This is a genomic window from Amorphus sp. 3PC139-8 (assembly GCF_040750475.1).
Classification (GTDB): domain Bacteria; phylum Pseudomonadota; class Alphaproteobacteria; order Rhizobiales; family Amorphaceae; genus Amorphus.
In genome coordinates this window covers 56,725-106,621 of record NZ_JABJVY010000022.1, presented here as the reverse complement: position 1 = coordinate 106,621, position 49,897 = coordinate 56,725, and the positions used below count along the sequence as shown (strand labels likewise).

41 protein-coding genes and 1 CRISPR repeat array are annotated in these 49,897 nt (G+C 63.4%); of the genes, 16 read left to right on the top strand and 25 right to left on the bottom strand.

Annotated elements, in window-relative coordinates:
• The 6 genes from HNS03_RS18975 to HNS03_RS18950 form a co-directional block, all read right to left on the bottom strand.
• The coding region (locus HNS03_RS18975; protein ID WP_367197603.1) for a DEAD/DEAH box helicase at positions 1-1,244 on the bottom strand (1,244 nt) is incomplete at its 3' end.
• 415 nt (positions 1,245-1,659) lie between these two features.
• Positions 1,660-2,238, bottom strand: a complete 579-nt coding sequence (locus HNS03_RS18970) for a MarR family winged helix-turn-helix transcriptional regulator (protein ID WP_367197602.1) — start codon at positions 2,236-2,238, stop codon at positions 1,660-1,662.
• A 221-nt stretch (positions 2,239-2,459) separates the two neighbouring features.
• Entirely contained in the window at positions 2,460-3,641 is a 1,182-nt protein-coding gene (locus HNS03_RS18965) for a site-specific DNA-methyltransferase (protein WP_367197601.1), read from the bottom strand.
• A gap of 46 nt (positions 3,642-3,687) precedes the next feature.
• Positions 3,688-4,059: a hypothetical protein gene (locus HNS03_RS18960; RefSeq protein WP_367197600.1), complete on the bottom strand. Its 372-nt coding sequence runs from the start codon at positions 4,057-4,059 to the stop codon at positions 3,688-3,690.
• Positions 4,060-4,157: 98 nt separating this feature from the next.
• Positions 4,158-7,886 carry a vitamin B12-dependent ribonucleotide reductase gene (locus HNS03_RS18955; RefSeq protein WP_367197599.1) on the bottom strand — a complete coding sequence of 1,243 codons (3,729 nt, stop codon included), beginning with the start codon at positions 7,884-7,886 and terminating at the stop codon, positions 4,158-4,160.
• Between the two features lie 160 nt (positions 7,887-8,046).
• Positions 8,047-8,649, bottom strand: coding sequence for a hypothetical protein (locus HNS03_RS18950; protein ID WP_367197598.1), 603 nt, complete (start codon positions 8,647-8,649; stop codon positions 8,047-8,049).
• Between the two features lie 1,063 nt (positions 8,650-9,712).
• On the opposite strand from HNS03_RS18950, the gene HNS03_RS18945 reads away from it, so the two are divergent.
• The 15 genes from HNS03_RS18945 (at position 9,713) to HNS03_RS18875 (ending at position 29,457) form a co-directional block, all read left to right on the top strand.
• Positions 9,713-12,868, top strand: coding sequence for a CHC2 zinc finger domain-containing protein (locus HNS03_RS18945; RefSeq protein ID WP_367197597.1), 3,156 nt, complete (start codon positions 9,713-9,715; stop codon positions 12,866-12,868).
• Positions 12,869-12,871: 3 nt separating this feature from the next.
• Positions 12,872-13,516 carry a type IVB secretion system apparatus protein IcmL/DotI gene (locus HNS03_RS18940; protein WP_367197596.1) on the top strand — a complete coding sequence of 215 codons (645 nt, stop codon included), beginning with the start codon at positions 12,872-12,874 and terminating at the stop codon, positions 13,514-13,516.
• 2 nt (positions 13,517-13,518) lie between these two features.
• Complete coding sequence (locus tag HNS03_RS18935; RefSeq protein ID WP_367197595.1) at positions 13,519-14,658, top strand: DotH/IcmK family type IV secretion protein; 1,140 nt, start codon at positions 13,519-13,521, stop codon at positions 14,656-14,658.
• Positions 14,655-15,947 carry a DotG/IcmE/VirB10 family protein gene (locus tag HNS03_RS18930; protein ID WP_367197594.1) on the top strand — a complete coding sequence of 431 codons (1,293 nt, stop codon included), beginning with the start codon at positions 14,655-14,657 and terminating at the stop codon, positions 15,945-15,947. Before HNS03_RS18935 ends, HNS03_RS18930 begins: the two co-directional genes overlap by 4 nt.
• Before the next feature lie 14 nt (positions 15,948-15,961).
• Entirely contained in the window at positions 15,962-18,427 is a 2,466-nt protein-coding gene (locus HNS03_RS18925) for a hypothetical protein (protein ID WP_367197593.1), read from the top strand.
• A 15-nt stretch (positions 18,428-18,442) separates the two neighbouring features.
• Positions 18,443-18,976: a hypothetical protein gene (locus HNS03_RS18920; protein ID WP_367197591.1), complete on the top strand. Its 534-nt coding sequence runs from the start codon at positions 18,443-18,445 to the stop codon at positions 18,974-18,976.
• 112 nt (positions 18,977-19,088) lie between these two features.
• Entirely contained in the window at positions 19,089-19,478 is a 390-nt protein-coding gene (locus HNS03_RS18915) for a hypothetical protein (RefSeq protein WP_367197589.1), read from the top strand.
• Between the two features lie 150 nt (positions 19,479-19,628).
• A complete protein-coding gene (locus tag HNS03_RS18910; RefSeq protein WP_367197587.1) occupies positions 19,629-20,375 on the top strand; it encodes an HNH endonuclease signature motif containing protein in 747 nt (248 codons plus the stop codon).
• Positions 20,375-21,847, top strand: coding sequence for a hypothetical protein (locus HNS03_RS18905; protein WP_367197585.1), 1,473 nt, complete (start codon positions 20,375-20,377; stop codon positions 21,845-21,847). Before HNS03_RS18910 ends, HNS03_RS18905 begins: the two co-directional genes overlap by 1 nt.
• Before the next feature lie 82 nt (positions 21,848-21,929).
• On the top strand, positions 21,930-24,923 hold the full coding sequence (locus HNS03_RS18900; RefSeq protein WP_367197583.1) for a hypothetical protein: 2,994 nt from the start codon (positions 21,930-21,932) through the stop codon (positions 24,921-24,923).
• A 151-nt stretch (positions 24,924-25,074) separates the two neighbouring features.
• Complete coding sequence (locus HNS03_RS18895; RefSeq protein ID WP_367197582.1) at positions 25,075-25,947, top strand: hypothetical protein; 873 nt, start codon at positions 25,075-25,077, stop codon at positions 25,945-25,947.
• Positions 25,868-26,476, top strand: a complete 609-nt coding sequence (locus HNS03_RS18890) for a WGR domain-containing protein (protein WP_367197580.1) — start codon at positions 25,868-25,870, stop codon at positions 26,474-26,476. Before HNS03_RS18895 ends, HNS03_RS18890 begins: the two co-directional genes overlap by 80 nt.
• 41 nt (positions 26,477-26,517) lie before the next feature.
• On the top strand, positions 26,518-28,122 hold the full coding sequence (locus HNS03_RS18885; protein ID WP_367197578.1) for a hypothetical protein: 1,605 nt from the start codon (positions 26,518-26,520) through the stop codon (positions 28,120-28,122).
• A 277-nt stretch (positions 28,123-28,399) separates the two neighbouring features.
• Positions 28,400-29,104, top strand: coding sequence for a hypothetical protein (locus tag HNS03_RS18880; protein ID WP_367197577.1), 705 nt, complete (start codon positions 28,400-28,402; stop codon positions 29,102-29,104).
• The gene (locus HNS03_RS18875; protein WP_367197575.1) at positions 29,104-29,457 is read left to right on the top strand and encodes a hypothetical protein; all 354 of its coding nucleotides are present in this window, start codon (positions 29,104-29,106) and stop codon (positions 29,455-29,457) included. Before HNS03_RS18880 ends, HNS03_RS18875 begins: the two co-directional genes overlap by 1 nt.
• A 36-nt stretch (positions 29,458-29,493) precedes the next feature.
• Here the strand turns inward: HNS03_RS18875 and HNS03_RS18870 are convergent, their stop codons facing one another.
• From HNS03_RS18870 to HNS03_RS18835, 8 genes are all read right to left on the bottom strand, one after another.
• On the bottom strand, positions 29,494-30,981 hold the full coding sequence (locus HNS03_RS18870) for a tetratricopeptide repeat protein (RefSeq protein WP_367197574.1): 1,488 nt from the start codon (positions 30,979-30,981) through the stop codon (positions 29,494-29,496).
• Positions 30,978-32,768: a hypothetical protein gene (locus tag HNS03_RS18865; protein WP_367197573.1), complete on the bottom strand. Its 1,791-nt coding sequence runs from the start codon at positions 32,766-32,768 to the stop codon at positions 30,978-30,980. The genes HNS03_RS18870 and HNS03_RS18865 overlap by 4 nt, the downstream gene beginning before the upstream one ends.
• 163 nt (positions 32,769-32,931) lie before the next feature.
• Positions 32,932-34,248, bottom strand: coding sequence for a type II toxin-antitoxin system HipA family toxin (locus HNS03_RS18860; RefSeq protein WP_367197571.1), 1,317 nt, complete (start codon positions 34,246-34,248; stop codon positions 32,932-32,934).
• On the bottom strand, positions 34,248-34,613 hold the full coding sequence (locus HNS03_RS18855; RefSeq protein ID WP_367197570.1) for a helix-turn-helix transcriptional regulator: 366 nt from the start codon (positions 34,611-34,613) through the stop codon (positions 34,248-34,250). The genes HNS03_RS18860 and HNS03_RS18855 overlap by 1 nt, the downstream gene beginning before the upstream one ends.
• A gap of 88 nt (positions 34,614-34,701) precedes the next feature.
• A complete protein-coding gene (locus tag HNS03_RS18850; RefSeq protein ID WP_367197568.1) occupies positions 34,702-35,673 on the bottom strand; it encodes a hypothetical protein in 972 nt (323 codons plus the stop codon).
• Between the two features lie 25 nt (positions 35,674-35,698).
• On the bottom strand, positions 35,699-36,496 hold the full coding sequence (locus HNS03_RS18845) for a DNA-processing protein DprA (protein WP_367197605.1): 798 nt from the start codon (positions 36,494-36,496) through the stop codon (positions 35,699-35,701).
• Between the two features lie 117 nt (positions 36,497-36,613).
• Positions 36,614-36,958, bottom strand: a complete 345-nt coding sequence (locus HNS03_RS18840) for a hypothetical protein (RefSeq protein WP_367197566.1) — start codon at positions 36,956-36,958, stop codon at positions 36,614-36,616.
• Positions 36,959-36,968: 10 nt separating this feature from the next.
• Positions 36,969-38,564 (bottom strand): UvrD-helicase domain-containing protein, encoded by a 1,596-nt coding sequence (locus HNS03_RS18835; RefSeq protein ID WP_367197565.1) that lies wholly within the window; start codon positions 38,562-38,564, stop codon positions 36,969-36,971.
• Between the two features lie 98 nt (positions 38,565-38,662).
• Here HNS03_RS18835 and HNS03_RS18830 point away from each other — a divergent pair, with 98 nt between their 5' ends.
• Complete coding sequence (locus HNS03_RS18830) at positions 38,663-39,598, top strand: tetratricopeptide repeat protein (RefSeq protein WP_367197563.1); 936 nt, start codon at positions 38,663-38,665, stop codon at positions 39,596-39,598.
• A gap of 6 nt (positions 39,599-39,604) precedes the next feature.
• Here HNS03_RS18830 and HNS03_RS18825 read toward each other — a convergent pair whose 3' ends face one another.
• The 11 genes from HNS03_RS18825 to HNS03_RS18775 form a co-directional block, all read right to left on the bottom strand.
• Entirely contained in the window at positions 39,605-40,090 is a 486-nt protein-coding gene (locus tag HNS03_RS18825) for a hypothetical protein (protein ID WP_367197561.1), read from the bottom strand.
• Between the two features lie 86 nt (positions 40,091-40,176).
• Positions 40,177-40,750: a CRISPR direct-repeat array (repeat unit 25 nt; unit sequence CCATCCCCGCGCGTGCGGGGGAACC).
• 64 nt (positions 40,751-40,814) lie between these two features.
• Positions 40,815-41,504 (bottom strand): type I-E CRISPR-associated protein Cas6/Cse3/CasE, encoded by a 690-nt coding sequence (gene cas6e, locus HNS03_RS18820; RefSeq protein ID WP_367197559.1) that lies wholly within the window; start codon positions 41,502-41,504, stop codon positions 40,815-40,817.
• Positions 41,501-42,310 (bottom strand): type I-E CRISPR-associated protein Cas5/CasD, encoded by an 810-nt coding sequence (gene cas5e / locus HNS03_RS18815; RefSeq protein ID WP_367197557.1) that lies wholly within the window; start codon positions 42,308-42,310, stop codon positions 41,501-41,503. The genes cas6e and cas5e overlap by 4 nt, the downstream gene beginning before the upstream one ends.
• A gap of 9 nt (positions 42,311-42,319) precedes the next feature.
• Positions 42,320-43,417 (bottom strand): type I-E CRISPR-associated protein Cas7/Cse4/CasC, encoded by a 1,098-nt coding sequence (gene cas7e, locus HNS03_RS18810; protein ID WP_367197555.1) that lies wholly within the window; start codon positions 43,415-43,417, stop codon positions 42,320-42,322.
• A complete protein-coding gene (locus HNS03_RS18805) occupies positions 43,414-44,055 on the bottom strand; it encodes a type I-E CRISPR-associated protein Cse2/CasB (protein ID WP_367197554.1) in 642 nt (213 codons plus the stop codon). Before HNS03_RS18805 ends, cas7e begins: the two co-directional genes overlap by 4 nt.
• On the bottom strand, positions 44,052-45,662 hold the full coding sequence (gene casA / locus HNS03_RS18800; protein WP_367197552.1) for a type I-E CRISPR-associated protein Cse1/CasA: 1,611 nt from the start codon (positions 45,660-45,662) through the stop codon (positions 44,052-44,054). Before casA ends, HNS03_RS18805 begins: the two co-directional genes overlap by 4 nt.
• Positions 45,663-45,931: 269 nt before the next feature.
• The gene (locus HNS03_RS18795) at positions 45,932-46,372 is read right to left on the bottom strand and encodes a hypothetical protein (protein WP_367197550.1); all 441 of its coding nucleotides are present in this window, start codon (positions 46,370-46,372) and stop codon (positions 45,932-45,934) included.
• A 44-nt stretch (positions 46,373-46,416) separates the two neighbouring features.
• Positions 46,417-47,502: an IS30 family transposase gene (locus HNS03_RS18790; RefSeq protein ID WP_367197549.1), complete on the bottom strand. Its 1,086-nt coding sequence runs from the start codon at positions 47,500-47,502 to the stop codon at positions 46,417-46,419.
• A gap of 68 nt (positions 47,503-47,570) precedes the next feature.
• Positions 47,571-48,068 carry a hypothetical protein gene (locus HNS03_RS18785; RefSeq protein WP_367197547.1) on the bottom strand — a complete coding sequence of 166 codons (498 nt, stop codon included), beginning with the start codon at positions 48,066-48,068 and terminating at the stop codon, positions 47,571-47,573.
• Positions 48,069-48,115: 47 nt separating this feature from the next.
• Positions 48,116-48,790, bottom strand: a complete 675-nt coding sequence (locus HNS03_RS18780; RefSeq protein WP_367197546.1) for an SMC-Scp complex subunit ScpB — start codon at positions 48,788-48,790, stop codon at positions 48,116-48,118.
• 5 nt (positions 48,791-48,795) lie between these two features.
• Positions 48,796-49,731, bottom strand: coding sequence for a DUF1403 family protein (locus HNS03_RS18775; RefSeq protein WP_367197544.1), 936 nt, complete (start codon positions 49,729-49,731; stop codon positions 48,796-48,798).
• Between the last annotated feature and the right edge of the window lie 166 nt (positions 49,732-49,897).

The window sequence follows — 49,897 nt, the reverse complement described above, 5'->3', positions numbered from 1 at the left end:
GCTCCGGCCGCGCGCTGTTCCTCGATCGCCGCCCAGGCCGATGCGAGAACGCCATGCCCTGCGCTGACTCCTAGCCGGTCGGCCAGCGCTTTTCGGCTGAGGTCCCCCTCCCCCGCCCACGGAAGAAGGTCCTCGCCGTAGAGGAAGGTCTGAACGAGCCCGATCTCCGATGTGATCGTGATCGGGCCGCCGACCGTCAGCGTGGGACGAACGGCGGAGCCCACCCCGGCTTCGCTCCGCGGTGCCGGCGTCACCTCCGTGATCCGACGCGCTCGGGCCCGGGCCAGCTGCACGTCGGTCTCCGCGCCCCACACCTGGTAGAGGTGCACCCGCTTCTCCCGGCGGCCATTGATCGTCAGAACCGGCTCGATCACGAACGCAACCTGGCGCGGATCGGAGTGCGCGAGCTCAGGCAGCACCCGCATGCACCGCCCGCCCTGCTGGACCACCTTCACCGCGCTCAGTGTCGGCATCGTCATCACCAGCTTGACGTCGGGCACGTTCGTCCCTTCCTCGAGGAGCCTGCAATTGGCAATCCCCGTCACGTCGCCCCGAGCGAGTTCCTCCAGGGCCGCTTCCACCCGCCACAGTTCGTCGGCCCCCGAGACCGTTTCCATCCGCCGCCCTTCGGTCCCGAGCCGGGCGTGGTAGGTCTCGGCGAGTTGCCGCGTCTGATCGATGTCGCTGCAGTAGTACAGGCCTGGCCGGTCCGTCAGCGGCACCCCCGTCTCCGGCGGCACGTAAGTCGCCACCAGGTCGACGACCGCATCCGCGATCGCCTGGCGGCGCACCCGCCTCCATTCGTCCGGATCGCTCGGAATGTCCCCCTCAAGCGTAACGTCGAGCACCAGGTTGACGAACGGGGCTAGAACGCCCTCGGCGCGCAGCTCGTGCGGATCCGCCTTGTAGACCTCGTTCTCCGCCCCGAGCAGAACGTGCAGGGCTTTCTCCTCGTCGAACGCCGGCGTCGCCGTGAACGCCATCACCGCCGTCGTGTCTAGGTAGCGCCCGAACACGTCCTGGCGCAGCTCAGACAACGCCCGGTGGGCCTCGTCCATCACGATCAGGTCGACGTCCTCCGGCCGCAGCCGGCCGTCGAGCGTCATCTCGGCAAAGGCCGCGTAGCTCATCGCCGTGATCAGCCGCGGCCGGCGCCCGTGCGAGGCCGACCAGGCGCCGATAGACAGGTCGAAATCCGCGTGCGCCCGCTTGATGGTCTGGGAGATCAGCTGCCGCGTCGGCAACAGGACGATGGTCGCCGGCCGCTCGGCCGCGCGCGGCCCCGACCCCCCGCATCGCTTGCAAGATAGACAGGAACAAGTCCGTCTTGCCGCCGGCGGGCGGTATGACGACGATGCCCGATGAGCCGCCCGCGCCGAAGTGTTTGGCGAGCGCCCGGCCGGCGTCGCTCTGGTGACGCCAGAAGTAGAACGGCATCCGGGCCGCGAAGCGCTGCAGCGCCGCGCCGACGAAAGCGAACGGATCACCGGAAATCCGACGCTCCTCGCCGCGGACCACCCGCGCCGAGGAGAACTCGCTCTGTGTTTCAGTACCCATCGCCATCGACGTCACTGGCCTTGCTTTTTCACAAACGATGCCTCGCCAGCATATTTGAGCCCTTTGGGAAAACAAACCATCGGGCGTGCTCTTGACTTTTCGTTATTTGTCTGAAGGAGCCTCGATCGATGACGCGTCGAAAGCAGCCCTGAGGCGCTTCAACAAACCCAAGAGCTGACCGGTCTCTTCGTCGCCCAACATCGAAGCGACCCTGCGCTTGTGCTGATCCAGAACCCTCTTGAACGTTCCGTCGCAGAACGCCCGACCTTTGTCGGAGAGATAGCTTCGATAATAGCGCCGGTCCCGCGCGTCGCGCACACGCTCGACCAGCCCCAATTCCTCGAGTTCTTTCAAGGCGATCGTAACCGACGATTTGTCCCTAACCGCGGCTTTCCCGAGCTCTCGCTGTGTCATGCCCGGATTGGCCAGGATGAGGGCGAGAAACGAGAGGTGGTTGACGTCGAGCCCCCCTGCTCGCGAGCTCGCACGTCCCCGCTTCTCCACGGCTTGGCCGCCGATTTCCTCTTCTACGTGCGCATCTCTTAGACGGGGCCGCAAATCGTCTACGCAAGCCTCGTAGACCACCCGCAGATGAAAGGCGACGCTGTCCTGTAGCTCACCGAACTCGATCGCCTCTTTTTCGAGGTCTGTCTGCCCCAATTCCTCCGGTGGCTCAGCCATACTTACCGTTGTCCCCCTACGCCGACGCTCATGTTCCCCTATGAGCGATCCAGGCTCACCATAGCAGGCGGCCCGGCCCCGCTGTGACCAGGATTACCACAAGAGACGCTGAGGACTATCGAAGATTAGCTGCAACGCGGTTCAAGGACTTCCCGCAGATCGACCCCTCGCCGAACCGAAGCGGACGCCTTTGCTCTGGCGGAAGGCTCTGTCCAGCGAGCCTAACCCAGCCGCGGCCGGGTATCGGCCGACGTCACGCCTGCAGAAAGTGCGCGATATTCAGCTCGCAGCACATCGAGCAACACGCTCTCCTGCTGCCGTCGGACGCGCCAGAAGCACCAGCCGTTCGCGCGATCGCGCCCTTCTAGCGCGCCGGCGACCTGGTGAATTGATCCCACGCGGGTGCCACACGCGATACTTCCATCCGACCGGACCGATGCCCGATTGGCACCGGCCGGACAATGCAGCGTGCTGCCCGGTCGAACGAAGCCGGCCTCGATCAGCTGGCCGAACGTGACGCGAGCCTCTCCACGGCGGCCTCTCACCGTCTCGAGCGCGTCGGAGGGCAGCCGCGTCACTCCCGCCACTCTCGCGACGGACGCTGAATGATACTGCGCCTCGCGCTCGACCCCGATCCAATGCCGACCCAGCCGCTTCGCCACAGCTGCAGTCGTGCCCGTGCCTGAGAAAGGATCCAGCACAACGTCTCCCGGTTTCGAGCTCGACAGCAGCACTCGGTACAGCAGGGCTTCGGGCTTTTGGGCCGAGTGCAGCCGCTTGCCCGTTTCGTCGCGCAACCGCTCCCGCCCCGCACAGATTGAGAGGTACCAGTCCGACCTCATCTGCAGATCGTCGTTGAAGACCTTCAGGGCATCGTAGTTGAAGGTGTAGCGAGAATCCTTGTCACGCCCCATCCACAGCAGGGTTTCATGCGCGTTCGTGAACCGCCTGCCCTGAAAGTTCGGCATCGGGTTCGATTTGACCCACACCACGTCATTGAGGATCCAGAGCCCAAGGTCCTGCGCGATGGCGCCTACCCGAAAGATGTTGTGATAGGAGCCCATCACCCAAAGTGAGCCCGACGGCTTCAGAACCCGCTGCGCCTCTGCGAGCCATGCCCGGGTGAAATCGTCGTAGACGACAAGAGACGAGAAGCGATCCCACGCCTCCCCCACGCCCAGAACTTTTGACCGATCCGGGCGCAATAGCCCGTCTTTGCCAAGCTGCAGATTGTAGGGCGGATCTGCAAATACGAGATCAATCGACTCAGATGGGAGCGCCCTGAGCACGTCCAGGCAGTCGCCGCGGATCAACTGGTCGAGCGGGACTGTAGCCGGTGGAACTTGCCCGTCGGCCTGCCAGGGCGCCGGGTCCCGGATCGCTCGCTCTGTAGGAAATCCCATTCTCCGCCCCCCTTTTTCGCATCCGGCGCCCGCTCGAGCCTTGAGGTCACATGCCCTCTTTCAAAGGGAATGCCCACCAAGCCACGATCGCAAAGACGATCACGGTCCCTGCAATCTTGAGCAGGAGACCAGCAACCCGGTAGCGCCCACCGGGCGGATCCTCTTCCCCAATGTGCCTTGGCCTAATTGGTTTTTCGCGCAAAGGCTCGTTGAAATCGACATCGTTGGCGACCGGGCGCGGACGTGTGACTGAGAACCAGTGTTCGCAGCTCTCGCTGCAAAAGATCCGGCCCTGCAGGATCGGTCGCCCCAACCTTTGCGGCTGGTCGGCCCCCACAATGCGAAGCGCGCTGCCGCAGGCCGAACAGCTTGCCTCTGCCTCGCCCGACGCAATCCGATGTGTTCCCGCATCACTCATGCTGCCTCGCTCACTCTGCTGTTCCGACTGGCTCCAAGACTATCGCAAAGTTTTTATTTTTCGCAAACCGCGCGACGCCGGTTCGATGGTCGGCATAGCTAGCTGCACCCTGAAGTACTTCCGCAGGTGTCGCACTTCAGGCAGGTGCCGTTGCGCACCATGGTGAAGTTGCCGCATTCGCCGCAGGCCTCGCCCTCGTAGCCCTGCAGGCGGGCAAACGCGACCCGCTCCGCCTGCCACTTGCCCGCTGACGCGCCATCCGAGTGAGCGATCTCGAGACTGTCGACTTCGCGACGGACCTCCTCGATCGAGAGGTCGTCGGTCTCCACCTCCACGTCGGTCTCGACGTCGCGGCTGTAGGCCGTCTCCGTCTCGCCGCGCAACGCCATCACAGTCGCACCGCCGAACCCAGCCGGCGCGCGCGCTGTCGGACCTACCGAAAAGCGCTGGGTCTGGCCGCGCACCAGGCCGTGAGAGACCGGCACCACCTGCGGCTTGTCGCCTTCGACGCCGCGGCCGATCGTGGTCGAGCCGCCGTCTTCCGGCTGGACGTGGGCGAGTTCGTTGCGGCCAAGATAGGAGACCGCCAGCTCGCGGAACACGTAGTCGAGGATCGAGGTCGCGTTCTTGATCGCCTCGTTGCCCTGGACCATGCCGGCCGGCTCGAACCGGGTGAAGGTGAAGGCGTCGACGAACCGTTCCAGGGGCACGCCGTACTGCAGGCCGAGCGAGATCGCGATGGCAAAGTTGTTCATCATCGCCCGGAAGGCGGCACCTTCCTTGTGCATGTCGATGAAGATCTCGCCGAGGCGACCGTCGTCGTACTCGCCGGTCCTGAGATAGACCTTATGGCCGCCGACGATGGCCTTCTGGGTGTAGCCCTTGCGCCGGTCCGGCAGCGGCTCGCGCTCATGCGCCGCCCGTTCGACAATCCGCTCAACGATGCGCTCCACGATCCGTTCGGCGGCCACCGCCGCGCGGGCCTGGGCCGGCTGGGTCGCCGCCATGGCTTCCGCCTGCTCCTCCGCCTCGTCCTCGTCGTCGGAGAGGAGCTGCGAGTTCAGCGGCTGCGACAGCTTGGAGCCGTCGCGGTAGAGCGCGTTGGCCTTCAGCGCCAGCCGCCAGGAGGTCATGTAGGCCTCCTTGCAGTCGTCGACGGTGGCGTCGTTGGGCATGTTGATGGTCTTGGAGATCGCGCCGGAGATGAACGGCTGGGCTGCCGCCATCATCCGGATGTGGCTTGCCACCGACAGGTAGCGCTTGCCGATCCGGCCGCACGGGTTGGCGCAGTCGAACACCGGCAGGTGCTCGTCCTTCAGGTGCGGGGCGCCTTCCACGGTCATCGCGCCGCAGACGTGGATGTTCGCCTTCTCGATCCCGGCCTTGGAGAAGCCGAGCTCCGCGAGCAGATCGAACAGCGGGTCGTCGAGCTTCTCCGGAGCGATCCCCAGCGTCTGAGTCAGGAAGGCCTCGCCGAGCGACCACTTGGTGAAGGCGAAGCGGATGTCGAACGCCGCCTTCAGCCCGCCTTCGATGGCGGCGATCTTCTCGTCGGTGAAGCCCTTCGCCTTCAGGGCGTCGTGGTTGATCGCCGGGGCGTCCTTGAGCGAGCCGTGACCGACGGCGTAGGTGACGATCTCCGCAATCTCGCTCTCGGAGTAACCGAGCGCGTCGAGCGCCTTCGGCACCGCGTGGTTGATGATCTTGAAGTAGCCGCCGCCGGCGAGCTTCTTGAACTTCACCAGCGCGAAGTCGGGCTCGATGCCGGTGGTGTCGCAGTCCATCACCAGGCCGATGGTGCCGGTCGGCGCGATCACCGTCGACTGGGCGTTGCGATAGCCGTAGCGCTCGCCGAGCTCCAGCGCGCGGTCCCAGGCCTGCATGGCATGGTCCACCAGCCGCCGGTCGGGGCAGGAGGCATGATCGAGCGGCATCGGGCTCGTCCTGAGCACCTCGTAGCCCGTACCCTGGCCGTGGGCGGCGCGGCGATGGTTGCGGATCACCCGCAGCATGGCGGCCCGGTTGCGGCCGAACTCGGGGAAGGGGGCCAGATCGCGGGCGATCTCGGCGGAGGTGGCGTAGGCCGTGCCGGTCATGATCGCGGTGATCGCGCCGCAGATCGCCCGGCCCTCGGCAGAATCGTAGGAGATGCCGGAGGTCATCAAGAGGCCGCCGATGTTGGCGTAGCCGAGGCCGAGGGTACGGTAGTCGTAGGAGAGCTTGGCGATCTGCGGCGAGGGGAACTGCGCCATCATCACCGAGATTTCCAGCACCAGCGTCCACAGCTTCACCGCGTGCTCGAACGATTCCACCTCGAAGCGGCCGTCCGCGCCCAGGAACTGCATCAGGTTCGCCGAGGCGAGATTGCAGGCCGTGTCGTCCAGGAACATGTATTCCGAGCACGGATTGGAGGCCTGGATGTCGCCGCCGGCGGGGCAGGTGTGCCAGTCGTTGATGGTGGTGTGGAACTGGATGCCGGGATCGGCGGAGGCCCAGGCGGCGTGGCCGATCTTCTCCCAAAGGTCGCGCGCCTTGATGGTCTTGGCGACCTTCTTGTCGGTGCGGCGCACCAGGTCCCAGTCGCCGTCCTGCTCGACGGCGTTCAGGAAGGTGTCGGTCACGCGCACCGAGTTGTTGGAGTTCTGGCCGGACACGGTGAGATAGGCTTCCGAGTCCCAATCGGTGTCGAAGGTCGGAAACTCGATCTCGGTGTAGCCCTGGCGCGCGAACTGGATGACGCGGCGGATGTAGTTCTCCGACACCATCGCCTTCTTGGCGGCGCGGATCTCGCGCTTCAGGGCGGGGTTCTTCTCCGGCAGGTAGCAGTCCTCGCCCGGACCTTCGCAGTTCACGCAGGCCTTCATGATGGCCTGGAGGTGCTTCTTCACCGTCTTGGAACCGGTGACGAGGGCGGCGACCTTCTGCTCCTCGCGCACCTTCCAGTCGACATAGGCCTCGATGTCGGGATGGTCTACGTCGACCACCACCATCTTGGCCGCGCGCCGGGTGGTGCCGCCGGACTTGATCGCGCCGGCCGCCCGGTCGCCGATCCGAAGGAAGCTCATCAGGCCGGAGGAGCGGCCACCGCCGGAAAGCGGCTCGGCATCACCGCGCAGCTTGGAGAAGTTGGAGCCGGTGCCGGAGCCGTACTTGAACAGGCGCGCCTCGCGCACCCAGAGATCCATGATGCCGGAATCGTTCACCAGGTCGTCGTGGACGGACTGGATGAAGCAGGCGTGCGGCTGCGGATGCTCGTAGGCCGTCTGCGAGCGGGTCAGCTCACCGCTCTTGTAGTCGACATAGAAGTGGCCCTGGCTCGGCCCGTCGATGCCGTAGGCCCAGTGCAGGCCGGTGTTGAACCACTGCGGCGAGTTCGGCGCGACCTTCTGGGTGGCGAGCATGTAGGCGAGCTCGTCGAAGAAGGCGCGGGCATCGTCCTCGCCGTCGAAATAGCCGCCCTTCCAGCCCCAGTAGGTCCAGGTGCCGGCCAGCCGGTCGAACACCTGGCGCGCATCCATCTCCGGACCGGTGCGTTCGGCTTCCGGCAGCGCGGCGAGCGCGTCGGTGTCGGCCGTGGAGCGCCACAGCCAGCTCGGGACGTCGTTCTCCTCGACCCGCTTCAGGACGGCCGGGATACCCGCCTTGCGGAAATATTTCTGCGCCAGCACGTCGGTCGCGACCTGGCTCCACGCCGCCGGCACGTCGATGTCGGCGAGCCGGAACACGACCGATCCGTCCGGATTGCGGATCTCGCTGGTCGAGCGACGAAATTCGATCCCCTCGTAGGGTGACTGCCCGGCCGTGGTGTAGCGCCGCTCGATCCGCATCTACCCTCTCCCTTTTTCGCAAAGCTTCATGCGGCCTTCTTGGCGTCAGGATCACTTGGCCGCGTTGGTCCAGAAACGAAACAACCCCTGCGAAGATATCGCAGAGGTTGTTTCACGCAATTAGAAATTCGCAGAGGACCCGGAACCGTTCCCTGTCGGCCTACGACGCTGTCCTATCCGCATCGAGCGCAGGCGCCATCTTGTAGATGGGCCGCTCAACGAAAACCGCCATGTGTTGGGGACGGTCGATCGCTCCGGGGGCAAGAGCGAATACGTGCTGCAGGACGCCGCCGCACTTTCCGCGCCGGCCCACGACACCGCCCGCACCAGCAAGGAAGTACCCCAGGACAACGGCCCGCTGAAGAGGGAGGCGTCCAAGCTCGGAAATCGCCGAGGCCGTCATTGCAGGGATACTCGGCCGCTTCCGATCGTCCAGCTCGATCCAGCCCGCGGCACCCCGCCGCAACGCTCCATAGCCGAGCCACGCCGCCCGATCGAACATGGTGAGGATCTCGAGCACCCGCATCGCTTCCGGCCTGCTGATCGAGCGGCGCTTGCCATACGGTCCCAGCAGGGTCACGTCTTTCCAAACCCTGGTCTGTTTGGCAATTCCATCGAACAGAGCCTGGCTGATTTCGTCAGACGCGAGCCCGTACGCACGCGGATGGCTCGCGGCTGCCGGCATCCGGCAGGACGTGTCGAACACCTTTCCCCAAGCATCATGATCAATCTCGTGCAGATCGACCGCGGTGTCCTCTCGCATTGGGCTCATCCCTTCCGCAACAACATGATGTTGAGAATACCACATATAGTGCTTTTCACAAGCCAAAAACTGAGAAAACTGCGGAATTATTCCCCACATCTAGTGGCTCTCCGAGCGAAATTTGCCCACATTTTGTAGCCCCGCCGACGATCGTTCCACCAAGCCCCCTGTTACAATTTTCGGCCCGGCGTAACGGGATGTAACGCGCGGCGTAACAAGGCCAACCCGTTCTCTTCTCTCTCTTTTTTTAGATTATTGAATAGATTGTTACGCTGTTACCCATCCTAGATTCTATCACGCGCCCCCGCGCGCACGGGCATGCAGTAAGGCGGATTCCCAAAATCGGTAACGCCGTAACAGCGGACCCGGATACGACCGATTAGGCTCTATTCTTCAGAGGCTTGGCGGCGTTACCTGGGCTGTTACACGGTGTTACAGCCGTCACGAACCGACTGGGGAGCTGGACCGATCGGCGTTTTGCCTCAATGGCTTAGCATCTCAAACGGAGGATCCGAGCGCTGTAACAAGCCACCCGCCGCAATACCCCTACACGACTGGAGCGTGGTTCAATTCACGCCTACAAGCCTGATTTGCACTTGCATTTTTCGCAGAAACTTTGGAATCCTGGTGCAATTCGACGTCGCAGCGTGGGGAGCGCGGCGGCGACGGACTAGGGGAAAATCGTATGCCAGACACATCCTCAACCGGATCGGACGTGAAACAGGATCTCGACGGCGCCCTGATCCGGTATTGGGACCTTGGCTTCTCCAAGGACGAAATCGCTGTCCTGCTCAACTGCTCCACGAGCGCTGTATCGGTGCGAGCCTCTCGGCTCGGGCTCACCAAGCGCAACACCAGCGACCCCGACCCAGAGGGGATGCATAAGCCGCGGACCGGTCGGACACGCCGGCGCTGCATGTGTTGCGGGACCCAGTTCGTCAGCGAAGGTATTCACAATCGGCTCTGTAAGGCTTGCGCATCTGATCGGTCCGACAGTGACGGTGGGGCTTGGATTACCGTGCACATCCCGTTGCCTGTGTAGCCACAAGTTCGAGGATCAGCTGTGTCGGCCGTGGCAAACAAAGCGAACATAGAGGCAGACTGGGAATTTTTCCTGGCCGACATCAAGAGCCGAACCTCGTTGACCGCACTGATTGCCAAAGTCGCCGGCACAAGGTTTTTGCCGAACAGCGGCTCCGGTGCTAAGGGGCTTTGTCCGTTTCACGATGAGAAGACGCCTTCCTTCAACGTGCGCGACCACGAAGGCTACTATCACTGCTTCGGCTGTGGCGCGTCCGGCGACGTCTTCAAATTCCTGGTCGACCATGAAGGACTGAAGTTCACCGAGGCTGTTCGGTACGCGGCCGACTTTGCCGGGGTACAGCCCCCAGACTCGCTTCGCCGAGTTCTCGAGCAAGGACGCTCACCGCCGGCATCGTCCCGAAAGCGGAAGCCCGTCCTGGAGCGTCCGCCGTCTCCCCGGCCTTTCATCTACCCCCCGCAAGGTGCCCCCCCGCTAGTCGACGCATCTGGGCGCGCAACAGCCTGGCGTATCCTCGGAACACGGTTGCCCCGTGAAACAACGGTCTATCCGAGTGCGGTATACGCGTATCGCGATCCGGATGGCCGGCCTATGGGCTACGTCCTGAGGATTGACAGACAAGCGGGCAAAACCTTCCTGCAGGTGACCTGGTGTGATCCTGCTCAAGAGCCGGCAATCGCGCCCGCAGACGGTGAGATGCCACCAAGCGCCCGGTGGGTGATGCGCGGATTCCCCGAGGGCCCGCGTCCCATCTACGGCGCCCACAATGTCGGATCCGCCGCGAGGGCGGGAGACCACATCGACGGGCTCTTGGTGGTCGAAGGCGAAAAAGCGCAAGAAGCCGGACAATTTTTGCTCGATCAGCAAGAGGAAGCGCGCTGGCTGGTCCTCTCTCCTTGCGGCGGCCTCAACGCAGTGTCGATGATGGATTGGGCCACATTGGCCGATCCGCTCGAGCGGTTGGCCCAGGTGCGCGCATCCCCAATCCCAATCGTGGCCTGGCCGGACGCGGACCGCCTCCTGCCAGGGCGGAACGGCCGGGCCCCGATCGATCGGCAAGCTCAATTCTGCTCCGGATTTCTGGCCGGCTTGGAACGGGCGGCAGAGAAGCGGAGCGCGCCACTTTCGATCGTCCCTCTGTTTGTGACACCTCCCGAAGGCGTTTCCGACGGTTGGGACGTCGCCGATGCCAAAGATGAGGGCTGGACGGCAGACGATGTGCTCGACCTGCTCCGATCAAGTGTCGGAACCGAGGCGGTCGTACCTCTTTCGGCTGATGGAGATCCGGTCGGCCGTCTCTACGGCGCCGACATGGCGGACGATGAGGGCCGGGCCGACGGCGATGCCTCGAATGGTCTGCAGCAGGTGGATCAACCCGACGATCCCAGTGCCGACGAGGCCGAACCCGACCTCGACATGGACCGCGATCATCCGGCGCCGTCGGCTGATCAGGAGCTGATGACCCAGCACATTCGAGCCCTGGGTTACGACGGCGGCCGCTTCTACCTCCTCCCGAGAGCCACCGGACAGATCAGCATTGTATCGCCTCAGCAGTTGACCCGGCAGGCGCTGATGTCTTTCGTCTCCTATGACGATTGGCAGGCTTTGTTTCCTGCCGATAAGAGTCAGCGCTCTCCGGTCGACTGGGACCGCAGCGTCAACGCCATTCTTGAGGCCTGCCGAAGCGCAGGTGTTTGGGACGGGTTTCGCGAGATGAGGCACGGCGCCCGCATGGACGGCGGTCGCGTCGTGTTCAACAGCGGTTCCAAGTTGTGGGTCGAAGGTGTCGGCCAGAACGTGTCCCTGTTCGAAATGACCGGCGAAAACGTCTACACGCGGGCCCACGACTTCGGCCATCCCGACTTCGAAAACGCATTCTCCGCCGATGATCCCGACCTTTGCACGTACATCGACGTCGTTCGGTCGCTGGCGTGGCGCCGGGACACTGAGGCACTTTCGGTGATGGTGCTCGTCGGCTGGTTGGCGGTTGCTCCGCTGTGCGGCCTGTTGTCCTGGCGACCACATCTCTGGCTCGACGGCCCGTCCGGCGCCGGCAAAAGCTGGATCCTGTCCAACATCATCAAACCCGTCCTCGGGCGCTATCTATTCTCGGTCGATTCCACGACGACGGAACCGGGGCTCAGGCGGAACTTGCACGCCAGTTCCATCCCGGTTTCGTTCGACGAGGCCGAGTCGGATGGAAAGCAGTCGCGGCAGCGGTGGGAAGCGATCCTCAACCTGGTGCGGACGGCCGCGGCTAGTCGCGGTTCGAGAGTGGTGCAGGGCGACGGTACCTACTTTGTCAACGCCTGCTTTCTTTTCACTTCGATTGTTCCCCAGCTGCGAAAAACCGCCGATGTGACACGATTTGCCCGCGTGTCTCTGGGACCTCCCCTGCCCTACTCTCAGTTCGAGGCCCGGATAGCCTCTCCTGCAGAAGAGCTCCTCGCGTCCGGTGAGTTCTCGCGCCGCTTCCTGGCCCGGGTCGTTCAGCGTTCCCCGGCGCTCAAGCAGACACAGAAGGCCATTATCGAAGCGTTGTCGCGGGAGGGCCTGGCACGGCGCATTGCAGATGTCTACGGCACCCTCGCCGCCGGCTATTGGCTCGTGACCCAGGATGGAACCTTGTCGTCAGCGGCGGATGCCGCAAAGTGGCTCGCCGAACAGGGCGTCACGAGATCAATCGTCGATGCGGCAGCGGCGGCAGCCGAACATCAGGATCACGTCGACCTCCTGAACACAATCCTCGCGACGTCGGTGCGGGTAGACGCGTCCGGGCAGTCCTCATATGCAACAATCAGCGCCCTCGTGCGGCGCGTTGCGGGGCTCTCGGAGCAGGACGAGCATCCATACCCCGAGACGGTCGCCGAGGCGGCGATCAAGCCCTACGGGCTGCGTTTGCACAGGCGCGAGGCGGCACTGGGCGGCATGGAGGGTGCGCCGCCTGGCCTCATAATCCACCGCAATTGGCCTCGTGTGCGCGAGTTGTTGGCAGACACATCCTACACGGGCACCTATGATGCAGTCCTGTTGCAAGCGCCCGGTGCGCGGGTGGTCGAAAGCCCCGTTCGCTTCGAAGGCGTGACCAACAGAGGTATCTATATTCCGCTGGCGACGCTGTTTCCCGGACTGGACGCGCCATCGGTTTGCGAAAAACAGAACCTGGAAGGCATCTGAACGATGTCACGACCCAATCGGTATGGCGCATCAGAGTCCGCGCTTTTGCGCCATGAAACCTACGCGACCGGCTTTCGGCGGATGGTTCTGGCGGCTGCCGCGGCGTCCGTTGCTGCCGCGATCGCGATCGTCGTCACCATCTTCGTCGTGACCAACAAACCGGAGCCGCGCTACTTCGCGACCCAGACCAACGGCAGAATCCTGCCGTTGGTGCCGCTGGATCAGCCGATGCTGACCAGTGCCCAGATCACAGCATTCGCGGCCGAGGCCGTCACTGCCGCGCTCACCATCGATTTTGCGAATTACAGACGAGATCTGAAAGCGGCTGAGCCCTATTTTCAACATCCGGAGGGGTGGGACAACTTCCTTACGGCTTTGGAAAAGTCGGGAACGCTTAAGTACATCGTCGCCAATCGAATGGTCGCTACGGCCGTGGCGAACGGGGCGTCCATCATCAATTCGGGCTCTTTGAACGGCCAATACTCCTGGCGCCTGCAGATCCCCGTCACGGTTACGTACGAGTCGTCTTCGGAGACAGCCCGCCAAGATCTGCTCGTGGAGCTCCTGATCCGACGGCTGCAGACCTATGAGACGCCGAATGGCGTCGGCGTCGTGCGCATCAACGTCAACGCCAATCGGGGAAGCTGACGATGAAAATCTCCCATCTCCCGGCGATCGTGCTCCTCGCGGCATTGCAGCCGATCGGCGTTCCGACCGCCCAGGCCCAATCACCTGATCTTTCCTCTCTTTCTGCACCGCCCCCGTCGTCGTCGACCAACGCAATCCCGCGACCACGGGGTGCCGAGGCAAGCGGATCAGCGCAGGCAGAACTCGGCGGCGGCGCGTCTGCGCCGCTTTCCGCCGGCGAAAGCGACGGCTCAGGCCAGACGATCGCTGCGCCCACACCGCCGGGTGCTTTGCGACCGCTGCCGCGGGGCGCTTCGATACCCTCGCTTTCGGAGATTTCCGGCAGCGGCAGGAGCACGGCACTCAGCTCCGGTCATGAGATGTCACCGGAGCGAGCGGATGGCTTCAACGAAGCGGTCCAACAGCTGTTTCCGATGACGCCGGAGATGATCCGCAAACTCAAGGAAATCTACGACGAAAGCCAGGAAGCCATTCAGGAACGGCCGTTGCCAAACGCCGTCGTGGACGCCGACCTGGTGTCGCTGGAGCCAGGTGCACCGCCTCCCACACTCAACGTGGTGCCCGGCATCGCCTCCGTGATCAGCGTCTTCGACGCGACCGGGCGGCAGTGGCCGATCCGGCAGTACGTTGTCGGCAATGGCCGTGACTTTCAGGTCCTGCAGCTCGGAGAAAAATCAAACTCACTGACCGTCACGCCACTCTCTCGCGTGGGATGGACAAACCTCGTCGTCGCTCTTGAAGGCGAACCCACACCGATATCGATGACGGTCAGCATCACCCGGGATCGAGCACACTACCGTCACGACATACAGGTCATGGCCATGGGGCCGAACGCCGAGCCGACCCCCACGTCCGTCGCCAGCGCCGGTCCACGTCCTGGCGATTCCACGTTGCTGGCGGCCGTGGCGGGCGTTGACATGCCGCAGGGCGCGCGAGCCGTCGACATCAGCGGTATCCAAGCGACAGGCTGGCTTTACGACGGCGACCTATTCCTCCGGTCGCGACATGCGCTGCTGTCGCCCCGGTGGACAGGGTCCTTGTCCGGACCCGACGGGGTGCGTGTTTATCGACTGGCCCCCGCCCGTGTCGTCCTGTTCAGTGAAAATGGTCGCCCGACCCGAGCCCGAGTGGAGCTCCCATGAGCACCAATTCGACCTCCCCTGATTCCGAGGATCCCATTGGCAGCGCCGCGCCCGAAGCCGGCACCGGCGAGCCGAAAGGGCGCCCCAAGAAGGCCGGTCGACTGAGCGGATCGACCCGGCTGGTCATCTTCGCGGTTGCGATCGTGGCGGCGATCGGTGGCCTCGTTTATTTCTCAGGGAGTGACGTGCTGCGTCAGTCCCGTCTGTCGCGCATGCCCGCGCTGGATACGACGCCGGGAGGCGCGCGCCAGGCGGAAAGCCAGCAGTACCAGCGCACACTCGAGCAAGCCAACGACGCGAATTCCGAGACAGCGCAACGCAATAGAGAATCCTTCGTTGCCACCCCGGAGACGATCGCCACCCCGCTCGACCCGCCGAAGCGGTCGGAGATCACGCCATGGGTCACGGCGATGCCCGAAGACGATGCCGTCCCACCGCCGTTGGTGCAGTCAAACCCGACAATTCGCGGACCGCGTCCGCGGCAGCGGTCGGTAGAGGAACAGTCTGGGCCGCAGCGAACCGCGCCATCCGAACCCTCAGCCCCCGCAGTCAACCCATGGACCAATCTGATCGCACAGCAAGCGAGTTCGATCATTGGTGCATGGACCCCAACGACATCCCGAACCGCTGTCTTGATCGAGGAAGAAGATGCTCCGGAGGCTGGCGGGGCCCCGGAGAGCGGGACACCAGGCACCGCCGCCGAGGCGGCCGACGGGTCAACGGGAGCGGTGATCATTCCCGCCGGCACCATTCTCTATGGAGAAGCGGTCACAACCACCACATCGGATGGTCCGGGGGCACCGGTCGTCGTCGAGATTACCGTCGGTGCCTTCAAGGGAGCGCGCCTAATCGGTCGGTTCGAAGTTGCCGAACGAACCAATCGGATGGTCATCCAATTCGGGTCTATCACCCTGGCAGACGGTGAGACGCTCAGCGCGAACGCTTACGCCGTTGATGGGCGATCCGCGGAAACCGCCATTGCCAGCGATGTAGACCATCGCTTGCTGCAAAGATACGGCCCGCTGCTGGCTGCCGCGTTCATCGCCGGCTTCGGCGAAACGGCGTCTGAAGTTGGATCGTCCATCGTCGCGATCGGAGACAGCGCCGTCATCTCGACCGACGCGCCAGACCTCGAGAACGCGCTTTTCGCTGGCCTTGGCGAAGTCGGCTCGGTGATCGCCGAGGACATTCGCAGTGCCACGCCGGCTGGCCCGCTCGTCAAGCTGGAAGCTGGCTGGCCCGTCGCCACACTATTCGTTCAGCCCGTTGAGCGCAGTGAAACCCGGTAGAGAGTGAGGTCATCGTGCACGACGACGAGCCTTTTCACGGCCAGACCGAACACATCCAACCCGCGGTCACCAAGGGCTTCGAGGGCAAGCGCCCGTTCATGACGGGATACAAGGCTGAACGGTCACTCGACCGGGCGGTCCAAGCCCTCGATATCCTGGCGACTGCTGAAGGCGCCCCCGAACAGACGGTTCACGCCGAGACGGATGTGCAAGAGGTTCCGGGTGCGCCCGGGCTGCCGGCATCTGGGAGCGTGCCGCCAATGGACGGGAGCGCATCGGCGTTCAGGGATCCATTTTCCGACGACGAGGCACCGCAGAGTGACTCCGAGCCGACGCCAGACCCGTCCGACGGCGAACCCACGCAGATGGAAGATACTGCGTCAAGCGAGGTCGGCAACGACGTGCTGTTCGGAGAGGACCTGCCCCCAGAGACCAGCACATCTTCCGTCGAAGCCGCAGACGAGCCGCCGTTGGCCGATGGCGTGCCCGAACGTGAAACCGAGACACCCGATCGGCCCGAACCGTCTCCGGGGGAAGCGATCTTTTCGTCCACCGTCGATGATGCGGATGACGAAGCCGTCGGCTTTTTCGATCCCTCGATCATGGATGAGTTCGACGGACCGACAGCGGATCTTGAGGACCAAGGCGAGATCGAAGCCGGATCTGAAGGTCCCGCCCTCGGGTGGGGCCAGTCCGATACGCCCGCCGAAGCTGAGCCTCTCGCGGAGGAACCCCTTGCCCCCGGACCAGAGGAGCCGGACGATGACGGCTTCTTCGATCCCTCCGCCCTTCCTGAAGATATCCGCCCGACGGACGAGCCCGACGACTCCTTCATCGGGAGCCCCGATTTGTCGGACGAGGACGCCTTCGAGTTCGACGATGTCGACGATGATCCGGAAGAGGGGCCGCTCGGATCCACTCTAGAGGCCGGCTTCGGACAAGGGTACGATGATCTGAGCGAAGAGGACGAGGGCGCGCGAGCTTCCGACGACGACGACAGCCCGATTGGCGAAGAGCCACGCGGATCGGCGGGTGCAGGGTCTGCCGGCGGCGCGCGCCGGCGCATATCCCGATCGCTGGTACAGGCATTCTTGCTCGTGATCTTGGTGATCGGGGTCGGTGCCTATCTCCTTTATGGCGACGGGCGGACGCTCATTGCGTCGATTTTCGGCGATGGGCCGGAGCAGACAGAGCGGATGCCCGTCACCGCAACAGCGGATCGAGCCGCCCAGCCGGTTACATCAGGCCCGCCACGGACCGACCGGGCGCCGCCGGAGGACATCAAAGCGGCGGCCGACGAACCTGTCATACGCACCTCCGAGGCGGGACAGTCCCGGTCGGGTCCGTGGCAATCAACGCCGGAGGCGGTCAGCACCACCGCCGACGCGCCGCCGGTGTCGGAACAATCCGCTCCGCCACCGCAAGCGTCTCGCCCTGAGCCCAGGCGCGTCGACGGTCTCGCGGCCACCGGCCTCCAAATTCCAACACCGGAATTTCTCGGTGAGGGCCGCTCGCCGGCCCAGTCGCGAGCCGTTCGGCATGACGTCCCGGCGACACCGGCGCCTGCGCGGTCCCCCGTAGCTGGCGCGACCGACAGCCGGCCGAGCCCGGAACACCCGCCGCTCCAGACCTCGGCTTCGACAGGTTCGGATGCTGGTCCGTCTCTTCCAGCAAAAGCCGCTCCTTCGGGCCAGCCGGCATCTCAGCAGGATGGTTTTCCGGCCCGGTTCGAGCTACTGGAGGGTGTGGCGCAAAGCCGAGGCGCGGAGCCTGCCTCTCCCGACGAAGCCCGGGCGACCCTTGAGCAGGCGGAGCGGCGGATCGCCGAGCTTGAAGCTCAGCTCCGTGACCTCACCAAACGGGTGGAAACGGCCGAGCTGCGGGCGACGCGAGCGAATGCGCGAGCTGACGGTGTGGCAGCAGTCCTGCCGGAGGTGGCGGCGCTGCAGTCGACGGTCGAGGTTCTCGGTGGCGAGGTAGTGGCTCTCCTGAGCGACGTCGCCCGGATCGATTCCTACGATCCGGCCTCCACGGTCGAAGACGTGGCCTCGGATATCCTGTCTCGGGTGGAATCCAGGATCGACAATCTGACCGCCGACGTCGGCATCATCGCGCGCATGGCCGCCAACAATGCAGGTGGCATTCCTGCCCTACGCCATCCCGACACGGGCTTACCGGTTGGAGCGCCCGCGGCGTCGACGGGGACCCAATCGGTACGTGACATCCTTGCCTCGACGCCGGTTCCCCAACAACGCCCGGAACCGCACGTTGCCAGAGCGTCTCGACCGGCTCGGGTCACGCAGGAGCCAATCCGGTCGGAGCGTAAGCCATTTCACATCCAATCGGATGCCAACAACCGATACCGCACCGTAAAAGTCGGCGACTTCGTCGCGGAGTACGGGGAGGTGCTCGCCATCCGGACCGCCCAGGGTGGCGGAAAACTCGTGATCATGGAAAATGGCTCCGTCTTTGTTCCATAGCCGAAGGAGCCCGGGATGAGCGACCTGCTCGGCATCCTCCAAAATGTCGTCGAGATCATTCCAGACTTCGAAGCCCTGATCGTCGGGTCCTGCTATGTGATCGGCCTGCTGTTCGTGATCATGGCCATTCGCGGAGCTGCTCGACGCGAGGCGCTTGGACCCGGGCAAGGCGGCTATGGGCCTCACCTGGTGCGATTTGCCATTGGTGTGAGCTTCATCGCGCTGCCGACCACCGTCCAGGTGGGGTTGGCGACCGTATTCGGCAGTGCGGAATTTGAAAGTCCGCAGGCGATTTTTCAGTACGCCCCCGAGTCCACGTCGCTCTTCGACACGGGCCCGGCACGCGACGCTCTCATTGCGATTGTCACCGTTGTCCAGTTCGTCGGCGTGATCGGGTTCATACGTGGCTTGTTTCTCTTGAATGCAGCAAGCACCGGCACATCCCAGGTGCGTTCGGTCGCGCCAGGTCTGACCTTTGTGATTGCAGGGATACTGGCGATCAATGCCCCGCTTTTCATCGGGGCCATGGAAAACCTCGTGACGAGGTAGGTAGCCTTCTGTAGCGATTTGAGGCTAACAGGTGGTATTGTGTTTTTCGCATAGAGTTCCGGGGTGCACTCTGCGATAAGGGGCACGCGATCGGACACACGAGGAGACATCGATGTTTGTCAAGATGAAGGTCAGCTTCCGGTCGCTGGGTGCGGCGGTTGCGATGGTGCTGACGGCGCCCACGGTCGCAATGGCGCAGAACCAGACCCTGGGCGACATTGCCAAGAACATCCAGTCCAACACGCTCGGGCCGGTGTCGGACGCAATCGCCGGCACGTCGTTCCTGCTCGGCGTCGTTTTCGCCATTCTCGGTACCATGAAATTCCGCGCCCACAGCCAGAACCCGAACGATCCGAACGCGAAGCTGTCATCGGCGATCGTGATGGTGGCTGTGGCAGCCTGCCTCATCGCGATTCCCGAAGTCCTCGGTGTCGGCATTTCGACGATCTTTGGCGACGCCCAACAGACTTCGATCGACGGTCAGCTGCGCGCACTGCAGTGATCCGGCATGGATCTGCGGCGCCTAGTCGGCTTGGCTGATCGCGCTAGGATCGGCCGGGGCACCAAACCGTCGAGCGACAGCGAGCTCGACGGTTTGGCTCCACGACCTCAGCTTCCGACCGGTTTTCATTTCGGGAGAACACCCGACGAGATGGCCCAGGCGATCCTGGGCGTCTACGCCCATGCGGTCCTGGCCGGCCGACAGGGTCGCCAGTTTCGCCAAGTCCTGGACCGGGATGATTGGACCTGCCACGCCTGCAGTATTCGGATTCCAGGCGCAATGGAGATCGACCACCTCTCCGGACAACACACCGATTCATCGCCGACCAACCTGAAAGCGATTTGCTCATACTGCCACCTTGGGCGGCACCCGGGCGCAGCCGCGGCCGAAGAGCGCTTCACGCCGATCTGGTTTCCCGAGCTGGAACAGCATGAGGTCAATCGCCTGGCCTGGGCGCACTTGGCCACGTCCACGCTGGCGCCGGAATCGGATCAGATGCGTGACATCTACGATCATTTCTCCATAGCCATCGAAGAGCGCCAGTCTCTTGCAGAAGAGATGCTCGGCTTGGAACCTGATGGGCCCTTTGCTGAAGCCTTCATCGAGGTTCTTTTCTCGGCGCGCCGAGAGCTTCCGGCCGAGCGGGAAACGCAGCTCTCCGATCTTCTGAGACGCGAACTTCGATACTGGCCCACAGAAAACATACTGGTCTGGCGAGCGGGGCGGTCAGTCAACGTCAAGGAGGAGATTGCCGAGCGGCTTGTCGCTTCCGGCGGTCCGTTTGCCGAGGTGAACTTGAAGGACCTCTGGGCGATGAGCAGACGATTTGGGGCCGAGGCACTCACGGTGCAGACCGAACTTGCCACGAGGGCGGCAAAAGCAGAAGGGGTCCGGTGATGGCCGCGCAGTCGGATCTGTCCCTGGCGACCCGTCCACTCACGGACGATGCGGTTGACGAAGAAGCGTCTCGCTCTCGCCAGGGGCCCAACGGGCCGCGCATCGGCCTGTTCGTCGAGAACCGCGAGCGGACGGTGTGGTGCGCGGCCTATGGCGACACGGCCATTGACGGGGCTGGTCCGCCGTCCGGTCTGCCAAGCGGCTGGTGTTGGGTCACCAATCTTCCCTACGAGCACCTCAGGCACCGCGGCTTCGGCGGCGCCTTTCGCGATGATCGCTTCTATCGGATCCTGACCAAGGAAATCTTCGACGAATGGGGAATCGAGTGCCGCCCGAGCGCGAAGGCGCAGGCGCAACTCGTTCGACTGCTCCACCGGGTTGCCGATCAATCCCTCAGCGCAGCCGCAGCGTGGCGGAAGGCAACAAACCGAAAGGCGATGCCGGTTCAGCTGCCGCGGGTGAACAAGACGCTATCCGGAGTCCTGAATGATCTCTTGGACGGTGCCGGCGACAACGGCGTCGGCACCATTTCTGCTCTCACCAAGATTTCCGCCGACGCCGCTCTGGCCGGCTGCACGATCAACAGCGGTCCCCAGCGCGCCTGGCGCTTCACCTTTCCACGCTTCAGCTATCACGCCTGGCTGGCAAGTCAGCGCGTGCCGGCGGGCGCAGGGGCTTGGCAGCGCTTGGAGGACAAACATCTGCAGGACTCGGATCCGCTTCCTCTTCTGCGCAGGAGCAACCGCCCTGCCCTGCTCAAAGTCGACTTCACGCCGCGCCGCGCTGGAATTGCGGCCGCGATCAGACCGTGGACCCGGCGGCCGAATGGGGACCGGAGATCTTGGCTCACCCTCGAGGAAGCGGAGATACTGCAGGGCCTCGGGGACCTCCGGGTGACCGATGCTGTGGTCTGCAGCCACTGGGACGATCGTAGCGTGCTCGGTGAGGTGTTCGAAGGATGGGTGGGTCCCTCGTCGGCGCACTCGCCGCTCGCCTATTCATGGAGCGCTGGCCTCGCGGCCGAGAACTTGACGGCGGCTTGTCTTCGGCGTGGCCGGGCGCATGCGGCCGGGATCCCGTTTGCGGCTGTCTGGTTGATGGCCTGCGATCGGATGGCACTTGCTCCGGCGGCCGAAATCATCGCGGCGGCGGGTGGCGATGTCGTGAGCGCCTATCTCGGATCGGTCCTCGTGAGGGTGCCAAATGAACCGGAAGCGGCCGAAGCGATTATCGGCGCGGCTCTGGGTCAGGGCCTGTTGCCGCCGCTGGCCCTCATTGCGGAGATAACCGGACGGGGCGTGCGGACGGCAGAGCTCGCGTCCCGTTGGGGTGGCGCCAGCGAACTGGCCCTTCTGGCCGAAGCAATGTGCGGTCATCACCGGGCGATCCTGTGGCGGCTGGACGAACTGGCTGACATGTCGGAGGCCAAACGCGACGCCTTCGTGAAACAGCTGTTTGCCGGGGAGGAGTGAGGCAGCGCCCATGGGCATACTCGACACGTTTGCGTCCCTGCTGGGCTCCTTCACGCGAGAGGCGGTCCAGGATTTCATCCGCGTGGAAACCTACGAGCTGGAGCACTCTCTGGTCCTGAAAGACGGCTCGCTGATGAGCCTCCTGTACCTGGACGGATCCTATCGGCAAATGGGAGAGGAGGACCTGGCGGAGCTGATCGAAAACATCCGCATCAGTCTCTCGCCCTACCTCTCTCATCCCGGGCATGTGTTTGAGATCACATTCACACGTGATCCCGCCGCGGCGGAGCTCTTGTTGGATCGGATCGTCGGTCGCAGCCAGCGGGAAGCTGAACGGCTTGGGCTCGACGTGTCCGACATCATGCGGGAGCGTCGACGGCATCTGCCGAAATGGCTGGTCGGAGAGAGCTGTCTGGTCGCGATCTTCACGCGTCCGATCGTGCTGACGAAAGATGAAACCACAATCGAGGTTCGGCGTATCTCAGAAACCATCAGGGCGCTGCCCCCGATGGCGCGGAGCGCCCTCCCCAACAAGGCGATGGACGGCGTCTATGCGCGCCATGTGTCACTCGTCGATGCGGTTGCGACCGATTTCAGCAAGCGCGACCAGAGCGTCCGTATTCTGAACGTGGAGGAGGCGCTGCAGGAGATCCGAGCTTCGCTCTATCCGGCGACCGCCCCCCACAAGAATGCCTGGACACCGCTTATCCCCGGCTGGCGAGCTGACAGGCTGAAACGCACAGATGGGAAGCCCAGCCGCATTCGCGCGGCGCCGGACAGCATCGCCGAGCTGAGCGCGCTGGACTTCTCCAATCTCCAGGCGCCCACATTCGACATCCAGCTGGCCAGCGAAGACGCCGAAATCATCGACAGCCAGACCGTGCGGATCGGAGATACCCTTTTCAGCGGGTTCGACATGGTGGTGGCGCCGGAGGTGCTGACACCTTTCGATCGGCTGGTGGCGTCGATCAACGCAGCAGCGGAACGTGTCAGCTGGCGCGCGTCATTCATGATTGAAGCCGGAGGACTACAGGCACACGCGATCAAGGAGCAGTACGCGAAAGTCCTCACTTTCACGTCTCCGACCCGGAACAGACGGCTCCGCGAGGCCTTCGACGAACTTCGGAACATCGACGGGCGAGACGACGTCGTCGTGCGCTTCCGGGCGAGCTTTGCCGCTTGGGCACCGAACGGGCACTACGATGAGCTGCGGCGCGCGGTTTCGATTGTCCGCCGCGGCGTGGACCGATGGGGCAATGCAAAGACGGACGGTGTCGTGGGTGATCCACTTGCCGCCGTCATGTCATCGACTGCAGGCATCGCACCGGAATCGACGGCGCCGGTGGCAGCGGCTCCGCTAAGCGATGCGCTCGCCCTGTGTCCTTTCTCGAGGCAGGCGTCGCCCTGGAAGGGGGGCTCCGTGCTGTTCAGGACGGAAGACGGGAAGCTTTGGCCGTATGAACCGGGTTCGAGCGAACAGACGACCTGGGTCGACCTTTTTGTGGGGACACCAGGCGCCGGCAAGTCGGTCACCATGAACGCGATCAATTTCGCCAGCGCGCTCCGCAGGACGGTGGGGGCCTCCGGCGGTGGGATGAGGTTGCCTCGAATTGCGATCATCGACATCGGCCCATCCTCATCCGGGCTGATTTCCCTCTTGCAAGGGGCGCTGCCCGCAAGCCGGCATCACGAGGTGGTCTATCGCAAGATGCGCATGGACGTGTCGAACGCGATCAACCCGTTCGACACACAGCTCGGCGCGAGGCGGCCCACGTCGACGGAACGTCAGTTCATCACCAACTTTCTCGCCATCCTTTGCTCTTCGGGCGGGAAGGCGCCCTCCTCGGCGATGATGGGGCTGATCTCGACGGCCGTGGACCGAATGTTCGAGTTGAGCTCCGACAAAGAGCGGCCTGCCCCATTCATCCCTGGCGACTTACCGGAAGTCGACGAGGCCCTCGTCGATACAGGTTTTCAGGTGCGCGACGAGACAATCTGGTGGGAGGTCGTGGACCATCTGATGGCCCATGACCGGTTGCGGCCCGCCGAACTGGCACATCGCAGAGCGGTGCCGACCCTTTCCGACATCGTGACGGCCTCCCAGCAGGAGCAGATCCGAACGCTCTATGAAGAAGTCGAGGAGGACACCGGCGAGACCCTGGTTCGGCGGTTTCAGCGGACGGTTTCGGAGATTGTCCGAGACTACCCGATCCTCAGTCAGCCGACACGGTTTGAGGTGGGAGAGGCGAGCGTTGTTGCGCTCGATCTGGCGGAAGTGACCGTGCGCGCCGGCGGCCCTGACTCGGAGCGTCAGACGTCGATCATGTACATGCTCGCTCGCCATGCCATGGCTCGGGACTTCTTCCTGGACGAGGAAGAGATACTGAGCATGATCCGCAAAGGGTTCCTTCCGGCGCACTACCGGGAGCACCACGTCCGGCGTGCCCGCTCGAACCGGCAGATGCCGAAACGCATTTGCATGGATGAATTCCACCGGACTGGCGGCCTGGAAGCCATCCTCAATCAGGTACACCAAGATATTCGCGAAGGGCGGAAGCACAACGTTCAGATTGCCCTCGCCTCTCAAATGCTGAACGACTTCGACGATACGATTATCTCAATGGCAACGTCTGCCTTTATCTGCAATGCGTCTTCCGAGCATGCAGTGAAGCTGGCCACCGAAGCGTTCGGGTTAAACAAAGTGGCTCAGGAGGTTTTGCGCAGGCAGTTGAACGGGCCGACCGAAAAAGGCGCACCCATCTATGCGGTCTTCAAGCTGAAAACCGGCACAATCGCGCAAAAGCTCTTCCTCACCCTGGGGCCGATCGAGTTGTGGGCACACTCGACGACGTCGGAGGATGCCGCGCTCCGCCAGATCCTCTACGAGGCGATCGGGCCGTCGCAGGCTCGTGAACTCCTTGCCTGGCGCTTCCCGGCCGGCAGTGCGAAGCGGGAGTTGGAGGCGCGGATCGCACGCGCGGAAGAAGACGGCCAGGTGTTGACGGAGCAGGGCCAAGTGAGCGTCATCGAGCAGTTGGCATCCGAGATGCGGGCCCAGCAGCTTGCGAAAAACTGAAATCTGCCTCTTTATAAAGCGACAAAGCTGGCCGATCATGGCCAGCGGCAAATTGGCACTTCGCGCCGGCTCGCACGAGAGCCGCCGTGTCCTCATCCAACGGATCCGGACGATCGAAGGGTGCGGAAACGCTTTTGATCGGGAGAATTCGATGAGCAGCATGCAGCACTTGAAAGCCTCGGATCAGCACATCGTGGGTCGTCTCATGAGGCGGCTGGCCGTTATTCTGAGCATCGGGCTGGTTGTGGTGGTCGGGCTCAGCCCGGTGTCAGCCCAGGAGAATCGGCCGGCCACGGATTCCACGGGAAGCAATTACAGCGCGCCGGGCTATTCGGCGGCGGCGGACAATCCGCCCGCATTCAACTCGTTCCCCACCCCGAGCTCGTGCGGATCGGCCCAGAAGCTCCAGTGGGTGAACAACGGCTGGACCTGCGTCAACGAGGTGGACCCCGAGGTCGACTACATGGTGCACGGTCAGTGGTGCCGGGCCTGGGGCGCCCAGGTGCGGTGCGACCTGAACCAGCCGGTGCTCTACGAAACCGACCCGGAGGTCGGCCGGCTGTGGGACGGCAACTGGTGCCGCGTGTGGGGCGGACAGGTGCAGTGCGACATGCCGCAGCCTCTGATGGGAGAGAGTGACCCGTCGATCGTGGCGAAGGAGTACGGCAAGGTCTGCGTGTCCTACGACAACGTGGTGTACTGCAACCGCAACCTTCCGACGTGCGACTGGACCACGCAGAAGCTCTACTGGGATGGCTGGAATTTCCACTGCGCGCCTGACTGGAACACGGATTCGACCTACGACGCCGGCGCCGAGCGCAACGGCGAGTGCCGCGTCTGGAGCGTCGAAATCCCGATGGAGAAGGTCTACCAGAACGACTACAGCCAGTGCCCGTGGCGCTTCGGCGGGCACGTCAACACCGTGTTGATCACGGCGCGTCCGGATGCTCCCTGTCACTCCGAGCAGTGTGCGGGAAGCCAGAACTGGCACGGGTACGCCCTCTGCCAGAACAGCGGGTGTTGATCCTGTTGGTCGCATCCGGACTAAGGGCCGCGACAGGAGGCCGCTCTTCGGGGCGGCCTTTTTCTTTGTTCGGAGGGTTGTTCGAAGAATTGGTTCAGGCCGTTCGTTTTGGTTCGTGTCGTTTCCGGGGGGAAGAAGGAGAAGCCTCCGGCGGGGGTTTGTTCAGTGCATTCGGCGGGTTCCGTCTTGTTCGACGGATTCGCGTATGTCAGGTTGTGTTCTCAGATGGGTTTTCACATTTAGCGGAGTTGAGGTTGTGGCGGAGCCTTCAACCGGCGGTCAGCTCGACTTGTTTCCTCTCGATGTTGATCTCCGACGCATCGACCCGTCGAAAAACATGCGGCGGTTTTATTCGCTTTCGGTTCGACGGGGTTTGTTCGGTGAGTGGTGCCTTGAGCGCCAGTGGGGTCGGATAGGGACATCAGGGCGCAGCCTGGAGCAGTGGTTTCCGGATCCAGCAGCCGCGCACGATGCCTGCTTGGAGCTCCGGCGTCGCAAAGCCCGAAGAGGATATCGTTCGGTCGCGTGAAGCGACCGAAACACTTGCGCGCCTTTTGGGAGACGAAGTGTATGTCGTTCGTAATTTTTAGTCCGTTGCTGGGGATCTTCACGGGCCAGCGGCGTTCCAAACAATGTTTCACGCTTATGACCAATGCGACCATTACTCGTTGTCCGCTCTTTGAGAGCGAGAAAGCTGCAAGGGATGTAGCGGATTATCTCGAAGAGAAGGATCCGAGGCTTTGTCTGACAATTGCGGAAGTGCCGATTGCTGAGGAAGCGGCGACGCGCCCGATGCTTGAACGTGTGGGGCTGGGCGCACTGGCCTGCCGGATGGAGCTGCCGGAGGAGTGCCGGCGTGGTCGCGTGCGCGGCTGTCTCGCGGTCGCAGAGGCTGGCTTAGGCTTCGTCAGCTGGGAGGCCGATGGCACCGTGGTCTTCTGGTCAGCTGAGGGCGATCAAATAGCGCGCTTTGTGGGTGCGCATTCGGGTCCGGTGCACAGCGTTCAGCAGACGCGAGAGGGTTTTGTCAGCTGGAGTGCTGAGGGAACTATCGTGTTTTGGTCGCAGGCTGGCGAGATTGTCTCCAGGTCGCAGGTCGAAGCGGGCTCGATTCTGGCTGTTCGCGTCGCAGCTGAGGGCGTTGTGAGTTTAACCGCAGCGGGGCGTCTTTCCTTCTGGTCTCTGGATGGCGGCCGGCGCGGTTGGGCAGACGTCGAAATTGGAAGGCTGCCGGAGCGGGGTTTTGCGGGCGACCGGCACGGGTTTGCTCTGATCGATGGGGATGGCCGAATTCATATCTGGACCTTCGACGGCGTTGCTATTGCAATAGTAGCGCCGGCTCAGGGCGGTGTTTTCGAGGGTTTATGGGCGACCGAAGAGGGGTTCTTGGTGTGGAATTCCAACTACGGCTTCTGTCATATCGACTTGACGGACGCGCGTCTCCAGAGGGGGACCCGGGAGCTCGACAGCCCGATCATCGGTGGACGACAGTTTCGAGGTGCGTTTGCGCTCTGGGATGAGAATGGTGGCATCAGCTTCCTTCGCGGGGACGGTCGGCACGTAGTTGGTGGCGGGTGCTATTTGCCCGGTGAGGGCATTCTCCGCGTAGCGCAGATCGAGAGCGGCTTCGTGAGTTGGGCGGACACGGGCGTTGTTCGCTTCTGGGACGAGCACGGCAACTGTCGTCCCTGGGGTAGCTGTCGACCGGATGGAGGACGCGTGCTTGGCGTCGCCGAGCGGTTGTCCGGGGGGGATGGATGGGCCATGGCGAGTTGGGACGCTGCTGGAAAGATAGCATTCTGGGACAGCTATCTCCGCGTTGTGAGGATGGCAGACGCAGCGGAGTCCGGTGAGCAGTTCCATTCGGATCGGGTTGAAGGAGTGTTGCCTACAAAAAGTGGCTTCGTAAGCTGGGGTGCGGACGGCGCAGTCTACTTTTGGACGCCGGAGGGTGAACGGTTGCTTCATCCCGATATTGAGGACACCGACGAGATCATGTTTGGGGATGGGTCCCCAGCGTTTGGCCACAGAGCGCACGCGGGCGGCGTTGAAGGTTTGGCGATTGGGGATCGTGCGATCGCGAGCTGGGGCGGAAACGGAATTCTCAGGTTCTGGTCGCACGAGGGAATTCCGATCGGCACATACTCGGGAATGGAGCTGCTGGAGACCGGCTAGCCCGGCTTGTTCGGGGGGTGGTGCCTCGAGCGGGAGTGGGGCCGTATAGGGGGTCGGCTGGCCGCAGCCTAGCGCAATGGTTTTCGGATCCTGCGAGCGCCCACGCGGCTTGCGAGAGGGTCCGTCGTCAATAATCACGGAGGGGATACCGGCCGGCTGGCTGGTTGAGCCGATCAGGGTCGCAAACGACGACATTGCGGCAAAATCGAATGTTGTTTGCCTTCTGCGAAAAAGCGTTTCGATTCCAGAAAATACGCTGCGGTTTCAAGGATGAGCCATGACCGATTACAAATTCATGCCTGCAACCATGAGCGAGAAGCTGCGTGATCGGTTCGCGCGCGAGCTGATGGAAGACAAGGGCGGGGAAAGCGCCGAAGGGCGCGCCGACGCGGCCTACAATTTCCTTCGTGGCGCCCTGGCCGACATCGTGCGAACGGCCCCGGAGGGTACCTATGAGCTGGTCCGGTTCGAAGGCGGGGCTGATGCAGCGGCCCGGGTGATCGAGAAGCTTGGCCTGCCCGGGTCTGCGTACATGGTCAGCCGGGCCGGTTACGAGAGGATTCGCGTGGAACAGGGATACTGCAAACCGTTCGATCTACTGCCGGGGTTCGCTGTTGCGCTCTACGACAACGGTAGAATCGAAGACTTTCACGAGTGCCGCGGACAGTATTACACGTGGAATGAGTTTCGCATTCACCATTTGGAGCAAGAGATGGAACGCCGCGCGGCACTCGACAGCGGTGAAATCAAAAAGTTTAACAGATACTACGAAGCTTGCCGATCGGCGTTCCACTTACTCGAACGCGCATCTAGCGTTCTCGAATGTGGATGCGATCCGACGGAAAATTCCGCCCTGGGCGACGAAGCGGGAGCGCAGCGGGCGGCGCTTGTAACCGAGATCAATGACATGCTCGCGAACCCGCCGTGGGGGCGGGCGACCACGGCAGACGAAACTGACGCCGACAACCAATCGACCTGCTGATGCCGCCTACTCTGGAAAATGAAAAGCCGATGCCGGTCGTGATCATCCATGAAGAGATGGGGGTCTACCTGGGCAACTGTCTGGGGCTTGGCTTCTGGACGCTGATGGACTGCGCCGGCCAGTCGGCCGCGGTGACGTTCCCGTCGGAAGCGGCAGCGCGGGACCATGTGGCGAGCTGGGAGCCGCGCCGGGATCCCGATGAATGCGCCTACGTTGAGCTCCGGGGCGCCGGCGACTACGCCGATCGCGCGGCGATCGAGGCGGCCGGGCTCGGCCACCTGCTGGGCAAGCTGGGCGAAGAGATTGACCTGGAACGCTCCGATGACAGCCCCGAACCTCCGATGATGACCTGAGGGATCGAGAAAGCGTCCCCGCAGGCGGCGACGGTCCTAGTCCTCCGATTGAGAAAGCCGCCGCTTTAGTTCCTCGACCATCCACGCGTCACTCGGCGCCAGCCGACCGCTTGCCTGAAGCCGCTCGGCGACCTCAAGGGCGCGAGCGTAGTTGTCCCGGGGCGCACGCCCCGTTTCGGCGAGCCTCACGCAACTGATGATCAGGTCGCGCTGCCACTCGGCGTTGGTGGGATCGGCGGCGGCGAGGCGCTCGCGGATCGCCTGGCTCTCCTCATAGGCGGCGGCCGCGTCGTCGAGGCGGTCCCGGGCCATGGCCACGTCGCCGATGTTGTTCAGGCTGACCGACAGGCCGCGCTGCCACTCGGCGTTGGTGGGATCGGCGGCGACGAGGTGCTCGCGGATCGCCCTGCCCTTCTCATAGGCGGCGGTCGCGTCGTCGAGGTGGTCCCGGGCCATGGCCACGTCGCCGATGTTGTTCAGGCTGACCGACAGGCCGCGCTGCCACTCGGCGTTGGTGGGATCGGCGGCGGCGAGGCGCTCGCGGATCGCCCGGCTCTCCTCATAGGCGGCGGCCGCGTCGTCGAGCCGGCCTTGGGCCGTGGCCAGGTCGCCGATGTTGTTCAGGCTGATCGACAGGTCACGCTGCCACTCGGCGTTGGTGGGATCGGCGGCGGCGAGGCGCTCGCGGATCGCCCGGCCCTTCTCATAGGCGGCGGCCGCGTCGTCGAGGTGGTCCCGGGCCATGGCCACGTCGCCGATCCTCTCCAGGATGACCGACAGGTCGCGCTGCCACTCGGCGTTGGTGGGATCGGCGGCGGCGAGGCGCTCGGCGATCGCCCGGCCCTTCTCATAGGCGTCGGCCGCGTCGTCGAGGCGGCCCCGGGCCTTGGCGACGTCGCCGATCTTGTTCAGGCTGACCACCAGGTCGCGCTGCCACTCGGCGTTGGTGGGATCGGCGGCGGCGAGGCGCTCGGCGATCGCCCGGCCCTTCTCATAGGCGTCGGCCGCGTCGTCGAGGCGGCCCCGGGCCTTGGCGACGTCGCCGATCTTGTTCAGGCTGACCACCAGGTCCCGCTGCCACCCGGTGTTGGTGGGTTCGGCGGCGGCGAGGCGCTCGGCGATCGCCCGGCCCTTCTCATAGGCGTCGGCCGCGTCGTCGAGGCGGCCCCGGGCCACGGCCACGTCGCCGATCTTGTTCAGGCTGACCGCCAGGACCCGCTGCCACCCGGTGTTGGTGGGTTCGGCGGCGGCGAGGCGCTCGGCGATCGCCCGGCCCTTCTCATAGGCGTCGGCCGCGTCGTCGAGGCGGCCCCGGGCCACGGCCACGTCGCCGATCCTGTCCAGGATGACCGCCAGGTCGCGCTGCCACCCGGTGTTGGTGGGATCGGCGGCGACGAGGCCTCTGTTGCGGTCGTAAAGGGCCTGCCAGATCCTGCCGGCACCGGACAGATTTCCGGACCGCGAGAGGGTCTCTGCCACTTGATCCGCGAGATGGTTCGGTATCCCCTCCAGGCTCCAGGTCATGGCCGGAACCCTTCGATGAAGCGGTTCGCCGCGTCATAGGCGCCTTCGTAGTTGCCGCGCCCGTTCTCGATTGAGACGAGCCGCGCGAGGGCGAGGCCGGCGCGACTGTCCTCCAGCGCGATCATCCGCTCGGCGGCGACGCTGAGCGCAAAGGCGAGGTCTTCCGGCTGCAGCCCCTCAAACGTGTCCGGATCGTCGACCAGGCAGCCGAGGAGCTCGTCCAGACGCGCGAACAGCGTCTCGTCATCGGGCCAGTCTTTGAACTCCCGGCGCGCATTCCGTCGGTAGCGGCCGGCGGCGTCGAAATAGAGCCGCTCGGAGAAGCCGCCGATGTCGTTGCGGCTGCGATCGCGGATGTCGCGCAGCAGATAGTATCTGCTCTCGCCCTCCTCCATCTGAGGGCGGGCACCCTCGGCAAGGCAGGCATTGGCGAGCTTGTCGACGAAATCGACCACGAAGCGGTTGCCGGCGATACTGGCCAGGGCGAGCGATCGACGGACGCCACTCGGCGTCTCCCGAAAGCGTCGATCGGCGACCCTGTCGATGTCCAGTCGGGAGAGCGTCAGGACTTCCTCGACGCCTTCCGGCGTCAGGTCGCGGTCAGGATCATGATCCTCGAACCAATGGTCTTCGAGGTCCATAATCTCGACGATCTGCTCGAGCTTGCGCGGGTTGCCGCCGGCGTGCTCGGCGATGGCCGCCACGGTCACCGGATCGATGCCCTTGTAACGGTCGGCCAGGGCGGGCCTCAGATCGACGTCGTCGTTGAGGTCGACCTGAAGGAAGCAGGTTTCGGGCAGCTCGGCCGTCGGCGGCGGGCCGAACCAGGCCGGACCGGGCGCGGGCACCTGGCGCACCCGCTCCAGCACCTGCGCGACGAGGCTTCTCGGAACGGGCTCGCCCGCGGCCGTCTCGGTGTCGTCGAGGTTTCGGCTCCAATGGGTGATGAGCAGCAGGAGCGGCCAGCGGCCGCGGGCGCTGCGTTTGATCAGCAGCTCGACGAAGCCGGCAAGCGGCCGGTCCTGATCGGCGAACTGGGCGTCGTCGATCAGGATCACGGCCGGCCGGTGCGCGAACTGGGGGCTCTTCGGGTTCAGAAGGCGGTCCAGGTCGGCTAGCACCTCTTCGGCGACGCTCGCCGCGTGCCGATCGCCTTCACCGGCCGGATCCGCGTTCTCCCGCAATCGCTCCTGGCCGATCTTGCCAATCCGCCACATGCTCTCCGCGATGCGCTTGAGCGAACCGGCGCCAATCACCTCGCCGGCGACATCCAGGCCCAACTCAGCGATGGACATGCCAAGTTCCGTGGCCACGTCCGCGAGCTCGGCCGCAGTGGACCGTCCGTCCTGGCTCCGTCGGTGCGCGATCCGCATCGTGACCAGGTGCGGCTTCAGCTTGTCCAGGGTGGCGAAGAGCGCATTGCCGGGGTTGTATCCCGCCTGGGCCTGGATGCCCCACCACAGGAAGGGCAGGATCGCCGCATAGGTGCAGTCCTCCGCCCTGGGCGTGAGCGAGGCCTGGTCCTGGTTCTCGTCCTTCGGCACGAACTCGGGCCAGTAGCCGGCGGGATCCTCCCGCTCCCGCAGGCGCCGGTAGAGCTCGATGGCGAGCCGCGTCTTGCCGCGGCCGCGCTCGCCATGGATCAGCACGACCCGATGGATCGGCGCCTTCGGCTGGCCCTTGGCCTGGACGCCTTCCGCCTCGCGCTTCACGTCCTCGAAGGCGCGCACGAGCTGCTGCAGGCTGGATTTCCGGTTTTCGCCCGAGAACTTGAGATCCGCAGCCATCCCCACCCCATTGCGCTGCTGCAGCGTTCTGCCCCGTTGGCAGAACAATATTGCGGACTGGGAACGAGGCTACAACCCTGAATGGAACAACTGGCGGATCGGGGGATATGGTGGTCACCGGCGCCGACCAGCCCAGTTTGCCCAAGCAAACGGCTTCCTTCGGTCAAGGCCCCATCGGTGCATCGGGCTCGTCTATCCGATCATGATCGGACGATCGCGGCGTCATCGCGCGAGCCTTCTGCATTTCCGGGTGGTCGAAAGCCGGCTGATAGGCGGCAATATCCGCCCGCGTCATGCCCAGGCTCTCCGCGATCGGCCTCCAGGATTGGGATACCTCTGTCGCTGTCGCGTGGACGATCGCGGCGCCTTCGTCCTCCGTCAGGTCGAAGAACGGGGCGTGTTCGATGAGGACGTCACAGCTCGCATCGCTTCCAGAGATTTCGGAGATATGGGTCTTGAGCTCTCTGTGGCGTTCCGGGGCCGGATTCACGTCGAACATGGGCGAGAGCCGCCAGAGGTTGTCGCCGGCATAGAGAAACCCGTGATTTTTCAGATGGTCGTCGACGTTGGAAACCAGGATCGTGAAGGCGACCCGCTTGAATAGTTCGGTCAGGTCGGCGGAGGGCTTTGCGGAGTGCATGCGGATCGCGTCGGCCAGTTGGGTGTACGTTCCCGAGTCCGCGTCGGCCGTCTCCAGCATCGTCTGGGCGGAAATGTAGGGAACTCGACCGTTCGGACGCCGATCGAACCGGGGAATGAGTGCGACCGGCAGGCCGTCGCTGACGGCGAGCCGGGCCCGCGGGACCTTGATGCTGCAGCGTGCGGCGAGCGTGAGCGTGAGCACTTCGGCCTGCTCGACACTGTAGGTGTCGTGTCTTGAGGTGAATTTCGCGATCAGCAGCGACCCGTCGGTGTCGACGACGGAGCATTTGGGCCGAGCACCACCCAATGAGCTTCCGATCTGCCGAAGACGGCGCAACGCGGCCGCCATTCCCGGGCTCTCCTGCTCGATCTGGGCGATCGCCTGGCCGAGTTCGTCGAGATGCAGGAGCGGCGGGACGTCGTGTCGGCCGCCGGCGGCGCTTGCAAGGAAGGGCGCATCGGTCTCCGGTTCTCTGATCCGTAGAGCACCCATTCTGCTGTGATCGTCGACTGCGAGGAGATAGTCGAGCTCGGTCAAAGGAGCTCGGTTGGCTCTGCGCTCTCGCGTATCGCGCCTGATGATGTTGCGCCCCCACGTGTCGGGGGTGGTGTCGGCGATTGGGGGCGGCAAGGGTGAGCCGCCCCCCTGCTTCTTGAAGAAAAAGGGGCCTCCCGACAGCGGCATCGACGGGGCGATGGCGAAGCGGCGGGAATGGCGAAGCCAGGAATCGGCGTACTCGAACTGCGAGAACTCGCGATTGCCTTGGGCGTCGAACCGCAGAGTGCCGACAGGCAGACCATTGTCGCCGATGCATATTGAGAGGGTTCGTGTCGACATCAGAAGGCCTCGCCGTCAGGGGCGTCATCGGTACCGGCGGACGTCGCAGCGGAGCGGCGCGAAGACCGGATCCGCTTGGGCAGCTGCTGTTCGCTGAGCAGCAGCCCGACGTCGTCTTCGCCGGCATCGAGCAGGTCCGAGAGTCGAGACGTCTCTCCAAGCACCAGGAGCACCATGGCGAGTGTTCCGACGGAAACGCCCGGGTCGCCGGCCTCCAGGTTCCGGATCGTCGGAACTGACACACCTGCCCCGTCGGCCACGCGACTCTGGGTCAGCCGCCTGCGCTTGCGAGCGGTCGCGATATCCGAACCGAGCTTGCGCAGGGCTGCGTCGGCACTGAGAGAGGGGAGGCTTTTTCGCTTCATAATGGAAAGAATATAAGTGCCAAACTCTCATAACACAAAACATACGTTCTATTATAGGCGTTGTTCTGCCCGCGGCTGTCGCGCCGTCCTAGGGGCACGGGCCATGATCTGAGGACGGGTCGGCGTCCGCTGGACTGTCGTCGACCTCGCCCGGCGCTTCTATTGGCGCCGACGTCACGACCTTCGGGTCAGCGCTCTGCGTAAGGTCTCTTTCGAGTGTGTGCACCTCGACCTTCACGCGCCAGCCGGCGCTGCCTTCATGTCCGAGCAGGTGGGATCCGTAGACGGACGGATCATCGTCGGAGATGATGCAATCCTTCCGCTCGACGACGACGTGGAGCGCGTCACCGCGCAGCCACTCGGGGCTATAGGAGGAGGGAATGATCGTGTTGTACGTTCGGGATGTAGGCGCCTTGCGAAGCTGATCCGTGCGTTTCTGGCGTTGTTCTTGAGCAGCGGCCTTGCTCTGTTCAGCGTAAGACCTACGTCGCTTTTCCAAAGCGGAAGCATAGGACTGTTCGATATATTTGATGCGACAATAGTCCACCGAGTGTGTGGGGTATCCGAATATTCCCCACCCGGAGACCTGTTTGTCGGATTGAGGCTCACCACCGGCTTCGACAGTCAATCGCTCATAATCGTCCCGCGTCATGTCGACCGGCCACGTCTTCCTCTCCTCAAGCACCGCAAGAAACCGCTCGGTTTCGCGATGATACTCTTCAAGAGCCAGGGGAACGGCGTCGATCCGGGCTTCAATGTAGTCGAAGATGGCGTCCGGATCGGTCTTCAGTGAGAGCGGAATTTCAAAAAGACGTACGGACACTTGGCGGCCGGGCTCACGTACTACGAGAGAGGCTTCAGGCGCGGCTTCTGGGACCTGGTCGTAGATAAAGGCTTCAACATAGGGTCCAGACGAGCCGACGGGTTTCCCATCTGGCATCAAATACTGCGGGTAGCGGCCCACTGGTGAGAGGACGACGGGAATTCCGTCGATGATTGTGGCCGCTATGGCAAAGGAGCGGTAGTGATCTTCAAGAACGGAAAGGCGCTCGTGCGGCATCAGGGAAGCCTCGCAGTGGAACGTTTCAGGGGCAAAGGTCGGTTGTCGCCTGGTCTGGGGGATGCGAGAGATCCGCGGCGATCGAAAGCTCGGCCGGCCGCGGTCGAAAGCGTTCGAGGAAGTCCTGTAGGTCCGCTCGATCCGAGATCGGGATCGCCTTTCCGTCCTTGATCAGCTTCCGGGGTCCCTGAGCGGCTTTGTGGTCGGCCCATTTCTGTGGGTGTGCAAGGCATGACAGCGGCCGGCCCTGCAGGATGGCGAAACGTGCGGTGCGCATGCTGCCGCCACGTAAGTTGCTCTCCACCAAGAAGACCCCGTCCGACATCCCGGTCTGGATCCTGTTGCGTTCGACAAGGAGATCTGGCCGCGCTTCGGTGCCGGGCGGGTTCTCGGACAGCAGACAGCCCCCCTCCTCCAGAAGCCGATGGGCAAGCCACTCGTTTTCGGCGGGATAAATGCGGTCGAGCCCGTTCGCGAGGATGGCGATCGCCGGCCGGCGGAGCTTGGCGGCTGCCGCCAGCGCGCTGGTGTCGATGCCGATGGCGAGACCGCTGACGACGGTCAATTCAGCGCGTATGGCCGCCTGTGCCGCTCGTCTGGCAACCTCCTGGCCATACTGAGATGGTGAACGGGTGCCGACAATCGCCAGCGCCTTCTCGTGTCTCAAGGCGTCGAGCGATCCCCGGCAATAGAGGACATGCGGGGGCCGGGAAATGTGCCGCAGTTTCTCAGGATAAAGCTCGTCGAAATAGGTCACCACGTGAAGTCCGGCGGCGGCGGCGCGTTCGAGGCGATAGCGAGCGCTTTCCCAGAGGCGGTCGATCTCCTGGATGGGCTCCCCCGGAAGGCTAACCGTCAGGTGGTCGCGGCATGCTTGTTCGTCGAGGGACGACGGACGGCGAGCGATGACAAAGCTGCGCGCAGATGGCGTTGGTGGAGGTCATCGCGGTCGCGGGGCCGCGGGGCCGAGCAGTTGGTCATCCGTCTGATCGGGCTGCGGCGCAGTATTGTAGTGTGTCTGATAAAACTCCGTCTGGCGCGCCGGAGTAGGCAGCCGATTGTCGGCGTCGAGCTCCTCGACGATTTGCTGCAGCGCCGATCTTGCTTCGGCGATGTCAGCTTGAGAGCTGAAGCGCACTGCGAGCGATTGATCGACACGGTCGATGTCAAGCTCGCCTTTCTCGATCAGATCCCGGATCTTTCGACGGCGATCCGGATCAGCCAGGCGGAGTTGAACCGCGACGTTCCCGGCCAGGGCGTCGCCATCAGGATCGTAGGGGAACATGGCTGCTCCTTCAGATGGTCTCGAACGACGGAGCGGCCGACCGATCCGCGTCTTTTCTGGAGTGGCGCCGACAGGAACGTGCGGGCCGGTTGGTTGGGGCGGCGTCGCTGGGTGAGAGGATCCGCTCAAGGCGATCCGTGCGCCCGATCGCGCGGGTCGCCGCTACATAGAGAAGGTTCCACTCTTCAAGGGCGGCGGTAACAGCTGCAGGCGACTCGGTGGTCGCCTTCTTGTGCCGCTCCTGAAGCTCGGGCAGCGAGCGCCAGTCGTTGGCCAAGATGACCTGCGGCCACTCGCAGCCCTTGGCTTTGTGGGCTGTCGAGAGGACGATCTGAGCCCTCTGGGGTGGGACCTCGTACGCTGCGAGCCGATCGAGGTGTTGCGGCATACCTTCTTCAACCAGCTTTTGGAGCCGAGCCATCGTAGAGTTGCCGGCCTCTGCCTCCATCAAAAGCTCGTCCCAGCTGTCGAACGACGCGAGTTCAGGGGAGCGAACAGCCTCCAGGTCACCGTCGTGCAACGCCTGAGCCGATTGCGCATCACGTCGAACCTCTTCGATGCCGCCAAGAAACGAGATCTTTATTTCTTTTTTCGCGTAGTTGATGCCTGCGCGCAGCAGCTCTGCGTTGGAACGAGCCAGGAGGGCCGAACGCGGAGCAGTTCGCTTCATTGGGCCATCCGGTCGGGCGCCGACAAGCCGTTGAGAGGGTCCCCCATCCGGGCGGCTCGCAAGGATCTTGCGAGCCTGGTCAGCGATGCCCTCACCGAACCGGAAGGAAGCGGTCAGATAGAGCTCGCGACCGGGGAGGCGTGAAAGCGCGTTCTCAGCGCCACGAAAACTGTAGATTTGCTGGTACGGATCACCGACGGCGACCAGCGGCAAACCCGACTTCACCAGGATGGATCGCTGGACGGGATTGAGATCCTGGCTCTCGTCCACCAGGACATAGCCGACGCCGGCGAAAGCGCGATTGCGCACAGTTGGGCTGAGGTCGAGAATTTTGAGGTACGCGTCGTGCGAGAACTGGCGCTCCGTGACCATCGTGTCCCAGACCCGCTGAGCGGCCGCCGCGATGGACGGCAAGAGGGAGGCGATGGTGTTGCGGACGATGCCGGCGCGCCGCGGGTCGCGGATCATGGCCGGATCGCCGCAGGTGAGAACCAGTGCCTGCTGCGCATGGTCGTCGGTGAGCTGCGGATCGGCCGAGGCGCAGAAGATGTCGACGGTGCGCGAGACGGCTGCGGCGCAGCGATATGCGTTCCAGCGCTTGAGGCGAGGCCAGTGGAATCGGCCCATATCGATCAGGTGCTGGACGGCTTTGGCATTGAGCCGCATCGACTGTTCGTTGGTCATGCCAGTGGCCCGCCATGCCAGAGAATGCATGGTCCGTGCAGTACAGCGAGTGTCGCGAAATTTTTGGTTGGCCTCATTGGCGATCGGCTTGTTGAACGCGAGGTAGAGCCCGGTGTCGGGGCGAGCGTGAGCAATCCCTTTAAGAGTCGTGGTTTTCCCAGCTCCGGCGAATGCGAGGACGCGCAGGACGTCGCCGTCGTCCAGGCGAGAGGCCGCTTCGCGGATTTCGGTTTGCTCCAGAGTGGGCGGCATGGTGGACCTCGCGGGCATTGTTGGTGCCGCGATCGTAGCACTTGGCTGTGAAAAACCGTAGTGTTGCTGCTGATCGGGACTGATCGGAGGAGATCGAGATGTCGAGTTGGAAAGCCGGAGCGGATGGCTTGCGGTGGGCCATCGTCGTTCTTTGCGCGGGTGTCTGTTTCACTGGGCCGGCAAAGGCCGACGAGCTTGGAGACGCGCTCGAAGCGGCGTCGAGGGAGGACTATGCCCGGGCGGCGACCATGCTTGAGCCTTTAGCGAAGGCTGGTGACGCCAATGCGCAGCAGACTCTGGCCACGCTCTACGCGGAGGGGCTGGGTGTGGCGCCGGATGCCGATCGAGCGTTCGCGCTTTTTCAAGCGGCGGCGGAGCAGCACCATCCGGTCGCGCTCTACAACATGGCGGAAATGGCCCGAAACGGTCGGGTGAACGGAGTCGGTGACGGCGCGGCCGCGGAGTGGCTCGCCGAAGCGGCTGAGCTTGGCTATGGCCCAGCCGGAAACCAGATGGGAGCGCTCTACCTGGCCGGCGACGGAGTGACGAAATCGAGCGGTGCGGCCGCACGGTTCTTCCGGATCGCCGCAGTGGGCGGAAATCCGGATGCCCAATTCAACCTGGCTAACCTGTTTCGTCGGGGGGAAGGCGTGCCTGAGAGTATGGCCTGGGCCTACCATTGGTACAGCGAAGCTGCACTGCAGGGACAGACCCAGGCCATGGTCAATCTGGGGCTGATGTACGCGACCGGCACCGGTGTCGCCGAAGACATGGTCGCTGCGGCGAGCTGGATGGCGTCGGCGGCCGAAGCCGAAGATCCGTTGGGTCAACGGTACCTCGGCCAGATGTACCGGGACGGCGACGGTGTCGGACAAGATCCGGTTGCAGCCTTGAAATGGTACATTCTTGCCGCGGCGCAGGGTGACCAGGAAGCCAAAGCGGCGGCCGGGGAGCTAAAGCCGACGATGAGCGACACTCAGGCCAGCCAGGCGGCAGCAGACGCCAAGAGCTGGATCGCGGCACACAGCCGGTAACGGCGCCTAAGAGATATCGCTCTCCATTGGCGATGAGGCCGACCATCTCCAGAAGCCCTGTTTGCCCGCAGCTGGCTCGGGTGGAACGAGGCGCCGGATTCTCGAAAGCGGCCACGCCCAATTGGCATGCTCATGGCGATCGCTGTCGTTGACCGCTGCTCCGAGCTCTTCGGCGACCGTTTGGCCGCTGAGAGGTGTGCCGAGCTCGGCAACGCAGAGAACATGACCGAGGGGAAGTTCCACGTTCCCGCGGAGGATGCTCTCCAGGATCGGCAGCGCCGAGGGCAGTAGGCCGGTGGTCCAAGGTCTCGAGCCGGAAAGGCGGTCGATCAGATCCTGGATCTCGTTGCGGCGGACCGGTCTCCGGCCGGCATGTATGGCTATGTCGCGTCCGCAAAGGTTGCGAGGTGCGGGCCAGCCTCGGAACTCCCAAGGTTTGACCTCGAGCGAAATGAGGGTGGCCCACGGTTGCCAGATGGTAATCGCCATCATCAGGGGGTCTCCAGTATGTGTCTATCCCCGCCTGTGCGGGATCAGTGTGGCCGATAGCAGCGACTTGCCGACACCGCCCGGACCATCCATCCCCGCGGGAGCGGGGCGCGCAGTAACTAGCTACTGGGTCTCACTGCCAGTAGAGGGCCATCCCCGCTCGGGCGGGGAAACCAGCGAAGCCATGCCGCAGAAAAGGCAAAGCGGGGGACCATCCCCGCGCGTGCGGGATAGCCGAGCTCGCTCGCTGAGCTGTCGTCGATAGTTTAGGGCCATCCCCGCGCATGCGGGGGAACCGTCGTCGGATGACCAAACATTACCACTAGTAGGGGGCCATCCCCGCGCGTGCGGGGGAACCACGCGAGTGCAAGGAATCGTTACGACTAGTAGTGGCCCATCCCCGCCCGTGCGGGGGAACCGGTCAGGACGTCTTTCGCTTTCGGTCTTCGGCGGCGCCATCCCCGCGCGTGCGGGGGAACCCAGCCGGCAGCTTCGAACGCGACACTGGGCAGGGGACCATCCCCGCGCGTGCGGGGGAACCAAAAGGTCGATCAACGCGGCGGATATCAACGACGGGCCATCCCCGCGCGTGCGGGGGAACCGTAGAACCCCATGTCGATGATCGCGCTGGTGACGGGCCATCCCCGCGCGTGCGGGGGAACCTCTACCCTCGAAGTCCTTGAGGTCATTCGATTTTCAAAGAACGCAACCAGCCACCGCCGATTGATCAGTCAGCCGACACCGGCCGGCGCACCAAGATCATTCCGAAGCCATAGGCCTTGGCACGTCCGAGGCCGTTCGACAGGAGGGCGCGAAAGGGTTCGGCGTCGCGTACGCGCAGCTGGCCGCGAAAAGAGATGGGATTGAAGGAGAATCCCTTTCCCGTGGAAGTCCTGATCCTGCGGGCCGCCTCGATATCGACCTCAAGCGCGGATGGATCGAGGTCGGCGCCGTTTCGGGCGAGACGTGACCGCTGCCATTCCCGGGCGGCCTGGCACTCAAGGAGGTTCCGCTGGGCGCGATCGAGTCGCGCCCATTCGTGGGAGGATCGTGTGTACTCGACGAGGCCGGTTCGCCGTCCACGGTGTCGGGTTCCTTCCTTGATAGCGACGGTCGCGTCGGCTCGGAGTGCGAAGGCCAGACGGTCACCGTTTCGCAGCTGGGGTTGGAACGGCTTCGTCTCAATGTCCCAGAGACCGACGTCGTCTCGCGGCCGTCGGGCCGAGAGGACCAAATAGCGTCCGGAACCGCCGTCTTCGCGGTAGAGAAAATCCCGGTTGTGATCGCTCTCGGGAAACAGCGTCCAAAGAAGGCTATGACCGCTGTCCTTGTGCGAGGACTCCTTCAGCATCGCGACGATGGCGCCTGCTGCGGTTTCCCCGGAGCGCAAGACAACACGGGACAGATGCTCTTTCATTGGGGCCCCTCCTCTGCTGGCGCGGACAAAATGGATGCACTGTGATCGCGGGTCAGCAGGACCTCGCGCCTGACCGAGAAACGTCGCGGCCGCCGCACATCGCTTGACAGCAGGACGTCACGTCGCTCAGCGGAGCGTTCGAACTTGTTGGCCAGTTCGACGTCGGACCAGATCTCGCCGTCGGAAGTGTCCTCTCTCAGGATGCGGCCGACGCCGCTACTCAGGCTGTCGCCTAGTTGTCCCATCAGCGTCGCGTATCGATCGAAGGCGGACGTGACATCGTCTGCGAACAGACATTCCGGCTTCGGCGGCAGAGCCAGCGGACAGCTCTTGCGGCCGAGATACAGTTGGAATTTGGGACGAACGAGAGCCTCTCGGATCTCCTCAAGAGCCGGCCCTTTGCTCCACGGGCGCCGGCAGATCGCCGCACGGTAGGAAGCGTCGACCCTGTACTCGCGATGCGACGGAAGCGTGTGCGTTTCTGGACACTCCAGTGAAGCGCCGCGTGTGGGCGGCGGCGAGCCGTGTTCCTTCCGGTACTTGCGCAATCCGGGTTCGGTCGGCATCTCGATGATCTGGTAGTCGACGAGGCTCTTTCCCCTTCGCAACGTCTCAACGGCCAGGGAGAGACCGTCGTGAAGACGGCCGAGGCTCTCGTTGTCACCATGCCGGATTCCGAGTGCGGCGGCGATGAGCCCGATCACTGCAGATCGGGAGGGACGGCTCCAGGATGTCCTTTGGCGCCCAGGGGAAATGTCCCCCCACGCCGACATCGGGCCATCCAACGTGAAGACGAGAAACTCCATGGTTGCACCTCAGTCGGCGATCGCAAACGAAATGCAGTCTCCGAGGGATCCGCAATGACCCACTCTCATTGTCGAAGAACTCGCTGAGCAGGCCCCATAAGCGCCGTCGAGTGCATTACGTTCGGCTTCCAGGCGGGTGGCCGCCGCTTCCAGGAGATCTCCGGAAGCCTCCGAAGCGGAGACGGGACGAAGAAACGCATTGGCGAGGGTCCGGGGGGCGACATCACCCTTTTCGACCAGGAGGTACTGGGCTCGAACCCGGGCCGCCGTGTATGCCTGCTTGCCGCCCGGGTTCACGGTGGCGAAGGCCTTCGTCAGCGCGGCGATCCCGACGCGCGCGAGAAGGGCATCCCCGCCAAGGTTCTCGAACAGCAGATCCAGGTTGACGTTGAGATACTGATAGAAAAGACCAGCCCCATACTCGAAGTTGTCGATATAGGCGACCTGGGCTGCCTCAGGAGCGCTCAGGTCGTCGACGGCCGAGAAGAAGTCGTCGTCGATAGATGCGCGGTGGACGGTGAACGGATGAGCGGTCTGAGCCGATGCTTCGACGCCGAATGCCTTGTTGTCTGCGATCATCCGGCCGAAAAGTGCAATGTCGACCGCACCAGGCTGCGAAAGCAAAACAAGCGGTTCTTTTTCATCGAGCGGATCGTCATCCATCAGCCGGTCGGCGAGCAGGTTCAGCCTTTGCACCTCGGCTGCAGAGAGGTGCACGATCTGAGCGGTATTGACCGACGCGGCCGAACTGTTCGTGGTGTCCTCCTCGTCGCCGACTTCTTCGTTTTTCGCAGAAACGGCCCCGAGGCGGTCGTGTCGAATAACGGCGCGAATGCGCTCGCTGGCTGCCGTTTCGTCCAGACCACGATCCAAGAGCTCTTGGAGCAAGGCATGTGCGAACCGCCTGGAGCGAACACCGAGGTTCGCCTCACCAATCTCCGAGCGAAACGTCGGATCGGTGCGCCAGGCACGCTTGATGCACTGGGAGGAAATGCGGATGCGCGTGGACCCACCGAAGTAGGTGGTCTTCGGTCGGCCGACGTCGTCTCGGTTGAGGTTGGCGGTCGGATAAGAGATGAGGCTGTGCAGTTGGAGGAAGTTGCTCACGACGCGTGCTCCTGAGCCGGGTTTGTGTCGATTTCACTCTCGTCCGGCGCGATGGGCCCCGGGAGGTTGTAATAGGCTGAGACCAGGCGCCACCGTTCGCGCTCGTCACCGAACAACAGCAGCCGCGCCAGATCTTTGACAGGCGCAGAGCCTTTCAGCAGGCGGACAATCCGCCGGCCCGCGTTCAGCCGTTCGGCAGGCGTTCTCAACCGCAGCAGATGAGTAAGGCGCCGTTCAGCCAGCAATGGCGATTGTCGGAGGGCGTGCGGGCCGAACGCGGAGCCTCGCCCGAGTGCTCGGCCCAGGCTGCCGCCTGGGTCATCCTTGATGTAGGCAAGGGTGACCGCGACGATGACGAGCCTTTCGTCGAACCATCCCGTAGCGCGAGCAAAGTCTGTCATCCACGATGCCTGATGGTGAGGGGGCGCTTTGGAAATGACCCGAATTGCGCGTGCGCGAAGAGACCTGTAGGAGGACAGTGTAGCGGCATAGCCGCAGTCCGGCAGAAGCCCCGCGTCGGTTTCTGCGAGCGGTAAGCGCCTCAGTCTGGCCAGAGCTCCGCGATCGGCTCGCGAGCCGTATCCCAACTGGAAGCGCCATGACGATATTTCCTCGGCGATTTCCGATCGGTCGGTCACGTTGGTACCTCCTGTTCATCGGTTCGCGTTTTCTCGAACGTTCTGGCGAACCGGCTCTCGTCGCCGAGCTGGTGCTCAAGGAATCGGGCGGCAGCGGCTAGGCGCTGTGGTGAAGCATCCTCAACTCGCGCAATGCCGACGGCCTCTCTGAATTGCCGGCGCACCGCACGGCGGAGGCAGTTGCTGAACGACTGCTGAGCGGAGACCAGGGCTTCTGCGTCTGGTGAAGGCTCAAATGTGGCGAGCTGAGCGAGGTGGCGGGAAAAGTCAGCCTCGGTATCGGTCCAAACCCCGAGGCCGATCTCGCTCAATAAATGCGCTGGCTTGTTTTTCGCAAAGTTGAAACGAGATGGGTCGGAGGGGTCCCGTTGTCCGTATCGGGCCAGCCGGACGGCATTCTGAGCGATCGACGCAGCAGAACCGGCTGCCGAAGCGCGGGAGGTGAAGGCTGTCAAGCGGTCACCCGTCAGCGGGAAGAACGGAATCTGTTGAAAGAGCCAATCGTTGATAGTGGCCTTTTCGCAATCGTAGCCTTGAGCGACAACGATCGCATTGATGTGCAGATCATCTCCGGAGAGCCGTCTGGCTGTATCGAGCCGGCTTGGCGCCGCCCGCAGGGGCAGTGCCCGCAAGTCGCCCTGGCCCGGGGTGCCGATGGTCACGCCGAGCCAGTCACGATACGTCGCCCTGGCGCCGGTGCGGGGATGAACCGGCAACGGCTCGCCTCCCCCGGCTGGGAGATAGTATGGCGACAATGGGTGGCGCCATCCGGCATAGTTCGCACCGTAGGTCACCCTGCGACACGAATGAACCATGCCGTCGGCGCCTTCCATCAAACGGATCCGTCGCGGTGTCGCAAAAAAGGCCATCAGCTGGTGCGCATCGGTCTCGGGCCGTACCTCCTCCCCATCGGTCGAGGTTCTGGTAGGTCCCATCCAGGGGAAAAGACGATCGTCGAGAGTCGGCTCCTCGGCGACGTTCGACACATTCGGCCAAAGCTTGTCCCAGAGGGTGGAGGTGCCGTGAAGTAGTTTCGGCCGATTGATGGGGCATGGGAGCTCGAGGAGCGTAACTAGTGGGCCACCGCCACGAAGAGAAGTTCTATGGCCTTTGCCGGCCGAGGTTGCGAAAGCTTGATGGGCGATCAGGGCGGCAGCAGCATCCGAAGGATCGAGCCCTCCTTCGGCGCGGCGCTGAAAGACCGCGGCGTTGTTCTTCAGAGTTTGATCGCCGGGTGCATCGAAATAGAGCTGGGCGGCCGGCCAGACCCTTCCGTCGTCAAGGGTCTCAAAGTCCTGGTAGCAAGCTGCTCCGGAACCAAACAGATTGAAGGCTGGTGTCAGTCCGCTGAACGCGCGCTGGAGGTCATCGGACGTTGGCGGCAGGAGCCATGTCTCGGCCCAGTCCTCGTCAGAGCGAGGATGCAAAGCGACGGCTAGGATGCCGATGAGCCATTCTGAGACCGCGAGATCCCAGTCAGGTCGACCGAAGCTGAGCCGAACCACAGGATCTTCGTGAAAGTCACTGACAACCTCGTGCGGCGGAATCGTCATCCGCGTTCCGGATCGCCGCTCGATCGGTATCCAGGCGTCGTCGATCAGATTCACACGAAGCTCCCCCGATGCCCATTTATTTCAGTTTTCACAGAGCCCCAAGTCCGGCTTTTGAACGGCCGACGGCAGCGTGGCGCCGAGGGGGGAACCCGACCCTCGGTTGAGTGGTCACGTTAACTACGAGTAGAATACATTTCAATTCGTTTTTTCGCAGAACGCTGGACCCGTTGGTACCGAGTGTGCGTCTCGCGCCCGGCTTCATTTCTGTGCAGGCGCGGCGGTCCATGGCCGGATCCATTCGCCCACCACAGGACACTCTCCCCCTAATCCTTCCCGCCTCCGACTTTAGGTAACGCACGCTTTATCGCATTGAACACAATGCGAAACATCGTCGGATACGTGCAAAGAAGGACGATGAAAGCGACAAGACTTTTCCAAATCGACAAGTGTAGGTTCTCGCTATTGGCTACCATAATAGCCAACACCATCGAGGAACCAGCAAATACGATCACTAATATGGCTTGTGCGGCGTCCGAGGCGAGGACGCGGTCAACTAGCGCAAAGTCGGAGTTTGCCACTCTGATAAGAAAACGGTTCTTATAACCGGGAAAGCGGTACGCAATTATATATACAAAGTTGTATATGATTGAACGTAACGTGTGAGAAAGGGACACGAAGAAAAGAAAAGGAACGACAATAAGTAAAAAAGCAGTGCTCAGCGCGCCAATAATAGACAAAACATCGACCAGGAAGATGTTAGGCATGTTGGCAAATCCCTCGATTTGGAATAGGCGGTTGGGAAAGCGACCTACGGACAACAACTAACCGTTGCACTCTTGAAAGAAATATTACTATTCAGTTTTCTCTTTTCGGGCGGGTATGAAGTTCGCCGGCACCACGGCCGCAAGGTGGATTCACATTTGAAGTGCAACAGGCTTTCGATGAAGACCTCGGCTGGGGTTTTGAAGCCGAGGCATTTTCGGGGTGTATTGTTGAACCGGGCGGCGAGGACCTGCAAGTCGTCGTTTGAGAAGGTGTCCGGGTCGGTTCCCAGCGGAATGTAGCGCCTGAGCCGGCCGTTCATGTTCTCCACGCCGCCCTTCTGCCAGGGGCTGTGCGGGTCGCAGAAGTAGGTCTTCATGCCCAGCGCCTGCAATTGATGGTGCAGGAAGAATTCCGGCCCGTTGTCCTGGGTCAGCGAGCGGCGCAAGGGCTGCGGGATGGACTGGAACCAGGCTTTGAACTGGTCTGCGACGGGCTGGGCCATTCTGCCGGGCTGTTTGGCCAGGAGCGTCAGGCGCGAGGCGCGTTCCTGGGCGACGAGGACGGCGGCGCCGGACTTCCTGGGGTGGAGCAGGTCGGCCTCCCAGTGCCCGACTTGAAGGCGCTTGTCGACACAGGCCGGACGTTCCTTCAGGGACACGCGATCTTTGATGTGGTCCATGGGACGGTGGGGCCTGCGGCGCCGGCCGCGCAGGCTCTTGGCGCGGGGCAGATATTGCCGCCAGGCATAGTCCTTGGTGCGCCGGATCTGGTCGTAGACGAAGCGGTAGATGGTCTCGTGGCTGATGCGCATGCTAGCCTTTTCCAGCGCCAGCCGGCCGGCGATTTGTTCGGGCGACCATCCCATAGCAAGGTGGCTCAGGACGTGACGTTGCAGGTCCGGCTGGCGCGCCAGGCGCGCGCCGTGCCATCTTCGTGCCCAGGCTTGGTCATTGGCATAGGCGGGTTTGTAGCCCTCCCGCAGCGACGCATTGCGGGTCAACTCCCGCGCGATCGTCGATGGCGCGCGATCCAGAGCTGCAGCGATTTGCCGGACCGAGCGCCCTTCGTCGCGCAGACGGGCAAGCGCACAGCGCTCCTCCAAATCCAGATGTCGGTATCGTTTTCCCATAGCGGCAACACCTTAGCAGGGTGTTGCACTTCGTTTGTGAAATCAGGCAATCCTGTCGGTTTGGTAGTTCAGTGGCTGGTTGCTCCATCCGGCACGTGGACTGGTGCGTTCGGCAACCTGGCGCGCAGTCGGGCGACACGATCGAGCGCGGCGTTCTCGCTGTCATCTGCATCCCAGGTGTATCGCCCGCGCGCCGCGCCAAGCTCTGCGGCCGCTTGCGGGGACATTGTGAGGCTCACCAGGGTGATCCACGGCCAGGCTTGCGCCGGCGGCGCGTAAAGGGCGACGAAATCTTCCGCGTGACGGATCGGTTTTCGGATGGCGGCATCCGGGCCGGATGCGAAGTCCAACGCGGGCCCCTTGCGCGGGACGGGTTTCGAGAGAGCGTGCGTCAGTCGCTGCGTCTCCGTGGCGTTGGTGACGATCCACACCTTCCAGGCTTGGCCGTGGGCGCGAGCGATCTCCTGTGGCCATTGGCCGACGCAAAGATCTGGCAGCCCCAACAGGAAGCCTCCGTACCAGACTGTCGGCATCCAGGTCTCCAGCGGGGCGGAAAGATCGATCATTGCGCGTCCTCTGTCATCGAATTTTTCGGCGGCCGCCCAGAACAGCATCACCCGTCGGTCAGTGGGCTTGCATCCTCATCCATGTCTTCGGTGTCCTCGGACATCATGGGAAACTCACCCTGAAGTCCACTTTTCTTGCTCAACAGCCCAGCGTCTTCAAGGGCCTCGATATCCGGAAGGTCCCGTAGACTGTCCATGCTGAAGAAGGACAAGAAGTGCGACGTCGTCACGTATGTGTAAGGCGCTCCCGGCTCGGGGCTCCGCGGACCGGAGGCGATAAGGTCCCTGTTTTTCAGCGTGGCGATGACGTCCCGGCTCACTTCCTTGCCGAAAAACTCGCCCAGTTCTTTCCGCGTGATGGGTTGATAGTAGGCGATGCACGCGAGTGTCAGCATCTCGCTCTGAGTAAGCTCGCGTTCTGATGTTGTGCCTGATGCCGCATGGATGGCGTCCGCGAATTGCTTCCTGGTTCGGTGCTGCCATCCTCCGGCAACGGCGACAAGCTCGTATGGCCTGCCCCGCAGCTCTTCGCGGATATCGCGTATGACGTGATCGATGCTGCAGTCACGACCGACGACTCGAGCGAGGACGTCACGGCCGACGGGTTCGGGAGATGCAAAGATCACCGCCTCAACTCGGCCCATCCATTCGCGCCAGCGGAGTTCGGCCGGCAGGTCCTCGAGCTCGAGATCAATCGCTGTGTGATGCTTCTTTCGCGGCATGACAATCAGAGCCCGTAGAGGCGGAAGGTTGGACGTCCCGTGAGCTCTCGGATCGCCCCTAGGTCTGAAAGCCGTTCAAACAGGCGGCGGGCGGATCGTTCGTTCAAAGGGGCAGTGGATCGAGCCGACAACGCGTCCTCGGAAAGCAGCCGGCGGACGACGCGATCGGCGCCCTTGCTCCGAAGGTTGGGAGATATCTCGATCAGGCTCCGCGCCTTACGGCAGAGCTCGCCGTTGAGGTCGACTGCCCGGACTGCGGCTTCTCGGTAGGCGTCGTTCGCCAGCAAGCGAACTGATTCCGGGCTGCCGGCCGACATCTCCTTCACCATCCGTCGGGTCATTCGGCTCGCGAGGAGCGGGATCGGGGCCTTCCAGCGGAGTTCTTCCGCAAGGACGAGGTCTGCCAGCCAGGCCGCTGGCAGTAGCCCGAGCGGGAACCGCTGCAAGGTTCGGACCGCAACTTCTGTTGCTGCCGCCACAGGACTTGCGTTCTGATCGGGACGCTTCATCGCTAGGTCGATCATTTCCTGGAGCTCTCTCCTCGACAGCCCGGTTTCCAGCTCCGCGAGCTCCTCAACGCAGGTGAAGGGCGCCGATAGCTTGGCTTGGCCAAGACCGCGCCATACGCCGAACACCCGGCCCGCCGGCCCCGGATCCGCTCCCGGTGACCGCAAAAGCCAGGCGTCCCTCAGATCGGCGACGGTTTCACGTCGACCGATGAGCCCGACGACGTTGGCGGCACATTCAATCGCGAGACGTTCTCGCCAGAGTTCCCCAATCGGGTGAACATCCCTTGCAGGCGAAGCGAGAACAGCGAGGCTCGCCCCTGCATAGAAAGCCGCTTCCTCGGCTGATCTCGAGGGTCCTGCGCGACGTATCCAGTCCGGTGCGGCTGGGTGTCGATCGGGTTGGTCAGGTGGATCGAATTTAGCTCTGGCCATAGGAGATCATAACCTAAGGCGGCGCTTATGGCCATCATATCCGTGTAAAACCGCCGTGGGTGTCGTCGAATACTTCTGTCCGATAATCTTGCATTATCGGACATATGGAATACGCTGCCCAAAATGGCCTCTCAGAGCCCGTTTCTGAACGTTTGCGGGTCATTTC

Coding starts and splice junctions, on each gene's coding strand:
- HNS03_RS18790 (WP_367197549.1), bottom strand. CDS start 47,502: ATGGGAAAACGATACCGACATCTGGATTTGGAGGAGCGCTGTGCGCTT.
- HNS03_RS18840 (WP_367197566.1), bottom strand. CDS start 36,958: ATGTTCCCCTACGATCCTGATGGCGACGCCCTGGCCGGGAACGTCGCG.
- HNS03_RS18965 (WP_367197601.1), bottom strand. CDS start 3,641: ATGGGATTTCCTACAGAGCGAGCGATCCGGGACCCGGCGCCCTGGCAG.
- HNS03_RS18775 (WP_367197544.1), bottom strand. CDS start 49,731: ATGGCCAGAGCTAAATTCGATCCACCTGACCAACCCGATCGACACCCA.
- HNS03_RS18835 (WP_367197565.1), bottom strand. CDS start 38,564: ATGCCGCCCACTCTGGAGCAAACCGAAATCCGCGAAGCGGCCTCTCGC.
- HNS03_RS18905 (WP_367197585.1), top strand. CDS start 20,375: ATGGCCGCGCAGTCGGATCTGTCCCTGGCGACCCGTCCACTCACGGAC.
- HNS03_RS18880 (WP_367197577.1), top strand. CDS start 28,400: ATGACCGATTACAAATTCATGCCTGCAACCATGAGCGAGAAGCTGCGT.
- cas5e (WP_367197557.1), bottom strand. CDS start 42,310: ATGGAGTTTCTCGTCTTCACGTTGGATGGCCCGATGTCGGCGTGGGGG.
- HNS03_RS18855 (WP_367197570.1), bottom strand. CDS start 34,613: ATGAAGCGAAAAAGCCTCCCCTCTCTCAGTGCCGACGCAGCCCTGCGC.
- HNS03_RS18940 (WP_367197596.1), top strand. CDS start 12,872: ATGTCACGACCCAATCGGTATGGCGCATCAGAGTCCGCGCTTTTGCGC.
- HNS03_RS18930 (WP_367197594.1), top strand. CDS start 14,655: ATGAGCACCAATTCGACCTCCCCTGATTCCGAGGATCCCATTGGCAGC.
- HNS03_RS18795 (WP_367197550.1), bottom strand. CDS start 46,372: ATGCCTAACATCTTCCTGGTCGATGTTTTGTCTATTATTGGCGCGCTG.
- HNS03_RS18955 (WP_367197599.1), bottom strand. CDS start 7,886: ATGCGGATCGAGCGGCGCTACACCACGGCCGGGCAGTCACCCTACGAG.
- HNS03_RS18875 (WP_367197575.1), top strand. CDS start 29,104: ATGCCGCCTACTCTGGAAAATGAAAAGCCGATGCCGGTCGTGATCATC.
- HNS03_RS18865 (WP_367197573.1), bottom strand. CDS start 32,768: ATGGCTGCGGATCTCAAGTTCTCGGGCGAAAACCGGAAATCCAGCCTG.
- HNS03_RS18890 (WP_367197580.1), top strand. CDS start 25,868: ATGCTCCCTGTCACTCCGAGCAGTGTGCGGGAAGCCAGAACTGGCACG.
- HNS03_RS18825 (WP_367197561.1), bottom strand. CDS start 40,090: ATGATGGCGATTACCATCTGGCAACCGTGGGCCACCCTCATTTCGCTC.
- HNS03_RS18970 (WP_367197602.1), bottom strand. CDS start 2,238: ATGGCTGAGCCACCGGAGGAATTGGGGCAGACAGACCTCGAAAAAGAG.
- cas6e (WP_367197559.1), bottom strand. CDS start 41,504: ATGAAAGAGCATCTGTCCCGTGTTGTCTTGCGCTCCGGGGAAACCGCA.
- HNS03_RS18850 (WP_367197568.1), bottom strand. CDS start 35,673: ATGCCGCACGAGCGCCTTTCCGTTCTTGAAGATCACTACCGCTCCTTT.
- HNS03_RS18960 (WP_367197600.1), bottom strand. CDS start 4,059: ATGAGTGATGCGGGAACACATCGGATTGCGTCGGGCGAGGCAGAGGCA.
- HNS03_RS18915 (WP_367197589.1), top strand. CDS start 19,089: ATGTTTGTCAAGATGAAGGTCAGCTTCCGGTCGCTGGGTGCGGCGGTT.
- HNS03_RS18935 (WP_367197595.1), top strand. CDS start 13,519: ATGAAAATCTCCCATCTCCCGGCGATCGTGCTCCTCGCGGCATTGCAG.
- HNS03_RS18885 (WP_367197578.1), top strand. CDS start 26,518: ATGTCGTTCGTAATTTTTAGTCCGTTGCTGGGGATCTTCACGGGCCAG.
- HNS03_RS18785 (WP_367197547.1), bottom strand. CDS start 48,068: ATGATCGATCTTTCCGCCCCGCTGGAGACCTGGATGCCGACAGTCTGG.
- HNS03_RS18860 (WP_367197571.1), bottom strand. CDS start 34,248: ATGTCGACACGAACCCTCTCAATATGCATCGGCGACAATGGTCTGCCT.
- HNS03_RS18895 (WP_367197582.1), top strand. CDS start 25,075: ATGAGCAGCATGCAGCACTTGAAAGCCTCGGATCAGCACATCGTGGGT.
- HNS03_RS18780 (WP_367197546.1), bottom strand. CDS start 48,790: ATGCCGCGAAAGAAGCATCACACAGCGATTGATCTCGAGCTCGAGGAC.
- HNS03_RS18870 (WP_367197574.1), bottom strand. CDS start 30,981: ATGACCTGGAGCCTGGAGGGGATACCGAACCATCTCGCGGATCAAGTG.
- HNS03_RS18950 (WP_367197598.1), bottom strand. CDS start 8,649: ATGCGAGAGGACACCGCGGTCGATCTGCACGAGATTGATCATGATGCT.
- HNS03_RS18920 (WP_367197591.1), top strand. CDS start 18,443: ATGAGCGACCTGCTCGGCATCCTCCAAAATGTCGTCGAGATCATTCCA.
- HNS03_RS18830 (WP_367197563.1), top strand. CDS start 38,663: ATGTCGAGTTGGAAAGCCGGAGCGGATGGCTTGCGGTGGGCCATCGTC.
- HNS03_RS18910 (WP_367197587.1), top strand. CDS start 19,629: ATGGCCCAGGCGATCCTGGGCGTCTACGCCCATGCGGTCCTGGCCGGC.